Origin of the sequence: Xenorhabdus budapestensis (genome assembly GCF_017743015.1) — a bacterium.
GTDB classification, from domain to species: Bacteria; Pseudomonadota; Gammaproteobacteria; order Enterobacterales; family Enterobacteriaceae; genus Xenorhabdus; species Xenorhabdus budapestensis.
Map to the genome: position 1 here is coordinate 1 of NZ_CP072455.1, position 55,000 is coordinate 55,000.

A 55,000-nucleotide genomic window follows, 5' to 3' on the forward strand; every position below is an offset into this window, starting at 1 on the left:
ATACCTTGTGCCCAGTATAACGTATCTATTTTTCCAGTTTCTTTTATTGGTCTTGTTTTAGGGGAGTTCGCCGTGTCACTTTCGCTTTGGCAGCAATGTCTTGCCCGTTTGCAGGATGAATTACCTGCCACAGAATTCAGTATGTGGATACGACCCCTTCAGGCAGAACTAAGTGATAACACTTTGGCTCTCTATGCACCCAATCGTTTTGTATTGGATTGGGTTAGAGAGAAATATATAAATAATATCAATTTGTTATTAAATGATTTCTGTGGTCCTGAAGTACCACTACTACGTTTTGAAGTGGGTAATAAACCTGTTTCACCGAGCCAGTCTACGTCTCAGAAAACCATTGCTGATATGCCGATGGCTACTGCTCCATCCAGTTTATCTGTACGTCCGAGCTGGGATAATGCAAAAGCGCAGCCGGAGTTATCCTATCGTTCAAATGTGAATCCCAAACATACATTTGATAACTTTGTTGAAGGTAAATCCAACCAACTCGCCAGGGCAGCAGCCAGACAAGTTGCCGATAATCCGGGAGGAGCATATAACCCGCTATTCCTTTATGGAGGCACGGGACTGGGTAAAACTCACCTTTTACATGCCGTCGGCAACAGCATCATGGCACGTAAAGCCAATGCAAAAGTGGTATACATGCATTCTGAACGTTTTGTTCAGGACATGGTTAAAGCATTGCAGAACAATGCGATAGAAGAGTTTAAGCGTTATTATCGTTCAGTAGATGCCCTGCTTATCGATGATATTCAATTTTTCGCTAATAAAGAGCGATCCCAAGAAGAATTCTTTCACACGTTCAATGCTCTGCTGGAAGGTAATCAACAGATTATTCTGACATCAGATCGCTATCCAAAAGAGATTAATGGCGTTGAAGATCGGTTGAAATCCCGTTTTGGCTGGGGATTAACTGTTGCTATTGAACCACCGGAGCTGGAAACCCGAGTTGCGATTCTGATGAAGAAAGCAGATGAAAACCAGATTCAGTTACCGGGGGAAGTGGCCTTCTTTATAGCTAAACGCCTACGATCCAACGTCCGTGAACTCGAAGGCGCTTTGAACAGAGTCATCGCCAACGCCAATTTTACTGGCCGGGCGATTACTATTGATTTTGTACGCGAAGCATTACGTGACTTATTGGCTTTACAGGAAAAGCTGGTAACTATTGATAACATTCAGAAAACAGTCGCTGAATATTACAAAATCAAAGTTGCTGATCTGCTTTCCAAGCGCCGCTCACGCTCTGTTGCCCGTCCAAGACAGATGGCAATGGCGCTGGCAAAAGAGCTGACAAATCACAGCTTGCCTGAAATCGGGGATGCCTTTGGTGGTCGTGACCATACAACAGTACTGCACGCATGTCGTAAAATCGAACAACTGCGTGAAGAAAGTCATGACATCAAAGAGGATTTTTCTAACTTAATCAGAACATTGTCTTCCTAGCGCTATGAAATTTATCATTGAACGTGAGCAATTATTAAAACCCTTGCAACAGGTCAGCAGCCCTTTAGGTGGCCGCCCTACCCTGCCTATTTTAGGCAATTTATTGTTGCAGGTGACAGCCGGCTCCCTGTTACTGACAGGTACAGATTTAGAAATGGAAATGAAGGCCCGGGTGGCACTCACTCAGCCACATGAAGAGGGAGCAACCACCATTCCCGCGCGTAAATTCTTTGATATCTGGCGTGGGTTGCCTGATGGAGCGGAAATCAGCGTTGAGCTGGATGGTGACCGTATTCTGGTTCGCTCCGGGCGCAGCCGTTTTTCACTCTCCACCCTGCCTGCATCCGATTTCCCCAATCTGGATGACTGGCAAAGCGAAGTTGAATTCCCACTACCGCAAGCAACATTAAAGCGTCTGATTGAGTCTACTCAATTCTCAATGGCACATCAGGATGTCCGCTATTATTTGAACGGTATGCTGTTCGAAACCGAAGGGGAAGAACTACGTACTGTTGCCACAGATGGTCATCGTCTGGCGGTCTGTTCAATGCATATCGGCCAGAGCTTACCTTCACACTCAGTGATTGTCCCTCGTAAGGGTGTCATTGAATTAATGCGATTACTGGATGGTGGAGATACTCCACTTCAATTGCAGATTGGCAGCAACAACATTCGCGCTCACGTTGGTGACTTTATATTTACCTCAAAACTGGTTGATGGACGTTTCCCTGATTATCGTCGCGTCCTGCCCAAGAATCCTGATAAAACGCTGGAAGCAAATTGTGACATGCTTAAGCAGGCATTTTCACGGGCTGCGATTTTATCCAACGAAAAATTCCGTGGTGTTCGCATTTACCTAAGCGAAAACCAGCTCCGAATTACCGCAAATAACCCGGAACAAGAAGAAGCAGAAGAGATCGTCGACGTCAAATATCACGGCACTGAAATGGAAATTGGCTTCAATGTCAGTTACGTGCTGGATGTCCTCAACGCATTAAAATGCGAGCAGGTTAGTTTACTGCTGACGGATGCCACATCCAGTGTGAAAATAGAGAATTCAGCCAGTCAGGCTGCAACTTATGTCGTGATGCCGATGCGTCTGTAAAGAATGTGCCTGTAACAGTATTAATTCATAACTCATGATTCTCTCGCGTCTGTTGATCCGCGATTTTCGTAATATCGCAAATGCCGATTTGCCGTTGGCAACGGGATTTAATTTTCTTGTTGGGCCAAATGGCAGCGGCAAAACGAGTGTATTGGAATCCATTTACACATTGGGCCACGGACGCGCTTTTCGCAGTATTCAGGCAGGAAGAGTGATCCGTCATGATTGTGAGGAATTTATTCTTCATGGGAGGCTGGAGCAACAGTCCCATGAACGAACGCTGTCTATTGGATTAAGCAAAAACCGTCAGGGTGACAGCAAAGTCAGAATCGATGGCAGTGATGGGCACAAAATTGCCGAGCTGGCAAAAATGCTGCCGATGCAACTTATCACACCAGAAGGTTTTACGCTGCTGAATGGCGGCCCGAAATACCGTCGTGCTTTTATTGACTGGGGTTGTTTTCATAATGAACCGCGTTTTTTTACTGGCTGGGTCAACCTGAAAAGGCTGCTCAAACAACGAAATGCGGCATTACGACAGGTAACCCGTTATAACCAGATCCAGCACTGGGATCACGAACTTGCACCGCTTGCGACCCAGATAAGCCAATGGCGGGCTGAATATATTGCAGGTATTGCCGAAGATATTGAAAAAACCTGCAAACAGTTTTTACCTGAATTCACTCTCAATATCTCTTTCCAACAAGGCTGGGATAAAGAGAGTGAATATGCAGAACTACTCGCGCGGCAGTTTGAGCGCGACAAAGCATTAACCTATACCGCATCCGGCCCCCACAAAGCCGATCTGCGGATCAGGGCAGACGGCGTATCTGTAGAAGATATGCTCTCACGTGGTCAGCTTAAACTACTGATGTGTGCCCTTAGGTTAGCGCAGGGTGAATATTTCACCCGACAGAGCGGGCAAAAATGCCTGTATCTGCTTGATGATTTTGCTTCTGAGTTGGATGCCGGTCGTCGTAATTTATTAGCCGAGCGTCTGAAATCTACGCAAGCCCAGGTGTTTGTCAGTGCAATAACTCCTGAGCAAGTTGCAGACATGATTGATGTAAATAGCAGGATGTTTCGCGTAGAACATGGCAAAATAGAGGTTCAACCACAGGATTAAGATGAGCGAGAAACGTTGATGTCGAATACATATGACTCCTCAAGTATCAAGGTATTAAAAGGGCTGGATGCTGTTCGTAAACGTCCAGGCATGTATATCGGTGATACCGATGATGGTACTGGCCTGCACCACATGGTCTTCGAGGTTGTTGACAACGCTATCGACGAAGCCCTCGCAGGCCATTGTGACAAAATAATTGTCACAATCCATGCAGATAACTCAGTTTCTGTACAGGATGATGGCCGCGGTATTCCTACCGACATACACGAAGAAGAAGGTGTTTCAGCAGCGGAAGTCATCATGACCGTGCTGCATGCGGGGGGTAAATTCGATGATAACTCCTATAAGGTTTCCGGCGGCCTGCATGGCGTAGGGGTTTCTGTTGTTAACGCCTTATCTGAAAAACTGGAACTGACTATCCGTCGTGACGGTAAAGTACATGAACAGACCTACCATCATGGAGTTCCGCAAGCACCACTGAAAGTCGTTGGTGATACAGAACAGACAGGAACAACTGTGCGTTTCTGGCCAAGTATGGATACGTTCAAAATTAACACCGATTTCGAATTTGATATTTTGGCAAAACGTCTGCGCGAATTATCATTCCTGAACTCCGGCGTTTCCATCCGTTTAGTTGACAAGCGCACCAATACAGAAGATTTCTTCCATTATGAAGGGGGTATTAAGGCGTTTGTTGAATTCCTGAGCCGCAATAAAAACCCGATCCATCCGAATGTTTTCTATTTCTCCACCGAAAAAGACGGTATTGGTGTTGAAATTTCCATGCAATGGAATGATGGCTTCCAGGAAAACATTTATTGTTTTACCAACAATATACCTCAGCGCGATGGGGGAACCCACTTAGTGGGCTTCCGTACAGCGATGACCCGTACCCTCAATAGCTATATGGATAAAGAGGGTTACAACAAAAAATCCAAAGTCAGTGCTACCGGTGATGATGCCCGTGAAGGCCTGATCGCGGTTATCTCAGTTAAAGTTCCAGATCCGAAATTCTCTTCACAAACGAAAGACAAACTGGTTTCTTCTGAAGTGAAAACTGCGGTTGAGACGATGATGAATGAGAAGCTGGTGGAATACCTGCTGGAAAACCCGAACGATGCCAAAACTGTTGTTGGCAAAATCATTGATGCAGCACGTGCCCGTGAAGCTGCCCGTAAAGCGCGTGAGATGACCCGCCGCAAAGGCGCATTAGATCTGGCAGGTCTGCCTGGCAAACTGGCTGACTGTCAGGAGCGTGATCCTGCACGGTCCGAACTCTATCTGGTGGAGGGTGATTCTGCAGGCGGTTCAGCCAAACAGGGGCGCAACCGTAAAAATCAGGCTATCCTGCCACTGAAAGGTAAAATTCTGAACGTTGAAAAAGCGCGTTTTGACAAAATGCTCTCTTCACAGGAAGTAGCAACCCTGATTACCGCGTTGGGTTGTGGTATTGGCCGTGATGAATACAATCCAGATAAACTGCGTTATCACAGCATTATCATCATGACCGACGCCGACGTTGACGGTTCCCATATTCGTACTCTGTTGCTAACGTTCTTCTATCGTCAGATGCCGGAGATCATTGAGCGTGGTTATGTCTATATTGCTCAACCACCACTGTACAAAGTGAAGAAAGGCAAGCAGGAGCAATACATCAAAGACGACGATGCAATGGAAGTCTACCAGATGTCCATTGCACTGGATGGTGCATCACTTTACACCAATCCACACGCTCCGGCGCTGAAAGGCGAAGCACTGGAAAAACTGGTAACTGAATTCAATGCTACGCAAAAAATAATCAAACGTATGGAACGCTTGTATCCGCTGGCGTTACTGAATAACTTAATCTACCATCCGGTATTGACCGAAGATTCCTTAACCGATCAAACCAAAGTGGAAGAATGGGTAAGTGCACTGACCATCCGTCTGAATGACAAAGAGCAACATGGCAGTACTTACAGCTACCAAATCCATGAAAACCGCGAGCGTCAGGTTTACGAGCCGGTTCTGTGCATCCGCACACACGGTGTTGATACTAACTACAATCTGGATTTCGATTTCATCCACGGAGGCGAATACCGCCGCATCAGCAAACTGAGTGAATTGATCGGTAATCTGATTGAAGAAGATGCCTATATTGAACGTGGCGAACGTCGTCAGGCAGTAAGCAGCTTTGAGCAAGCACTGGAATGGCTGAGCAAAGAGTCACGCCGCGGTCTTTATATCCAACGTTATAAAGGTCTGGGGGAAATGAACCCTGATCAGTTGTGGGAAACTACAATGAACCCAGAAACTCGCCGTATGATGCGTGTCACTGTGAAAGATGCCATTGCGACGGATCAACTGTTCACCACCCTAATGGGTGATGCCGTTGAACCTCGCCGTGCATTTATCGAAGAAAACGCCCTGAAAGCAGCGAATATTGATATCTAATATTCCTACGCCTGCCCCGGATAACTAAAACGTTATCCGGGGAAAAAGACGGTTCAAAATTTATCTATAAAATATCCATTGGTTACTTGGAAAACCATCTAAAACTGCCTTATATTACTTCTCAAATTAATTGAAAAATCCTTCATTTATTTACCCTGATAAGGAGCGATTATTTAAGGATATTTCGTCATAAAAAAATGATCTTATTAATAAGATAAGAAAAATTTCACTTTCATTATATAAATCGGGAATTTTTAATTCTTAATAACATATTGAACCTAAATGTTAAGAGTAGCTTAAATTTATTAATCATATTCAATTTCTATTATAAAGGTTATTATTATGTTAAAACGAAATTATTCTTTTAATAGCTATATACATAAAACGCCATCCGGAGCTTTATCCCGCTCAAACTCTTTCCATACTCTGCCACCCAAAAATATATTGAATATCAATGTTAATCATCACAACCCCAGATTGATAAATGGATATATTCCAATAGTTAAAAAAGCAACATTGCAAGAAGCGGAAATAGCAGTCAGGAAATTATATAATTCAATTAAACAGGATGGATGGCTGTCACATATCGAAAATACATATCGAAGAAGAGACAATATAGAAGCAAAATCGAATCTTTCCACCGAAGAATTATGGGATCTTAGATGTTGTATAACAGATAGCCTATTATGTACAGTGAAAGATAATTTATCATTTCGCATCAGAAAAAAAGATAGTACCTTATATCAAGGTTGCAATTATACCTACTTTGTCTGTTATACAACTCACTTTCCAACAGACTCAGTGTCTTCTCTGATGGTGCCCATTGGAATAATGTTATTTACCTACAATGAAGATGATCACTATCCATATTATCCTGAAGTCAGTTACCTGATTACCCATCCGGGGATCCAAAATTGTGCTTATTTATTGATAGAAAAAGCAGCCAACTTATCCTACCAAATGGGCCATAATGGAAAACTAAAATTAACAACTGCAACGAAACACCTTTCAAATGCTTACAACAGGCTTGGGTTTATTGATGATGCACCAGGTTCGATGATATTAGACCCAAATAACAGTAAATTATGGATATTTTCTGCCGCAAATGGAGGGTATCGATTTACTGGGTTATGTCCTTAATTTTTATTGAGAAACTGAACTATGCTAGCAAATAATACTCATCAATTATTCGGAAGATACATTCAAAATGCAAAAATAACAATTGGACAATGTAATAACTTCGATGATATAAAAATCCGTCTTTCGGATTTTTATAGAGCATTACGAAATAGTGAATGGTTTAAATATATAAATGACAATGAATACAACTCGTTACTTAGCATAAATAAAAAAGATTTACCTCCAAATAAATCATTAGATCTTAATTTTTATTTAACAAAACAATTACTCGAATCTCTCATAAACACTTTATCTCCTTCTGATTATTATATTTATTTTTTGGATTATATTGATCTCAGAGGACAAAGAAAAATCCCCATAGGGATCATGAAGATTTTTTTGAATTCCACAAGAACGCCTGAATACCCTGCAGTAGATAGTTTGATCATACAGCCGGGAATCCAAGGTTGTGGGTGCTTATTTATAGAGGAAGCCGTTAACTATTCTCACTTGAATAACCAGAAAGAAAATCTAAAATTATCAGTAGCAGCAAACGCACTATTAGATGTTTATTCCAAAATGGGTTTTATTCCGTATAACAATCTAGGCGAAATGGTGCTAACTCCCAAAAATAGAGAAGGTTGTGCATTCTCTCAGCCACTGGAAAAATATTTTTTTATACAAAAAAGATGAATATTAATTTTACACCAATATATCTAAAGTAAGGGACGCTCTCGTTCTGGTCACCAACGTTGCCTTTTCCAGTCCTACCGCCATTCTTGGCAACTGGAGCCGCATGTATGTTCTGATACACATAAACAAATCGTAGATATGGCTCTGAATGGAATGTCGGGAGACAGTACATGTCATGGGTATTGGCTATTATCTAAACATTCATCACCATCAATAAATTGGATTCATGGCCTTCTTCCCATTGGTCACCCTAAGACTGTCTTATTTTTCTTAAAATCATTGGTTTTTTGACTTTATAGTTTTAATATAAATCAGAATGAGATAGATAACACTAAGGATATTTAGATGTCAAACATGGTTTATTGCCGTGGCTGTGGAAAAGAAATCCACACCTCCGCAAGCTCTTGCCCTAGCTGTGGTGCAGTTCAAAAAGAAGAAATACAAGGTGAGAAAAGCAGAATAACTGCAGCTCTATTAGCTTTCTTTCTTGGTTTTATCGGGGTGCATAAATTTTATCTAGGAAAAATAGGAACAGGGTTTTTATACCTTATTTTTTGCTGGACGTTCATTCCTTATATCATTTCTTTTATTGAATTTATTATCTATTTATGCATGTCAGATAAAGATTTCGCTAAGAAGTATGGTTAATTAAACTCCTTTTATGTTAAACGGGCGAATTAAACCGCCCGTTCATACCATTTAAAACACCTCAAATTAGTTTCAAGCTACTAATCACTCGCCTACCGAGAACAACTCTTGTTTGTGCATTTGCCAAGTATCGAAAACCGGACAGTTACCCCTTGATGAAGGTGCTTTTATCGGCGCATTGACGAAATTAGCCAGCACTCCACCGGAAGAGCGGCAGGCATTAAAAATGCCTCGGTGATAAGTTAATTGCGGAAAGTGAAAAACAACGCTGAGATCTAAATTATTTTAAAATCAATAGTATGAGAATTTACAAAAAACCAGCATGCAAGAACCAACATAATGGCAACATGTCCTGATTGCCCCTATTATGTAAATGTAAGATATAAAAAAATAAAACAACCGCCAATATTTATTCAATAATGGCGGTCTATTAAATGCTTTACTACAACAAAATACGCAGCATACGACGCAACGGCTCCGCTGCACCCCACAGTAACTGATCACCAACAGTAAAGGCAGACAGATATTCCGGCCCCATGTTCAGCTTACGCAGACGACCCACTGGCGTATTCAAAGTACCAGTCACCGCCGCCGGTGTTAATTCACGCATTGTCAGTTCGCAATCATTCGAGATCACGCGAACCCAATCATTATGGGATGCCAGCAACGTTTCAATTTCGTGAATCGGAACATCTCTTTTCAATTTCAGGGTAAATGCCTGACTATGGCAGCGCAATGCTCCAATACGAACACACAAACCATCAATCGGGATGATATTCTCACCTGTATTCAGAATTTTGTTGGTTTCCGCTTGGCCTTTCCACTCTTCACGGCTCTGGCCGTTTTCAAGCTGTTTATCAATCCACGGGATCAAACTGCCAGCCAAAGGTACACCAAATTGCTCCGTTGGCAATGCACCACTGCGGGTGAAATCTGTTACACGTTTTTCAATTTCCAGAATTGTAGAAGCTGGGTTTTGCAGTTTATCTGCAACTTGATTATGCAGCATTCCCATCTGCACCAGCAATTCACGCATATGACGCGCACCGCCACCAGAAGCTGCCTGATAGGTTGATACTGATGCCCATTCAATCAAATCATTGGCAAATAGGCCACCTAATGACATCAACATCAGGCTGACAGTACAGTTACCGCCAACAAACGTTTTAATCCCTTTATTCAGGCTGTTCTGAATATGTTGATGGTTAACAGGATCGAGAATAATGACAGTATCATCATTCATGCGGAGTGCAGAAGCTGCATCGATCCAATATCCCTGCCAGCCCGTTGCTTTCAGTTTGGGGTAAATTTCATTGGTATAATCCCCACCCTGACAGCTAATAATAATATCCATCGCATTAAGTGCTTCAATATCAAAAGCATCCTGCAAAACACCCGACTTGCCTGTAAACTCTGGGGCTGGTTGTCCATGTTGGGAAGTCGTAAAAAAAACAGGATTGATCTGGTTAAAATCCCCTTCTTCGATCATCCGCTGCATCAATACTGAGCCAACCATCCCGCGCCAGCCGATAAAACCTACACTTTTCATCATATTTACCCTGCCTTGAAAAAGTCGTTGTCAGCACCCCTGACGGTACTAACGCTGACAAAATATGAGAAAAGGTGCAAGTAAATTTATACGCTACAGAGCTAACCGTTCTGCAGCAATCCGCGCGCCATTTTTAAACCATATCGAAATTTATTCAGGTATTACTTTGCAAATATATTTAGCCACAAGAAAATAATTCATTAATTGATAATTTAGTAAATAAATTATATCAACTAATATCCCCTTCTGAATTTATATCTTAAATACGTCGTAGCTTTCCCTGATTTCAATACAGAATAACAGCCAATCAAAAAATTAAATGATTTTGTTTTATTATTCCAAGAGTATAAATAACAGCTATTAATTCCTCTGGTAAAAATTCGAAAAATATTTTTTTAACTATTAACTTATTCTTAAATCTGATTTAATTAAATATAACTTTACAATCACTTACCACCGTTTTGAAACAGCATTCTAATGGCGCTTTTCTTACAAAACTGTTTAGCTTTTCCGGTTATTATCCTCAGCGGACTATTACTGATTATTTTGTTTTATTGGATATGTGCCGCTTTTGGTTTGCTTGATATTGATATTCTGAATATGGATGTAGATAGTTTCGACGCAACCTCTCTGGCGGGTTGGTTAACGAAACTCGGCCTGACCGGAATTCCGGTCACCATTATTATCACACTAATGACTCTGATTGGCTGGCCACTGAGCTATTTCAGCGAGCACTTAATGCTTCGTTTTATTGAAACTGATGTGCTCCGTTATTTACTTGGAACAGCCACACTCTTTATCGTGGGTTTCATTGCTCTATTACTGACAACAATACTCTTACGCCCACTGCAACCAACGCTATCAAGGCTCAATCGCTCCAATAGTGTTGATAATCTGATTGGCAAAGTCGCCGAAGTCCGTTCTCCCATTGTCACAGAACAACGTGGAGAAGCATTAATGAATCACAATGGTGCCAACCTTATCTTGCAGGTACGGGTACCAGAAAGTGACGGTATCGTTCGCGGAGATCGTGTCGTGCTGATCAGCTATGACGCCACAACTAACAGTTATAGCAGAATCATATTAATATGACATAATATCTGGATTCAAATAGCAAGGGATAAAGTAAGATGGGTTACAGTTTAGATTTCCGAAAGAAAGTCCTGGCGTACAAAGACAAGCATTCGTTGACTTTCGAACAAACGAGTGCCCATTTTGACATTTCTATGCGTACCTTATTTCGCTGGAGTCACAAAATAGAACCCTGTATAACGCGTAATAAATCCCCCACTAAAATCAGTGATGAGACGCTCATTATTGATGTCCAAAATTACCCCGATGACTATCAATGGGAAAGAGCAAAACGCCTGGGGGTCACGCAGTCAGCTATCCATTACGCCTTGAAACGGCTCAAGATTACCTTCAAAAAAAACACTCAACCATCCCAAAGCTGACCCGGGTTCGTGAGGTATTTATTGAGCGTATCAACGGCTATGAGCAGGCGGGCAAACAGATTGTTTATCTGGATGAAAGTGGTTTTGCCCAGTCCATGCCCCGCCTGCACGGGTATTCAAAGAAAGGGTTACGGTGTTTCGGAACACACGATTGGCACGCGAAAGACCGTCTTAATGTCATTGGCGCGATCATAAAAAATACCTTTCTCACCTTATGTTTGTTTACCGGAAACATCAATGCCGATGTTTTTCATGCCTGGGTCACCCAAGATTTACGGCCAAAACTCCCGAACAGGGCAGTGATCGTCATAGATAATGCCCCTTTCCATAAACTATATGACCCGATACAAGCAATAGTAGACAGCGGATGCCAATTGGAGTGGCTCCCGCCTTACAGCCCGGACTTGAACCCCATCGAACACAAATGGGCCGGAGTAAAAGCGATAAAAAAAGATGTTCAGTTGATGAGTTATTTATGGAGCATGTAGAGTGCGCCAAATTATATTGATTCCGCTATATATCGAAAACAGCCTGACCTCAAATCCGGTATTGGCTCCGCTGGTATTACGTGACATGAACGATTTGTACCTGTTTATTGATAAAGCGATGGGCAAGCCGTTCTCCAGCAATGTGTTAAGCTACCCCTATAGCGAAGCTGAAATCACCGAAATCGTCGCTATCCTTGAGCGTTTGTTGATCATGCGGAATATCGTTTTCAAAGTGAATCAACAATATATTGCCAGTGCCGCTCAGTCAGACAAATACCGGACAGAGCCGCCATTCAAACTACAAGGTAGTTACCGCAATATGAATAAACTCAGCGAAAAAGTTTCTGCGGTAATGAATGAAGCAGAGATACGTAATATTATGACACCAAAACAACAACAACGTTGGCAACAGATAAAGCGCGATTTTATGCGCAATAAAGCACTAGGTGGTGATAATGCTGATATCGGTGATCGGGTTATTGCCCAACTTGCTGATTTGGTTGAAATTGTTCAGGCATTAGGGAATTGATCTGTATATCCAAAAAATATAGATCTACATTCATGAAGAATGGAAACGAAATTTATTAGCATAAGATAATTCACAAGACTACTTTGTTTTTAATTCAGCAAGTAATCTAACAATAAAAACAAAAGATTGATGTGATAAATAAGATTAAGGCAACATATAGTGAAAATATGGCTCCAGCAACGCTTTCATATCTTGATCGGATTGATATTTATACTTGTTTTAACTCAATTTATTAATAGCTTAAACGGTGGAACATTAAACAATTTCGGCATTATCCCCCGATATATTCAGGGATTGATTGGCATTCCATTCTCTCCATTCCTGCATAGCAGTTGGGCACACCTATTCAGTAACCTCCCTGCTTTACTGGTACTCAGTGCGTTACTGATGACTCACTCCATTCGTTACTACATTCTGGCCAGCCTGTTTATTATTTTTACCGAGGGTACGTTAGTTTGGTTATTCGGCCGAACGGCCATTCATATCGGTGCCAGCGGCTGGATTTTTGGTCTGTGGGGGTTATTACTGGCGAATGCTTACTTCCTTAGAAGAGCTAAAGATTTTTTCTTTTCCATTCTGGTAATTATCTATTATGGTGGGATAGCTTTCAGTCTATTACCATTACAAGAAAATATTTCTACAGAAGGTCATATTTTTGGTGCAATCTCAGGTGTAATTTTCTCCTGGCTTTCCAGGAAATGGTTAATCAATCAAAGTTAAGAACATAAAATTAAAAAATAGAATTGGGTTTTACCGTACCATCTTTCATCTCCCTTATTACTCTAAAATCTGATAAAAAATAATTCGCCCGTTATCATAACGGGCTGATTATGATTACATCCATTCCAGAGCCGGATCATCCACTGGCTGCCGTAAGACTTGTTTATCTTTTTGATAATCATGTGGCACACGCCAATTTAGACTGCGTCCCTGACGAGGAAGTGCATCTTCGCCTCGTTTCACATAACCAGATTGCAAGGCACCAAACAAATGTTTATCAGGTACTACCTCATCCGGCTGAGCATGTGGTGTCACAACCGTAGCATGGCGGCGATCCATTTCATTTAACAAACGACAAATATATTCCGCTGAGAGATCAACTTTTAATGTCCAGGCGTTATTAATATAACCAAATAGATAAGCAAAATTAGGAATATCCCTTATCAATGTTCCTTTATAGAACATAAGTTTATTACCTTGCTGTGGTTGACCATCAATAGCAATCTCAGCTCCCCCCATCAGTTGTAATTGAAACCCTGTCGCTGTAACTATGATATCAGCAGGTAATTTCTTACCTGATTGCAATAAAATCCCGTCTTCAGTAATACGCTTAATTTGATCAGTAACGATAGAAGCTTTCCCCTCTTTCAGTACCTTAAACAGATTGCTGTCGGGCACAAAGCACAACCGTTCATCCCATGGCATATACTTGGGTGTCAGGTGTTTCATGTCAAAATCAGGGCCAACTTTTCTACGGGCTAATCCCAACAATAACGATTTCAAAAAGTTAGGGAAATACCGGCTGATTTTATATAACAAGCTGAAAAATAAGATATTGCGATTTCTGCTTAATGTATAAATCCAACGTTGTGGAATAATGCCATTCAGAAGCTCAGATATCTTATCCCTGCCCGGTATTGAAAAAATATAACTTGGGGAACGCTGTAGCATAGTAATATGCTCAGTCTCATATGCCATTGCCGGAAGTAAAGTGACTGCGGTTGCACCACTTCCAATCACAACAACCCGCTTTCGTTTGTAATCTAATGTCTCAGGCCAGTGTTGTGGATGAACTATTGTGCCTTTAAATTCTTCAAGGCCGGGGAATTTAGGTACATAAGGTTCATCCTGATTGTAGTAACCTGTCGCACCGATAAGAAAATGACAAGTAAATTGCCGAATTTCTCCACTGGTTTCATCTATTGCGGTAACAGTCCATTGGCGAGTTTCATTTGACCAGTTATTTTGGGTGATCTTTAATCCAAACTGGATTTTTTTATCAATTCCATAATGTTCCACTGCTGAATTCAGATAGCGTCTAATTGAAGGCCCATCAGCAAAAATACTGGTATCTGTCCAGGGACGAAATTTATAGCCATAGCTCATCATATCTGAATCTGTGCGAATCCCCGGATAGCGAAATAAATCCCAGGTTCCACCTATCGCATGGCGACGTTCTAAGATCCCTACTTTTTTGTCAGGACACTCTCTTGCCAAATGGCATGCCATACCAATGCCAGAAACGCCCGCTCCCATAATCAAAACATCATAATGGTTATCCATATTACCTCCCCTATATAAAGTACTCTTTTGATTAAATCAGTCTCCCATTACTGATATATGTTATTTTTTATCCATTAGAACAACCATTTGTATTTATGAGGCAGGAGTATCATGATTAGATACATAGGTGATTATTAAACAAGTTTCTTTTAATTAATCAGTATTGAAAAATTATGGATAAAAAATTAATTATCACTTAAAGTGCTTATAATTATTAAAACCTCCAATATGGAAAGCACACTTTGAATAATTACAAATTACTACCCGCTCTAATATCAATACTGAGAACACTTAATTTGACGGAATCAGCAAAACAATTAAATGTGACACAGTCTGCGATGAGTAAAACATTAAATCAGCTCCGTGAAGATTTTCATGACAAGATTATTATAAGAGAAGCAAATAAATTTATCCTTACCCAGAAAGGAGAGAAGTTAAAAGCACAGCTTCCAATATTGATGCAGCAATTAGATAATCTATATGCACCAGAATCAATAGAACTAAATCAATGTAAAAGGAAATTTACCTTAGCCTCCAGCGACTATGTCGCCCAAGCCATCTTACCTTCTATCTTTTTTCATATTGGAAGGGAAGCACCTAAAGTCAGTATCGAATATAAATTGTGGTATAAAAACAACCTTAATAAACTTGCCGGGCAAGATCTTAACTTAGTGGCAACTATTGCTGACTCCATACCTGATAATTTATATGGCAAGTTAATGGCCGAAGACCAACTTGTTGTTGTATTCAGACATGATCACCCTAAATCTGATAGTGAGCTAACCATTAACAACTATATTAACAGTCGGCATATTCTTATTAGTGGTGGCGGAGATAAAGATAGCTTCGTTGACCATACATTAGCAATGATGGATCTCCACCGTAATATTTTGGTTACAGTTCCCTTTTTCCAATCAGCCATTGAGTTACTGTTAAAAACAGATGCCATTCTCACTATACCACTACATATCGCTGCTGATTTTGCACAAAATTATGCTTTGCAAATAAGACACTTGCCCATTGATATCCAGCCGCAGCAATACTACTTACTATGGCATGCCAAGTATCATCAGGATCCAGAGCATAAATGGTTCCGAGAAATTTGTTTTCCTCTAATTAAAGCTCACCTTGAAAGGACAATCAGACATGGTATGAAATTAATTCATACCCGTAAGTAGATTTTCCATCTTTTACACATCATTTAATTTAATTAGTATAATGATATCAATTCATTAATAGTAAAATAGCGGTGATTATTATGCCATCTATAGAAACATTAATTACATTTATCAGTATTTCAACTTTTTTATGCTTTTTACCAGGCCCTGATAATCTTTTTATATTGAGTCAATCGGCAATAAATGGGCGAAAAGTTGGAATATTAATAACCATTGGTCTATGTATTGGTTTGGCAATACATATTTCTTTAGTATCATTAGGCATTGCAGCAATGCTACGAGAAAATGCAATAGCATTTGAAGTTATTCGGATTTTTGGCATAATTTATCTAACTTATCTTGCTTGGGGTGCTTTCAAAGCTAAACCTGCTTTTATTCAAGGAAGCACTGACAATTTTCATGATACAAAAAAACTCATCAGCAAAGGGATACTAATGAATTTATCAAATCCCAAGATTATCATTTTCTTTTTGGCTTTTCTTCCTCAGTTCACCAATAAAAGTACAAATATTATCCCAGTTTCACTCCAGTCATTATATCTGGGTATGATATTTTCTATCATCACTTTTATTGTGTTTTCCATTATTTCATATTTATCAGGGTATTTAAGTGAAGTAATATCTCATAAACCAGAAATACAAAATATTTTAAATAAAATCACTGCCTTAATATTTGTAGTATTGGCAATTAATTTATTAATTTCAGGCGGATTTGCCTAATAAATGCAATTTTTCAGAAAAACGGTCAGTTGCTATAGTTGGTATCTTTCTCGCCACAATAAAATGCGCTATGGCCTATATACAACGGTTAGAAATAGAAAGATACCCGATATTCAGCTCAAAAAAAGCAGGATTTTAAATTACAAATCAAGTACCAATCGTTTTCCTTTAGCTCTGGAACAACAAATCAGCATTGATGTTTGGCTCTCTTTTTCCTCATCAGTAAAATATTGGTCACGGTGGTCTGCTTCGCCTTCTAAAATTATGCTTTCACAAGTACCGCATACTCCTTCGCGACACAAACTTTCAACCGACGCTGCGTTATTTCTTTCGATGACTTGTAGTATTGTCGATTCACTATCAACCTCCAACTCAACGCCTGATCTGGCAAGCACAAGGGTAAATTCATCCCCAGTTTTATCTTCAACAGTAAACTGCTCAAAATGTAACTGATGTTCAGAAAACCCGGCTTTTTTTGCAGCTTGCTTTACGCCTTCGTTCAGTGAATTCGAACCACATGTATAAACATGGCTTCCTTCTGGTAGCTGAGCAATAAAGGTATCGAGTTCAAGACGAGAACCTTCGGATGAAACATAGAAAACAATTTTATCCTTAAATTCCGATGCCATTAATTCTTGCTGAAACGCATTTTCATTCATATCTCGGCAGCAATAATGCAGTTCATATTCTGCATTTTGTTGTTCCAATTCATGTAAGTGGGACATAAATGGCGTGATCCCAATTCCACCCGCGATTAATATATGTTTTTTAGCTTCGGATACTAATGGAAATAAATTATTCGGTTCGGAAACAACAAGCTTGTCGCCAATAACCACTTTTTCGTGCATAAATGCCGAGCCACCTTGAGAATGTTCTTCTCGCTTAATGGCAATTTGATAGCGCTGTGAATCAAAAGGAGAATTTAATAAGGAATAAGCATTACTATAATGACTGTCACCATCCTGCATCTGTACAAAGATGTGACTGCCGCCAGTAAAAGAGGGTAAATGTGTATTTTGCTCAGGTATTAATGTAAATCGTTTTATCGTAGGTGTGATAGTTTCAATGTCACTGACAATAACACCGACCATCTGATAAGCAGACATAAACGACTCCTGACTATTCATCATAACCTCACTGACTGTACCTGATTCCGGCTTATTCATGATAAATTTGAGCAACAAGATTGTGGAAATAAGCAATACCGTGTTCACTAATTCCACTTCCGGTACTATCCGCCATGATACGCCCCTGACCGCGATAACCACGGGATTTCAAACCCTTTTGTACACTTTCAACCAAGCGCAGATCTTCCGGGCGAAAAACATCGCGATACCATTCGATTAAATCTTTTTGCTCTTGAGTGAGATCTTCATTAGTAAAGTAAATTTCGTAATGTTGCAACGTTGTTTCTGCATCGGCCGGAAATTCATAAATAACCGTCATCATCCCTCTAATGGGCGTAACGTTATACATCGTACAAGGCCATAGCCAAAAACCGTGGAATGAAGACTCGCCTTCAAATTTGAAAGATTGATCAGAGGGAATGGCATAGCCAAATTGCAATGACCATTTCTCATGCATGGTATGCCAATAGCGATCAACCTGAACGGAAGTTGAAAACCCCGGATGCGCCGGGCCACAGTGATAACATTCCAGATAGTTATCAACAATACTTTTCCAGTTAGCCGGTGTTGCTGTCGTGAAACGTGCCGCCAGCTTTAAATCGTAAACATCAGGGCAGGCTTCCAGTACTTTCGCACCTAATCCAGATAGCTGTTCTTCAACTGTATCTGCTTCCATGTCCATATTAATAAAGACAAAACCTGCATATTCTTCCAGTTTTACCGGAGTTAGTGCCGCCAAACCTTTATCAAAATTAGCCACATTTTCACAGTTACGTGCATGTGCTAAAGAACCATCAAGTTTGAATGTCCATGCGTGATAAGGACAAGTGATCACATTTTTTGCTTTACCAGCTCCCTGTAATAATTGATGCCCGCGATGAGGACAAACGTTAAAAAATGCACGTAATACTTTGTCGCGCCCACGCACGATGACAATGTTTTCACCAATAATTTCACGTGTAACATAATCATTCGGATTAGCCAGCTCACTGATATGTGCAACACAGATCCAACTTTTGGCAAAAATCGCTTCTTTCTCATAATTAAATATATCCTGAGAAGTATAGAAACGAGCAGGCATGGTGTAGGCATCTGTCGGGTTTGCACAGAAATTTTTGGGCAGTGTGAAATCTGGGTGTTGGATACTCATATCAATTCCTTATTAATATCAATAAGATGTACAGGAATATGTGCATAATCCTGTTTTATCCAGCGAATAAAACCATAAACCTTAAACAATAGGATCACTAAAAATGGCAATGCAGTAAGCACTACTGTGGTTTTCATTGTTTCTAAAGAGGCTTGTGTAAATAGAATCGAAAGTGGAATTAGCGTGATGACTACGCACCAGAAAAGACGTAATTTCCGGCTAGGATCCTGACCTTCACTTAAATTGCGGGTGCTGGTTGCAGCCATCGTATAGGCCACGGCATCCATATGTGAGGCTAAGAAAATAATCATGATAATGAGATAAGCAGCAAGGAAAAATTGGCCGAATGGCAGTGCGCTTAACAATTGATGAACGGCCGTTTCACCACCTAACGTACTCAATATTTCGGGTACATTAATAGATCCGGTAATAAATTGGTGCATCGCATAACTTTCCAAAACACCAAAGAAGAACCAGCAACCAAAAGTACTGCCTAATAACAGTGCCCAAATCACCTCTTTAATTTTGCGTCCATGAGAAACCCGGGTTACAAACATCGCAACACCAGGGGTATATGAGATCCACCATAACCAATAGAATACAGTCCAACTGCGGGTAAACAGCCCATCCCCCATAGGATCGGTAAATAGGCTCATCTGCAAGAAATTCTGCGTCGTCAGGCCAACCGCATGAATAATATTATTCATGGTAAATTCTGTAGGCCCTGCAATTAAAACAAGAAAGGCAAAACCCAACGCTCCCCAACCTACCATCTGGCTTAAACGCCGCATACCATTATCAATGCCAATATAAGAACTTAAGCTGAAAATTAATGCCGCTAATAATGTTATTCCAGCCTGAATCATAAAATTATTCGGTATGCCGGTTAATACAGAAATTCCGCCACTTAATGTAGATGCAGTCACCACCAGAGAAATAGTTAATGCTCCCACAGTTGCAATTAAAAATGTCATATCAATAAGACGCCCCCAAAACCCCTGGGGATTAATTTTTATAATTGCAGAAATAATTCCTGAAAGACTCAAACCTTTATTTTTTCTGACATGGAAATGATAAGCCATAACCAATGAAGCAAGCGCATAGGTTGCCCAGGCACTGATTCCCCAGTGGAAAAAAGAGTAACTGATGCTATATTCCAATGCTTTAGGGGTTTGAGGAGCAATATTAAGTCCTGGAGTCTTATAATAATAAGCCCATTCCATCACGCCCCAATATAAAGTTGACGAGCCAAGGCCCGCACATATAAACATACATAACCACGGAGCAGTGGCATATTCTGGCTTTCCTTCACCAAGCCGAATATTGCCGTATTTACTCATCGCCAGATAAAGCACAAACATCAAAGCAGCAAGAACTAAAATTTGAATGGTTGAACCAAGTAAACGAGTCAACCCATTAAATATTGCATTAGCAATAACACTGGTTTTTTCTGGAAATATACTGAGTGTTATTGCTATCACAACAATACAAGCCAGGCTTATTGCGATTAAGGGAATATCTTTCTTTGTGTTGCTCAGCATGAAACCTCCGTTTCGTCACTTTATGTATATCCTGTTCTTCATTGGGTATACATAAAGTGCCTGTTATCGTTGTTATGATGACTTTTATGTTGATATCGACACGACAAAAGGAAAACGAGCAATAAGTGGGAACGATACTTACCGCTTCTTTTGATTAACAATAAAAATATAGTGTTGCTACAGAATTTAAACAATTGGCAAAACAGTAAATAGATAAAACACATATCGTAATTAATGTTTTGTGACATGCGTTAAAAATCAGGAAGATAATATTTATGGCTGGCAGTAAAAAATCACACTCTGAAAAAGTGTGATTTTTATAAAAAGCAAAAAGTGATTAAAATTTTTAATTATTCAGGTGGTTAATAATGGCTTCACCTACTTGTTGTGTCAATGCGTTACCTTTCATATCCGGTGTGACGATTCCTTTCGTTATTATCGCCTCAATGGCAGCTAAAATATCATCATGGGCATCTTGATAGCACTTATCACCTTCACCTAAGAACTGTAACATCATGGCACCAGCCCAAATCATCGCGATTGGGTTGGCAATATTTTTGCCATAAATATCGGGGGCTGAGCCATGAACAGGTTCGAATAAAGAAGGGAAATTCCTTTCAGGATTCAAATTGGCAGAAGGAGAAAGCCCGATCGTTCCGGTACATGCAGGCCCAAGATCAGAAAGAATATCGCCAAATAAATTGGAAGCAACAACGACATCAAATCGCTCCGGATTTAACACAAATCGGGCACAAAGAATATCAATATGCTGTTTATCCCATTTAATATCGGGATACTGTTTTGCCATCTCTTCGACTCGCTCATCCCAATAAGGCATGCTAATCGATAATCCATTTGATTTCGTGGCAGACGTTAATAACTTACGGGGACGACTTTGTGCTAATTCAAACGCATATTTCAAAATGCGATCAACACCACGGCGGGTAAAAACTGACTCCTGGATCACTATTTCATGTTCTGTACCTTCATAAAGACGACCGCCGATAGTGGAATATTCCCCTTCAGTATTTTCCCTGACTACATAAAAATCGATATCTTCCGGTTTCTTATTCGCTAACGGACAGGGAACTCCCGGTAAGAGACGTACAGGACGCAAATTGACATATTGTTGAAAATCACGACGAAATTTAAGTAATGAGCCCCAAAGCGAAATATGATCAGGCACCGTTTCAGGCCAGCCAACAGCGCCAAAATAAATAGCATCAAACTGCGTTAATTGATTAAACCAATCATCGGGCATCATTTTGCCGTGTTTAAGATAATAATCGCAACTGGCCCATTCAAAATGTTCAAACGATAAACGAAGATCCCATTTTTCAGCTACAGCCTGCAATATCCGAATACCTTCAGGAAGAACTTCATGACCAATTCCATCTCCCGGAATCGCAGCAATTTTAAACATTTTTTTCATCGAACATCTCTCATTTATCAGGATACAGAATTGACTTTTCAGATATCTTATAATTGACTGATTTGTATTCAATATAAAAAATGTAGAAACATAATTTACAATTTATGAATAATCTCCCCTTTTTACAGGATCTACACATCTTTCTTTTAGTGGCTAAAAGAGCAAGTTTTGTCGCCGTTGCGGAAGAAATCGGGGCCTCTCCTGCTTTTATCAGTAAACGCATCGCCATATTAGAGAATGTATTGAATGTCAGCCTGTTACACAGAACAACCCGTCGGGTATCAATTACGGAAGATGGTGAGCGGATATATGAATGGGCGCAGCATATCCTGAATGATGTTAATCAGATGCTTGATGAACTTTCCGAACTTCGGCAAGAACCTCAAGGGAAAATCAGAATTACCAGTAGTTTTGGTTTTGGCAGAAAATTTGTTGCCCCTGCATTATCAGCATTGATCCAGACTTATCCACAGCTAGATCTTCGCTTTGATGTGGAAGATCGTCTTGTCGATCTGGCTACTGAGGGGATTGATCTGGATATTCGTATTGGCGACGATATTGACGATAATCTTATTGCCCGCAAACTGGCTTCTAATCGTCGGATCCTTTGTGCATCCCCGGCTTACCTTGCCCGCAACCCGATGCCGAAATCAATTAATGAACTCCCTTCTCACGCCTGTCTGGTGATCAAAGAACGGGATCATCCTTTCGGGATCTGGAAATTGCAAAACAGTACCGGCACTCAATCGGTGAAAGTCACCGGGCCGATGTCATCCAATCATGGTGAAATTATTCACCAATGGTGTCTGGATGGTCACGGTATTACTTTGCGATCGTATTGGGATGTCAGAGAAAATATTAAATCGGGCGCTTTAGTCCATATTCTGCCTGAATATTACCAATCAGCGAATATATGGGCAGTTTATGTGACACGTCTTGCTATGTCTGCCCGTATCAGAGTAACGGTTGAATTTTTAGAGCGCTATTTTAAGATGCATTATTTGGAGCAGAAAGACGATTTTCAAACCAGATGCTTATAGGTAAGTGATATAACTGATCTTTCTATTTTTCTATCTATCTTTGTCTGTTTACCTTCATTGATTGCTCATTTTTCATTTTTGACAAATATCATAGGTCAACTCAGATACCTCCTCTATTTTAGTCCTTCAAATGAAAATAATAATCATTAACTCCATAAGGGCTAAGGAAAATGCGTAATCTGACAAAACAGCGCCAACTTATAGCGGAATCATCGCAGTCACATACCACAAAAGTTGAACCTCTGACCGCAGCAGAGCAAATTAACAGGCTATCCGAATCAAATAAAGATTTGCTATTGAAATCTTTATTTGAGTAAGGGCAGCTCACTGCAAATCAGGCTCGTGCGTTGGTTTATAAACCGTTAACCAGCAATGATTATAAATATTGGTTGAGTCCTTCGTCACTTAATACCTATTTGCAAGCGGCGAATGAGGAAGTCACTCGCGAACGTTTACTAGCTGAAGAACAAAAACGCGAACAAGAGTGGATTGCAACAATTAAGCGGCTCAATGCTGTCTTTTCCTCAAGAGAAGTTCACTGGGAAAATGCGAAGAAATACAGTGAGCAAGGCCATGCAAGTGCTTATGATAAAGCGGCCAGAGAAATGAAAGATCTGTACGATGCTTATCGCGTTAATAACGCACTGGCAGAATTCGTTCCACTCTATCGGATATTTGTCAAGCATATAGAGAGAAGAAGAACACTGGTACAACGATTAGAATTACTCAATCAGGAAATCGATAAATATCAGGGTGGTATTTGATATTATCGGTAAAGGTATGGTACGCACGATGCCTGGCACAACACTAAAGCAAGGCGCCGGATAAGAACCATCGTTTTGTCAGTAACCTGAAGGCACTATTGCTAGTGCCTTGACATTATTAAGAGCAAAAATTAGCACTGAACGTATCAAAGTTATCGGCTTTAACAAACTTGGCAGCGTTGGGCACCTCTTTGCCATCTTTGTCTTTACTTAACGCATTGAAATGCTCAACGCCACACTTGATCTTGGCCTTTTCAGCCTCACGCAAATCATCTGAGAATATGCTTGATTTCGTTTCAACCACAAAGTAAAGCTTCTCCCCCGTTCCATCATCTTTGTCAATTAATACCGCCCAGTCAGGATTGTAACTGCCCAGCGGGGTATCAATCTTGAACCAAGATGGCAGTTTGGAATAAATCTTCACTTCTTCAGCACTTTCTAGCTTTTCAGCGAAGCTAAACTCGGTATCTGAATCGCAAATGATGTAGTCATATACCGACTTTTCAGCTTTCACCATATCTTTGAAGTAACCAGTCAGCTCTTCTTCTTGGAAAAGCTCTTGGGCATAGTATGCCTTGTCACCAATACGGTTATATTTAATGCCATCTACAATGGCAATACGCATCTGTTTACGGATAACTTCACCAGCTAATTCGATAAAGCGCTGAGGATTGCTTTTGAAGGCTTCCAGCTTATCGCCTAAACCTAACAGAATATCGATAATTGTCTGGCGGGTTAGATTGGTCTGATCGGTCAGATAAGTCACGATATCTGGCAACTGGAAGTTGCGATTGCGGTAATACTGAATCTTGGTTTTCTCATCATAAGCTTCCAGTTCAGCTTCAGTAACAGCAACCTTAACCTTGGTATACTGAAACCTGGCTCTGGCTACTACCACATTCGCTCTAATTTCCTTGATACAGTTTTCAACCAGCTCATTGATATTAAAGTTAACACGATAAGTCGTTTTGTATTTAATACGCCCCCAAAGAGCCTTGAAGTCTTCACCAAGTACAACCTGTTTACCGTTTGTATCTTTACACAAGGCTACAGAGCGCTTCTCTTCGTGTTTTTTCACATTCAAGCCTTTTGCCAGCTTCTTCAACGTGGCAACGATGGCGTCAGTATGCTCAGCAACACAGGAAGGCAGATTCACCTCGTTATTATTGATGGCAATTTTCAGCACATCCTGAATCTTGCCTTTACCATCAATATAACCTTGAGACAGAAGATGCTGGAAGATCTCTTCTGACTTTTTCGCTCCTAAGAAGACTTTCTGATCCAGCTCGCCAGAAACAACAATATTGGCAAATTGGTGAGACTCAACCACACCAAATTTAATGCCTTCTTCTGCTTCAATCTCTTTTTGTAGTTCAGAAACAAAGCTTTCATAAGACTCATTTGCCATAACGGTCAGGGTATTTACCTCAAAACCGTAAGGCACGCGTTCACCAGATTGATCAACGGCTAAACGTAGACCACGACCGATTTCCTGTCGTTTTTTAGTGATTGAGCTGGTTTCATTCAATGTACAGATCTGGAAAACATTTGGGTTGTCCCAGCCTTCTTTCAGTGCTGAGTGTGAAAAGATAAAGCGCAGCTTCTCATCCATAGATAGAAGCTTTTCTTTGTCTTTCATGATCAGATTATAAGCTGACTCATCAGCCGCGGTTTTCCCCCCTTCACCTTTAGCTGAAAACTTCGAGTCAGCGAACTGAGGGTTGCCAGAAGCATCTTTTTTCTTGTCCTGTGCAAAGTAACCACCATGCACTATTTGAGTGAGTTCTTGCAGTGCTATTTTGTTGATAGTGTATTTATCGCCATCATTGTCCCAGATTTTCGGGTACAACACGCGATATTTGGGCTTACTAACCTGTCTAGCAAACTCTTCTTCAAACCACTTGGCAAACTTACCCTGAACAGGAACGCCATCTTTAGAGTAGCCCCGGTAGTTGGCAACCTTATCGATAAAGAACAAACTCAGCACTTTAATACCTTTCTGGCTTAGGATTTTCGAGTGGTCGAGCTTGTCATAGCCTGTTGTTACCTTGTGGTAGAACTTCAGCTCTTTTTCCAGGTGCTCTTCAATAGTTTTAGCTATTTGAATGCGCTTAAAGACCTCCGAATCCACTTCACCAATAGCTTGCCCTAGGCGCACAATTTCATCGCGACTGGTAAAGTCAATATACTCATTACCTTCTTCGCAATATATATCGTTAACAATATAGCCTTCATAAACACTACGCCCACCCGAAAGTTCAAATAAGTCATTGAGCTGACCATCTTTGATGGTTATTACCTTACGTGGTTGTAGCTTGCCTGTGCGCGTTTGAGCGTCAATTGCAATTTTGGCAGAAATGGGGGACTTCTTATTATCAACACTCACTAGCTTAATGTAAGCTTGGTTATGCCCATCTTTAACATCCAGCGAAGCAACTTCAATTTGCTTAACCAGTTTGCGCTCATAGGCATCAATAGAGTCGAGTTTATACAGCAGGTGTGGTGCCTCCTTCAGCGTGGCTGAATAACGGAATGTACACAATGGCGCTAAGTTACCAATAGCTTCTTTTCGGTTTGCCGTTGATACAACTGACTGGGGTTCGTCAATAATGACGACGGGACGAGTAGCCTGAATAAATTCAATAGGCTTCATTCCGTTCAATCTGTCATCTGTACGGTGAATCAGATTCGCCGTAGTTTCTTTCGTAGGATCGGTGAATGACTTACTGAACGCATCAATATTGATCACCATGATTTGGATGTAATCATTGGTAGCGAAGTTACGCACCTGTTCGCGCTTTGATGAGTCATAAACAAAATAGTCATACTGGACGTTTTTGTACTGCTCCCGGAAGTGCTGCTCTGTGATTTGCAGTGATTTATAGACGCCTTCTTTAACTGCAATGGACGGCACCACGATAATAAACTTTGTCAGTCCATAACGCTGATTTAGCTCAAAGATAGAACGCAGATACACATAAGTTTTACCTGTACCTGTTTCCATCTCAACACTAAAATCTAAACTTGGCAGTTCTTGCTTTACGTTTTCAACCTGTGGCAAACCATTCTTTAACTGAACATTCCGTGTGTTGGTATAAATCTCATCAGGCAATAAGGTAAGCGCATTACCTACACCGATTTCGTTGTTTTTACCAAAGATATCCAGTTGCTGATTCGCCCACATATTATCAGCCACAGTAAAATTAGATTGAAATGTTTCCTGCTCTGCAAACACACCTAAAACAGCATCAACTGCATCTATTTGGTGTGATAAGTCCGATCTAAATTGAATCTTCATCATCATTACCTTAAATGCTCTTTACATCATCAATGCCGGATTGTTTTAGGATCTGAATCACATTAGTTTTAACTACACTGTCTGCAAAGCCTTGGTCTTTAAAAACGACTTGAGTACTTTCTGGATTGAGTTTTTCTTTCAGTTTAGCGATACCCTCAACCACCTGTTCAGTGATGTCATCATCCAGGCAAACCATTAAGGCACCTGCGCCAACAATAAAGACTTTTTTACCCTCTACAGTTGCTTCTTCAACATGGGTAGTTAATTCAATACCGTACTTTAGTAGGATTTCATAAAGAATATCTTCGACCGAGCGATCATCTTTAATTGATTTTAATGCGAGTTTAAGTGCTGGCTCCAAATTATCGAAGTTAACATCCCAAGAACGGATATTAGTTTCGTCTAGCTTAAATACTTTAAATCCATATTCTTGAGATTCAGTTTTGTATTTTTCAATACTCATTCTAATTCTTTGTTTTCCCAGTTCTGTTAAGCTAAGAGGCTTACCCAATTTATTTAAGTAATCCATTGACTCTTTTATTTGCTTTTTCATATCAGCACTGGCTAATTTGTAAGTGTCCTCTAAATTTTCTGGTAATTGAACTAATATGTAATTTAATTTAACATTGTTATTTTTACTTGCTATCATTGTCGCTTCACCAGTCGTTGCTGAACCAGCGAAGAAATCCAAAACGATATCTCCATCATTAAGACATTTTAAAGAGCTAATCAGTTCAGTCACTAGTTTTAATGGTTTTTTCCCATTTTTGTAAGGAACTCCACCTTCATTATCAAGCCCTGTGGTTTTAATATGAGCCCAAAAATCACCAGGATGAACAAATAGGTTATCAGAAGCAAATATTAATTGTAGCCTAGGATCTCGACTAGTTTCTGGATATGTTCCGCGTACAAGATATACTAATCCCTGAGCTGACTTAACAGAAAAAACACCACTTATTTTTTTGTTTTTCTTCTTTTCTTCGCTTAGTTTGTAAACACTACTAGATTTAACGCACTGACATATTCTCCAGCTATTATTGAAAAGCCATTCATTCTTTTTGGAAACTGGTCCTTTATATACTTCGGACAAAGACTTTAAATTTATGCCTGATAAAATTTCATCTAGTTTTTTTAACTGATCATCACTAAGATATTCCGAATCTTTTATAGAGTCATAAAAGTCTCTATTCTCCCTACTGAAGTTATCCAAGTATATATTATATTCTGAGTCCCACATAGGTTTCTTTATTAGTGTAAATTCAATATTATTGATACCACTCGGTTTTATAGTAATAATATATTCTTTTAATTTTGGAATAGTTCCTAGTTTTTTGACACTAGCCATTTTTAGGCCACTAGCTTCACTCATTTTAACCGCAATGACTTTAACGGCATCGTATCCAAATATTTCCTCACAAACCTTCACTAAATTAAAAACTTCATTATCATCTATAGATATATATATCATTCCTTCTGGATGAAGTAAGTTTTTAGCAACAAGCAACCGTGAAAATATCATATTTAGCCAGCTTGAGTGATACCTGCCAGAGGTTTCTCTATTAGTTGAATTCAATTGACCATTGATATTAATTTGCCCAGTTATCTCTAAATAGTTCCTTATATTATCATGATAATTATCTTTATAAACAAAATCGATACCAGTATTGTATGGCGGATCGATATAGATCATCTTTACCTTTTTATGGTAAGACTTCTGTAATATTTTAAGTACTTCAAGGTTATCACCTTCAATAAAAAGGTTCTCTGTGGTATCCCAATTCACACTTTCTTCTTTACAAGGGCGTAGAGTTCCTGTTGAAGGTGTTTGCGCAATCAAACGTGATTGCGCCTTACCATACCATGTAAAGTTGTAGCGTTCGTCGCTATCGTCAATCGCCTCACCAAGAACCGCTTTCAAAGCATCAAAGTCAATTTTTCCTTCAGAAAATACCTCAGGGAAAAGTTGTTTAAGTTGATCGATATTTTTTTGAGTGATATCCGCACTTTTGGACTCAGGGTAGTTCAGGGTGATCTTTTCAATTGTCATCAGAGGAATTCCATTTATTGCCAACTGAGCAAAACTCATGCTCGTGGTTCATATTCTTCGTTAAACTGTTAAATCATTGCTTTAATCACAGCAATTTACTGTTTAAGTGTAGTAAAGAATTCCTAATATATTGAAAGCCTGATAATCCTATTAACATAAAAACTACGGGCCATGCCCGGCGCACTAATAAAAAATCCGGCCAAGCTTACGCATATCTGGATAATAGGCGTCGTGTTGTTTCAGACCGATGCAATCTAGATTTGACAGTTCTTGCTTCGCATTTTCAACCTGTGGCAACCCATTTTTTAACTGAACATTCTGTGTATTGGTATAAATCTCATTAGGTAACCGCATCCATTTGGTGTGATAAGTCCGACCTAAATTGAATCTTCATCATCATTACCTTAAATGCTCTTTACATCATCAATGCCGGATTGTTTTAGGATCTGAATCGCATTAGTTTTAACTACACTGTCTGCAAAGCCTTGGTCTTTAAATACAACTTGGGTGCTTTCGGGGTCAAACTCTTGTTTCAGTTTAACAATGCCCTCAACCACCTGTTCGGTAATATCGTCATCAAGGCAGACCATCAACGCACCTGCACCAACTACAAAGACTTTTTTGCCTTCAACTGTAGTTTCTTCCACTTGTTCAGTCAGCTCTAAACCATATTTCAACAAGATTTCATAAAGCACATCTTCAGGTATACGGTCATCTTTGATAGATTTAGCCGCTAGTTGCAGAGCAGGTTCTAAGCTTTCAAAGTCAGCATCCCAAGAGTGAATATTTGTTTGATCTAATTTGAAAAACTTAACACCTTGAGTTTTATCTTCTTCTAAAATGGCATTTTTTATTCTTTTTAGGGAAATTCTGGAAATCAATTCTGGTATTGACTCTTTAGTACAATACTCTGTTGCGCCAGCATTTTTTGAGACAGACTCAGGCAATTGAACCAATATAAACTTTCTTCTACCGCTATCTTTCTTATTTTGTTTTAACACAGCATGACCTGTAGAACCACTTCCAGCAAAAAAGTCAAGAATGATATCTTCACTATCTGTGACCTTCATTAAGTGTTCAATTAATCCTGTCGGCTTTGGATAATCAAAAACAGATGAACAGAGAAGGGCTTCAACCTCTTTACTTCCTTGCTTCGTTGTAAAATCTGTTATTATTGTTTTTGGATGTTCGGTGCCTCGCTTTTTAACATACTGAAGAACACCATTGGGTTTGAAGAAGAACTCAATAACCTGCTGTCCTTTAGAGTCAAAAGTATCATTTCCTGATAGCCAATTTTCTATTTGGCTCTTCATTGTCCAACCTGCTTTTAGAGTGACTTCACTAGCTAAGTATCCATTCTTACATTCAAATACACCGGAAGTAACTTCAACGATTTCTTTATCTCCAAATATTGATGGAAACGTTTTATTTTCACCTAAAAACTTGACTCCAGCAGGGAAGGTTATTTCTGACGCAGGGTTTTTAAAGCTAACCTTTTTTATTGCACGATCAGAAATTAAGCTATCATCTCCCTTATAAACAATATGAGGTAATTGAGATATATCTTTTGCATATGCCAAGATATATTCATGTTCTCTGGTAAAAGTTGATGCTGAGGTTCTTCCACTCTTCCAAATAAATCTTTCAACAAAATTATCTTCACCAAATATTTCATTGCACAAATTGGACAAATTAACAACTTCATGTTCATCTATAGATATAAATATAATTCCACCATCGGATAATAAATTTCTGGCTAATTTCAATCTTGGGTAAAGCATATTTAGCCAATCTGTATGATACCGACCCGATGTGTCAGAATTAGTGCTAAAAGGCTTACCTTGATTATTTACTTGCCCCGTTAATACCTGATAATTTCTTATGTTGTCATGGAAATTATCCTTATAAACAAAGTCATTACCCGTGTTATAGGGCGGATCGATATAGATCATCTTTACCTTTTTATGGTAAGACTTTTGTAATATTTTAAGTACTTCAAGGTTATCACCTTCAATAAAAAGGTTCTCTGTGGTATCCCAATTCACACTTTCTTCTTTACAAGGGCGTAGCGTACCTGTTGAGGGTATTTGAGTAATTTGGCGAGCACGAGTCTTACCATTCCAAGTAAAGTTAAAGCGTTCGTCTGAATCATCAACAACTTCACCAAGAACCGCTTTCAAAACATCAAAGTCAATTTTTCCTTCAGAAAATACCTCAGGGAAAAGTTGTTTAAGTTGATCGATATTTTTTTGAGTGATATCCGCACTTTTGGACTCAGGGTAGTTCAGGGTGATCTTTTCAATTGTCATCAGAGGAATTCCATTTATTGCCAACTGAGCAAAACTGATGCTCGTGGTTCATATTCTTCGTTAAACTGTTAAATCATTGCTTTAATCACAGCAATTTACTGTTTAAGCGTAGTAAAGAATCCCAAAAACCTCTCATTCCTGATAATCTTATTAACATAAAATGAGAGGTGAAACTGAAACCATTGAAGTATCAATATTCCGCTGAATTGAAGATCGCATTGATGGTTGTGATGCAGCCTCGCAGATAGCTTCTGCATCAATGAAATCATTTTTATTGCTTTTAACAAAAGGCCGGACAAACTGGGGGATAAATTAACTTGGCTTCATGCCCTAAGTCAGCTACCCCCCTCAATGTTTGTATTAATCTGCCTTTTTTGATCTCAGTTTTTTGCATCCTGTTAAATCACCTAGCATTCCAATTAATACACACCAATCAAAAAGACGATTAAATAATCAATTATAAATATCAGGACAATTATAATGTTCTCTAATTAACCCGAATTCTGGATAAAGAATTGACGAGGGGCCTGTTCCAGGAGCAGTGTTTTGGTGCGCGCCGAAACAGCTCCGGGGAGGAACAGGCCATGGATAACTTAGTTGAAGTTTTCTGTAATGTCGATGATTTTTGCCACTTTTTTATCCCACAGTGGACACAATTTTGTCTTGATAATGGATACCGCCTGCGCCGTAGGAAAGGCCATATGTATCCCAGTGAAATCATGACCATTTTGATCCTCTTTCACATGTCGCATTACCGTCACTTTAAAGCCTTCTACTTGGAATTTCTCTGGAAATATCATCACCCTGATTTCCCCACCTTGCTCAGTTATACCCGTTTCGTCAGTGTCGCGCCTGCCGTTTTGGTTCCTCTGTGCAGTTATCTGACTAAATTAAAAGGAAAACCCACAGGCATTGCTTTTATTGATTCCACCAGTTTGAAAGTTTGCCATAACATCCGCATTCCCCGCCATAAGGTCTTTCAGGGGATAGCCCAACGCGGAAAAACTTCAATGGGTTGGTTTTACGGTTTTAAGTTACATTTGGTCGTCAATCATCAGGGGGAAATTCTGGCGCTTAAAGTGACTGCCGGTAATGTGGATGATCGGGAGCCCGTTCGCGAATTAACAACAGAATTAACGGGATCTCTTTACGGTGATAAAGGTTACCTCAGTCAAGAGCTCGCGGACGATTTAGGCAAAACCGGTGTGACTTTCATCACCCAAAAACGCCGAAACATGAAAGCCCGTCTGCAAGACGCATGGGATAAAATAATGTTATCAAGGCGTTTTATCATTGAAACGATTAATGGACAATGAAAAATAATTTCTCAAATAGAACACTCGCGCCACCGAAGTGTAAACGGATTTTTGCTGACTGTTTTAGGTGGGCTGATTGCTTACTGCCTTAAATGGAAAAAGCCATCACTGAACATTTTCTATTCGGAAAACGATTTTTCAATGACAGCTTAAACAGAATTCGGGTTAAGTTAGTTACGTGCAAACTCCCCAAACGCTGTGAGATCTGCCTTCATAAGACAGATCTCTGACAGTTAACTACAACACCATTACTCCACCGTCACCGACTTCGCCAGATTACGTGGCTGATCAACATCTGTACCTTTGATCAATGCAACGTGGTAAGACAGCAATTGCAGTGGCACGGTATAGAAGATCGGGGCGATCAACTCTTCTACGTGTGGCAGGGAGATGATCTTCATGTTTGTGCTGTCGGTGAAACCGACGTCCTGATCTGCGAAGACGTACAGCAACCCACCACGGGCGCGGACTTCTTCGATATTAGATTTCAGTTTTTCCAGCAGCTCGTTGTTTGGTGCAACGATGATCACTGGCATATCCGCATCAATCAGCGCCAATGGGCCATGTTTCAACTCACCAGCAGCGTAGGCTTCGGCGTGAATGTAGGAAATCTCTTTCAGTTTTAGTGCACCTTCAACCGCGATCGGGTATTGATCGCCACGGCCGAGGAAAAGTGCGTGATGTTTTTCAGAGAAATCTTCAGCCAGTGATTCGATAACCTTGTCTTTCGACAACATGCTTTCAATGCGGCTTGGCAATGCATGCAGGGCATGAATAATATTTTGTTCGAGAGAAGCATCAGCGCCTTTCAAGCGTCCCATGTAAGCCACAAGCATCAGCAATACAGTTAACTGGGTAGTAAAGGCTTTGGTGGATGCGACTCCAATTTCTGCGCCCGCTTTGGTCATCAGAGCAAAGTCAGATTCGCGTACCAGAGATGAACCCGCTACGTTACAGATAGTCAGTGAAGTCAGATAACCCAACTCTTTGGATAAACGCAATGCTGCCAAAGTATCCGCTGTTTCACCGGATTGGGACAAAGTAATCAGCAAACTTCCTTTACGGCATGCAGGCTTGCGGTAACGGAATTCAGAGGCAATTTCCACATCACATGGAATACCTGCCAGTGATTCAAACCAGTAGCGTGAAACCATACCGGCATTGAAAGAAGTTCCACAGGCAACGATCTGGATATGTTCAACCTGAGAAAGTAATTCCTCTGCGTTAGCGCCCAACTCTGACAGATTTACTTCGCCATGGCTCAAACGGCCTTCCAGCGTGTTTTTAATTGCCATTGGCTGTTCGTAAATCTCTTTCTGCATGTAGTGACGGTAGATACCTTTATCACCAGCATCATACTGAACGTTGGATTCAATCTGCTCACGTTCAACCACTTCACCCTGCACATTAAAAATGCGAACAGTACGGCGGGTAATTTCTACAATGTCACCTTCTTCCAGATAGATAAAGCGGCGAGTCACAGGCAGTAATGCCAGTTGGTCAGATGCCAAGAAGTTTTCACCAACTCCCAAACCAACAACTAATGGGCTGCCAGAACGTGCCGCCACCAGTACGTCTGGTTGATGGCTATCCATAATTACGGTGCCATAAGCGCCACGCAATTGTGGGATAACACGCTGTACCACTTCCAGCAATGAGCCACCTTGTTGCTGTTCCCAGTGAACAAGATGAGCAATGGTTTCAGTATCGGTATCAGAAGAGAAGCTATAACCACGTGTTTTCAATTCTTCACGCAGTTCTTCATGGTTTTCAATAATACCGTTATGCACAACCGCAATATGTTTAGAAACATGAGGATGTGCGTTGCGCTCGCTTGGTTCTCCGTGTGTCGCCCAACGAGTATGAGCAATGCCAGTACCACCGATAACGGGCTGTTTATCCGCTTCATCAGCCAGCATCTGTACTTTGCCCACTTCACGCAGACGAGTTATCTGATTTTCGCTATCGACAATGGCCATGCCCGCAGAATCATAGCCACGGTACTCCAGACGACGAAGACCTTCTATCAATATTTCTGCTATATCACGCTGTGCTACTGCACCAACGATTCCACACATGTGTTTTATTCCTAAAAACAGGGCTAATAAGCGCCCTTTTTATGTCGTACAACCTGATTGTCTTACGGCAAATCGCGTTCTGGCTTTGCCGACCCCCGAGCTTTGTAGAGATGGGGTTACCCGTCGTCTTTCAAGCTGCCTCTTTGTTGGATACGCTCACTCACCCCGGTCACATAGTTTGCTATGCTCCTAGGGATTCATTCCCTTGCCGCCGCGATGCAACTCGAAATCCATAGGGTATTATTGTTTTTTTGTATTTTATTTTTTCTTAACAGGACGTTTCCAGCCCTGAATATGAGTTTGCCTGACACGGCTGATGACCAGCTCATTCTCAGCAACATCTTTTGTTACAGTAGTTCCTGCTCCAATGGTTGCACCTTTATCAACTTTCACAGGCGCAACAAACTGGCTATCAGAACCCACGAATACGTCATCGCCAATAATGGTTTTAAATTTATTAGCGCCATCATAGTTACAGGTAATGGTTCCTGCACCAATATTCACATTATTGCCAATTTCAGAATCACCAAGATAAGTCAGGTGCCCCGCCTTAGAACCTAAGCCGAGGAAGGATTTTTTCATTTCAACGAAATTGCCAACATGCGCTTTTTCCGCCAGTTTAGAACCAGGACGTAGACGAGCAAAAGGCCCCACAGTACATTCAGAGCCGATTTCAGAATCCTCAATGACAGTATAAGGGCTAATGACTGCGCCATCACCAATAACGCAATTTTTCAGAATACAGCCAGAGCCTATCTGAACGTTATTCCCCAATACAACATGACCTTCAATAATCACATTGGTATCAATGGTGATATCGCGACCATGTTCTAGTTTTCCGCGCAAATCAAAACGAGCCGGATCCAGCAACATTACGCCTGCCAGCAATAATTTTTCAGCCTGCTCAGACTGGTAAATACGTTCCAATGCAGAAAGTTGAAGGCGATTGTTAACTCCTTCCATTTCACTTAGACGGCATGGATGGACTGCTTTTATCTGACGACCTTCTTTGTGTGCGAGTGCAATAACATCAGTGAGATAATATTCACCCTGAGCATTATTGTTTTCCAATTTGGATAACCAGCGTTTCAAATCACCACCATTCGCAACCAAAATACCGGTGTTGATTTCGTTGATTTTACGCTGTTCGTCAGTCGCATCTTTTTGTTCAATAATGCCTGTCACTTCGCCATTTTCACGAATAATACGGCCATATCCGGTTGGATTATCCAAAATAGCTGTCAGTAAACCAATACCACCCTCTGGTTTAACCTTGATAAGACGCTCTAACGTATCTTCAGCAATCAGAGGCACGTCACCATAGAGGATCAGAATATCTTCATCATCCGCAAAGTGTGGTGCTGCCTGCTGCATTGCATGGCCAGTACCTAACTGTTCTGCTTGCAGTACCCAATTTAGTTTTTGGTTAGCAATTTTTTGGCTTGAAAGTGTTTGTTTCATCAAATCACCGCCATGCCCATACACCAGGTGAACTTGCTGAGCACCCAATGCCATTGCTGTATCAATAACATGCTGAACCATCGGCTTGCCTGCCAATAAGTGCAAAACTTTAGGGAGGTCAGAATACATCCGAGTTCCCTTGCCAGCGGCCAGAATAACAACACTTTTTGCACTCATCGGCTTAGGAGTAACTGGATTAGGAACAATTGCTTTGGGTGTAATAGACATAAGAAACCTGACAATTCCAATCTTAAGTATGAAAGTAAACCTGTTTACGAAATAAATTGCTACATATTTCGCAATGCAAAAAAGCCAGTTAGCTCTACTAACTGGCTTTTTATCTACTGCCTGTTCCCTTTATTTTCAAGTTATAGCTTGTGCGGCTGAAACCTGAAATTTATCGGGTCAATCCTACATCAGCTTTTTCGTCAGCTCGATTACACGAAGTTTTGCAATCGCTTTCGACAATTCAGCAGATGCCTGAGCATAATCAACATCGCCATGGGAGTTACGGATATGTTCTTCCGCCTTGCGCTTGGCTTCAAGCACTTTGGCTTCATCCAAATCCTTACCACGGATCGCTGTATCGGCCAGTACGATCACGCCGTTTGGCTGAACTTCCAGAATACCACCTGACAGGTAGATAAACTCTTCTTCACCAAACTGCTTAACAATACGTATCATGCCCGGTTTTATGGCAGTAAGCAGTGGTGTGTGCTGAGGATAAATCCCCAACTCACCTTCACTGCCAGTCACCTGAATTTTCTGTACCAGCCCTTCAAACATCAGTTTTTCAGCGCTGACTACGTTCAGGGAGAACGTCATTGCAGCCATATCAACCTCCCGTCAGCCGTATTAAAGCTTTTTCGCTTTTTCCACAGCTTCTTCGATGGTACCAACCATGTAGAACGCCTGCTCTGGCAGGTGGTCATAATCACCATCCAGAATGCCTTTGAAGCCACGGATAGTGTCTTTCAGAGGGACGAACTTACCTGGTGAACCGGTAAATACTTCTGCAACGAAGAATGGCTGAGACAGGAAGCGCTGGATCTTACGAGCACGAGCAACAACCAGTTTGTCATCTTCTGACAGTTCATCCATACCCAGAATGGCGATAATGTCTTTCAGTTCCTGATAACGTTGCAGGATAGACTGAACACCACGAGCAACATCATAGTGCTCTTGACCAACAACAAGTGGGTCAAGCTGACGGCTGGTTGAATCCAGTGGGTCAACCGCCGGGTAAATACCCAGAGATGCGATCTGACGGCTCAATACGACAGTTGCGTCCAAGTGAGCAAAGGTTGTCGCTGGCGATGGGTCAGTCAAGTCATCCGCAGGAACGTAAACGGCTTGTACGGAAGTAATTGAACCCGTTTTGGTTGAGGTGATACGTTCTTGCAGAACACCCATCTCTTCCGCCAGTGTTGGCTGATAACCTACCGCAGATGGCATACGACCCAACAGTGCTGATACTTCTGTACCTGCCAGGGTATAACGATAAATGTTATCGACGAACAACAGAACGTCACGGCCTTCATCACGGAATTTTTCCGCCATAGTCAGACCAGTCAGAGCAACACGCAGACGGTTTCCTGGTGGCTCATTCATCTGACCGTATACCAAAGATACTTTGTCCAGTACGTTTGAATCTGTCATTTCATGATAGAAGTCGTTACCTTCACGGGTACGTTCACCAACACCGGCAAATACAGAATAACCGGAGTGTTCGACCGCGATGTTACGGATCAATTCCATCATGTTAACGGTTTTACCTACACCCGCACCACCGAACAGACCAACCTTACCCCCTTTTGCGAATGGGCAGATCAAGTCCATAACCTTAATACCGGTTTCCAGCAGTTCCTGAGAGTTAGACAACTCTTCATAGGTTGGTGCAGTTCGGTGAATTGACCAGCGCTCTTTTTCGCCAATCTCACCTTTCATATCAATTGGATCACCCAGTACGTTCATTATACGACCCAGTGTCGCTTCACCTACTGGTACTTCAATTGGATGCCCCAAATCAACTACGTCTAAATTACGGCGCAGACCATCAGAGGTACCCATTGCAATACAGCGAACGATACCGCCGCCTAACTGCTGCTGAACTTCCAGCACCAGTTTTTCTTCACCGTTTTTAACCTCAAGAGCATCGTACACTTTTGGTACGTTGTCCTGAGGGAATTCGACGTCCACCACGGCGCCGATTACCTGGATAATCTTTCCAGTAGCCATATTGAATCCTCTACGTAATTCGTAAACCTAGCTATTAAACCGCAGAAGCACCCGAAACGATTTCGGTGAGTTCCTGAGTGATGCTGGCCTGACGAGCCTTGTTGTAAACCAACTGTAACTCTTTGATCAGGTTGCCGCCGTTATCAGTTGCGGCTTTCATCGCTACCATTCGTGCGGCCTGTTCACTAGCCAGGTTTTCAACGACGCCCTGATAAACTTGCGATTCTATATAGCGGCGCAGCAGGGTATCCAACAGCGCCTTAGGATCAGGTTCATACAGATAATCCCAGGACTTCTTCTTCAGTGTTTCATCGTCTCCGGCTGGCAGAGGCAATAACTGAGTGATTGTCGGAACCTGAGACATTGTATTGTTGAACTTGTTTGTCACTATATACAATTTATCCAGACGCCCTTCGTCATATGCTTGCATCATGACGCTGACTGGCCCGATCAACTCGGACAATGATGGGTTATCTCCCATCCCTGTTACTTGGGCAACAATGTTGCCACCAACAGAAGAAAAGAAAGAAACCGCTTTTGATCCAATAAGTGCCAAATCAACCTGGACTTTTTTATCTGACCAGTCTTTCATTTCTATTAGCAATTTTTTGAACAAGTTAATGTTCAAACCGCCACATAAACCACGATCAGTCGAAACAACCACATACCCAACGCGTTTCACTTCACGCTCTTCAAGGTATGGGTGTTTATATTCCAGATTCCCTAACGCAAGGTGTCCAATCACGCTGCGAATGGTCTCTGCATAAGGACGGCTGGCCGCCATGCGATCCTGCGTTTTACGCATTTTGGACGCGGCGACCATTTCCATCGCTTTAGTGATTTTCTGCGTGTTTTGCACACTGGCGATTTTGGTACGTATCTCTTTTGCGCCGGCCATTTCTGCTTCTCCGAATTCAACCAGACGGCCCGTGTTTTTTCATTAAACAGAATCAAACAGGGCCGAATAGTGTTACCAGGACTGAGTCGCCTTGAAGGAATCCAACAGAGCTTTCAGCTTCGCTTCGATCTCTCCGTTGTAATCGCCAGACTGGTCAATCTCTTTCAGAAGATCAGCATGTTCATGGCTGGCATATGCCAACAGCGCAGATTCGAAACTGACCACTTTCGCGATTTCGACGTCTTCCAGATAGCCACGCTCAGCAGCAAACAGAGACAGCGCCTGTTGTGCGATGGACATTGGCTGATACTGTTTCTGTTTCAACAGCTCAGTTACTTTCTGACCGTGATCCAACTGTTTACGAGTCGCATCATCCAGATCAGAAGCAAACTGGGAGAATGCCGCCAGTTCGCGGTACTGAGCCAGAGCAGTACGGATACCACCGGACAGTTTCTTGATAATCTTGGTCTGAGCAGCACCACCTACACGGGATACGGAGATCCCCGGGTTAACTGCTGGACGAATACCTGCGTTGAACAAAGCAGATTCAAGGAAAATCTGACCATCGGTAATGGAGATAACGTTTGTCGGTACGAATGCAGAAACGTCACCAGCCTGGGTTTCGATGATTGGCAGCGCAGTCAGAGAGCCTGTTTTGCCTTTCACTTCGCCATTGGTGAATTTTTCAACATAGTCAGCGTTAACACGCGCTGCACGTTCCAACAGACGGGAGTGCAGATAGAAAACGTCACCCGGGAATGCTTCACGTCCAGGCGGACGGCGCAGCAACAGAGAAATCTGACGGTAAGCAACAGCCTGTTTAGACAGGTCATCATAAACAATCAGAGCATCTTCACCGCGATCACGGAAGTATTCACCCATCGCACAACCAGAATATGGTGCAAGGTATTGCAAAGCCGCAGATTCAGAAGCGGATGCAACAACAACGACGGTGTTTTCCAGTGCGCCGTGCTCTTCCAGTTTACGAACTACGTTAGCAATGGTAGAAGCTTTCTGACCAATCGCTACATAGATACATTTGATACCGGAATCACGTTGGTTAATGATCGCATCGATAGCCAGAGCAGTTTTACCCGTCTGACGGTCACCGATAACCAGCTCACGCTGACCACGGCCGATTGGGATCATGGCATCAACAGATTTGTAACCTGTCTGGACAGGCTGGTCAACGGATTGACGATCGATAACACCTGGAGCAATGACTTCAACAGGTGAGAAACCATCATGTTCAACAGCGCCTTTACCATCGATTGGCTCACCCAGTGTGTTAACAACACGACCAAGCAGACCACGACCAACAGGTACTTCCAAAATACGACCTGTACATTTGACTTTCATGCCTTCGGCCAAGTCAGCATACGGGCCCATCACAACAGCACCAACGGAGTCACGCTCCAGGTTCAGTGCAATTGCATAACGGTTGCCAGGCAAAGAGATCATTTCACCCTGCATAACATCGGCTAAACCGTGGATACGAATGATACCGTCGTTAACGGAAACAATCGTACCTTCATTGTGAGCTTCGCTCACGACATTGAACTGAGCAATACGCTGTTTGATCAGTTCGCTGATTTCGGTGGAATTCAGTTGCATATGCTCCAGTCCCCTTAAGACTGCAAGACGTCTGTTAAACGATCCAGACGGCCACGAATACTGCCATCGATCACCATGTCACCCGCACGGATAATCACGCCGGCAATAACAGACTTGTCAATTTTGCAATTCAGCTTCACTTTGCGTGACAGACGTTTTTCCATCGCCACAGAAATTTTAGCCTGCTGCTGCTCATTCAGTTCGGATGCAGATATCACTTCAACATCGATAGTTGATTCCAGTGACGCACGCAATTGGATAAATTGCTGGAAGACTTCTGGCAATACCAGCAAGCGACCATTCTCTGCCATTACACGAATAAAGTTACGAGCATGCTCATCTACCTGCTCACCACAAATGGTGATAAAGGTATTGGCTAACGTTTCCGGTGCCAATGAACCGGAAAGCAGCTCACCAACCTGCTCATTGCGAGTTACCTCAGCAACGAACGCCAGCATGTTCTGCCAATGTTCGAGAGATTGGTGTTCCACAGCAAAGTCAAAAGCTGCTTTGGCGTAGGGGCGAGCTACAGTAGCGAATTCAGACATGCCCCTCCCTCCTTACAGTTCAGCGACCAGTTTATCAACGATGTCGCTGTTAGCAGCTTCATCCACGGAACGTTCGATGATTTTCTCGGCACCTGCGATAGCCAACATCGCAACCTGTTTACGTAGCTCTTCACGAGCGCGCTTGCGTTCAGCTTCAATTTCAGCCTGACCTTGCGCGAGGATTTTGCTACGTTCCAGCTCAGCTTCGGCCCTAGCATCATCAATAATCTGGGCTTTTTGTTTATTAGCCTGCTCGATGATAGCGTGCGCATTCGCTTTCGCTTTTTTCAGTTGGTCGGTCGCATTGGCTTGCGCTAAGTCCAGGTTCTTTTTAGCACGCTCTGCTGAAGCCAAACCGTCAGCAATTTCTTTCTGACGCTTTTCAATGGCCGCCATGATTGGTGGCCATACATACTTCATACAGAACAAAACAAACAGGACAAACGCGATGGCCTGGCCGAGGATTGTTGCGTTAATATTCACGGCACAATACCTCTATTTCAATTAATGAATCGGCGTAATTTTCAGTTCTGCTAGTTAGTACCGACAGCGAACATCATATACAAGCCCAGGCCTACAGCGATCATCGGAATGGCGTCAACCAAACCCATAACGATAAAGAACTGAGTACGCAGCAGAGGGATCAGATCAGGCTGACGAGCAGCGCCTTCCAAGAATTTGCCCCCAAGGATGCCGATACCGATCGCAGCACCGATAGCAGCCAAACCCATCAGAATAGCGGCAGCTATGTACAGCAGATCCATGTTTATATCCATGACAGTCTCCAGTTTGTTTCAGTTAAAACATTATTAATGATTGATAGAAATTAATGCTCTTCAGATGCCATCGACAGATAAACGATCGTCAGAACCATGAAAATAAAGGCTTGTAACGTAATAATCAGTATGTGGAAAATCGCCCATGGCAGGCTGAGCATCCACTGTGACCAAAACGGTAAGAGAGCCGCAATAAGAATAAAGATCAGTTCGCCAGCATACATATTACCAAACAGTCGCAGACCGAGTGATATAGGTTTAGACAGCAAGCTAACCCCTTCCAGAATTAAGTTAATCGGAATAAACAGCGGATGATTGAAAGGCTGCAATGTCAGCTCCTTCGCAAAACCACTAATTCCTTTCATCTTAATGCTATAGAACAGGATGAGGACAAAGACTCCAAGTGCCATCGACAAGGTGACACTAACATCTGCTGTTGGAACAATACGCAGAGCAGGCAAGCCGAAGACACGTTCACCGATCAGAGGAATGAAATCGATTGGCAGCAAGTCCAACATGTTCATCAACAACACCCAGACGAACACAGTCAAAGCCAAAGGGGCAATCACTTTGCTCTTCCCGTGATACATATCACGTACAGTGTTATCAACGAAACCGATAATCATTTCTATTGCAGTCTGGAATTTACCCGGTACGCCATCAGTAGCGTGAACCGCGACTCTCCTGAATACAAACAGAAACAACATCCCTAATACAACGGAGAAAAAAAGCGAGTCAATGTTCAACGTCCAGAACGTTGCTTCATAGCCACTAGCGTGGGGATTGACCAACTCAAAAGTACGTAAGTCTAACTGAAGGTGTCTCAGATGGTGACTTATGTACTCTGAAGTTGAAACTTCTCCTGATGCAGACATGATGCTTTTTACCCTTTTATTGTTAAAAACACTAACCGTTCATTACGGCAGGTGCGATGATCTGCACAATCAGCACCGCTAAATAGGCTACACCAAGTGGTGCAAATGCCGCCTTGAACACCCCTAAGGCAACTATCAGCATAGCTATCGAAATGATAACCTTAACCCCTTCTCCAATAGCGAAGAACCATGCAATGCGTACAGGAACATCCTGTTCTTTTGCCTTTTGGAAATGGGTAAGCAACATAAAAATGACGTTTGGGAGCCAATATGCCAACCCACCAGCAAAAGCAAAAACACCCCATTCGATACTTTTGGTATAAAAAGCCGCACTGAGAATAACAAAAGTCATTAACTGCAAAAGTAACAGTTTCAGTGCAATTCTACCGCTATAAAGGGATACAGACATGACTTTTGTTTTCTCCCTGAAGTACACCATTGCATATCAAGCTTTGCTGAACGTTGTATAAAACTGTCTTTGTTTAAGAGTGTCAAGTGACAAAAACGTGCAAATTATACGGGCAGCCAAAATGAATTCAATCCATAAGTAGCGAAAAAGTGAATAATTATTTAAATTTCTAACTTTGATGGTAGATTGCTCACAAATACCATTTAATATTTTGTAACGATTAATCTATCGACTCAAAAATTAAACGTGATACATATCACACTAAATTAAGACATTAATACTACTAACCATTAAATATGTGATGAAAATCATTTATTTTTTCATATAAAATCAAACAATTAATATTATTGCTATCAATTTTTATCTGATATATCACTAAGAAATTTTAAAAGTTTATTTTGCACACTTTCTCTAAAATTTATTTATAAAGAAAATGGATACTCCTTCTTAAAAAGAACAATTTGCTCAATATAAAATTAAAGTTATTTTTCTGTGATCTATCCGTAAATAAAGATGAAACGATTGGAGTATATAATTAGTAACGCCCGAAACAATATAACTATGGTTAGCGTCACTAATTATTTAAACTTTTATTGATAAACAGTAAAGTCAGTTTTGTTTAAGTACAACCAAATGACGCTGCCCTTCTAGTTCTGGTATTTTCAGAGGGATCACGGCATCAAGGCTGATACCTGAAGGTAACTGAGCCAGCTCATCTTCTGGTAATACACCTTTCAGAGCATAAAAACGCCCATCATCAGTTTCAGGAAGATGATGACACCATGACAACATATCTTGTAAAGATGCAAAGGCTCTGCTGATCACACCGTCAAAAAGCACTTCGGGAATAAACTCTTCTACCCTGCTCTGTATTGGTTCAATATTATTGAGGCCCAATTCATGTTGAACCTGAAGCAGAAAACGAACTCGTTTTCCCAAACTATCCAATAAGGTGAAATGAGAATCAGGTCGCACAATCGCCAATGGAATACCTGGCAAACCAGGCCCCGTACCAACATCAATAAACCGTGTTCCCTGCAAAAATGGATTAACGACAATGCTATCCATGATATGCCGGACTAACATCTGCTCAGGATCCCGAATAGATGTGAGATTGTAAGCCTTATTCCATTTGTTGAGCATAGCTACATAAGCAATAAGCTGTTGTTTCTGCTCCAACGATAAAACAATGTCGGTCTTCGCCAACAGAGATTCCAATTTGTTAAGCAAAGCTTTGTCCTCTTAGGCACTACGGCGCAATAAACCCTGTTTTTTCAGCCATACCAGTAAGATGGAGATTGCTGCTGGTGTGATACCAGAAATACGTGAAGCTTGACCAATTGAATTTGGTTTATGGTCACTTAGTTTTGCAACAACTTCATTGGAAAGTCCACTGACTTGTTTATAATCCAGATCGACAGGTAGTGCCGTGTTTTCATTGCGCAGTTGTTTTTCGATCTCTTCTTGCTGACGGGCAATATAACCTTCGTATTTAACTTGGATTTCAACCTGATCTGCCGCCTGAGGTTCTGTCAGCCCCGGAGCAAAACGTGGCATTGATGTCAGTAATTCGTAGTTCATTTCCGGGCGACGCAGTAAATCTTCACCATTAGCTTCTTTTGACAGTGGTGTTTTCAGCACTTGATTGATTTCATCCAAATTGTCAGATTTTGGATGAACCCAGATATCGCGTAAACGCTGGCGCTCTTGTTCGATCATTTCAACTTTGCGGGAATAATGTTCCCAACGCAGATTATCAACTAACCCCAATTCACGACCTTTTTCAGTCAGACGAAGATCCGCATTGTCTTCACGTAACATCAAGCGATATTCTGCACGTGATGTGAACATCCGGTAGGGTTCTTTTGTTCCCAATGTGCATAGATCATCAACCAGAACACCAACATAGGCTTGATCACGACGAGGGAACCATCCTTCTTCATTTGTGGCATAACGGGCAGCATTTAGGCCTGCCAGCAATCCTTGTGCTGCCGCTTCTTCATAACCTGTCGTACCATTGATCTGCCCGGCAAAGAACAGACCGTTAATAAATTTACTTTCTAGTGTTTGTTTTAAATCACGTGGATCAAAGAAATCATATTCGATCGCGTAACCTGGACGAACAATGCGTGCATTTTCCATTCCTTTCATGGAGTGAACGATCTGCATTTGCACGTCAAACGGCAGACTGGTTGAGATCCCGTTCGGATAAATTTCGTTGCTGGTGAGTCCTTCTGGTTCAAGGAAGATCTGATGCGCGTTACGATCTGCGAAACGTATAACCTTATCTTCGATAGAAGGACAATAGCGTGGGCCGATCCCTTCAATGATCCCCGCATACATCGGGCTGCGATCCAAGTTATTCCGGATCACTTCATGGGTTTTTTCGTTGGTATGGGTGATGTAGCACGGGATCTGCTGCGGATGTTGATCCATGTTGCCTATGAATGAGAATACAGGTGTTGGGTTATCACCGAATTGTTGTTCGAGCTGGCTAAAATCAATGGTTCGAGCATCGATACGAGGTGGAGTACCCGTTTTCAGACGAGAAACACGTAAAGGTAATTCACGTAAACGATGTGATAAAGCGATCGAAGGAGGATCACCAGCACGTCCGCCGCTGTAATTTTCTAAACCGATATGAATTTTTCCGTCAAGGAAAGTACCTACTGTCAGAACAATAGACTTTGCCTTAAATTTCAAACCCATACGTGTAACAACACCAATAACGGTATCATTTTCAACGATAAGATCTTCAACGGATTGTTGGAAGATCATTAAGTTAGATTGATTTTCTAATACAGTTCTTACTGCTTGTCGATACAGTACACGATCTGCTTGTGCGCGTGTAGCTCGAACAGCTGGACCTTTGCTAGCATTGAGTGTTCTGAACTGAATACCAGCTAGATCGGTTGCTTTTGCCATCAGACCGCCGAGTGCATCGATCTCTTTTACCAGATGCCCTTTACCGATCCCACCAATGGCTGGATTACATGACATCTGGCCCAAAGTATCAATATTGTGAGTCAGTAATAAGGTTTGACGTCCCATACGTGCAGCTGCCATTGCTGCTTCAGTACCAGCGTGACCACCGCCGATAATGATGACGTCAAAATGCTCTGGATAAAACATATGCGAACCTTTAATTGTAAGAATGCTTCGTATGAATTTGCATTGGGGAGGGTAATTCTACTCAAGTTTGGGCGTTAGACCAAGTAAGAGTTGATCATCATTATTTAAAATAAGATCTTTTTATTTAAAGATCTTTTTATTTAAAGATCTTTTTATTAGATCTTTTATTAGGATCACGATCATCTGTGGATAAGTGAATTTTATATAGAAAGATCATAGCGCTGAAAAGGATCATTTGCTGTGAATGATCCGTGATCCAACACAGTATAAGCTGGGATCTAAAAGCCATGTTATTCACAGCTGATAGATTTAATCTCAGTTATTAAATGGATAACTACGAGTTAACCCCTGTTTTTTATCAAAGTTATCCACAGTTGATCGCTATATTTTTAATCTGATCAGAGTAACTTTGCCCACTCTTTGACCCATTCTTCGGCTGGATCTTCAGGTATTTCGTATTGTTGGATGTCTATTTCCAGTCGATCGCCGATCCTTTTTGCTTTGTGATCTGCCAATAACTGCTCTAATGATCTTATAGCGCCACAGAATGTGTCATATTCAGAACTACCAATGCCAACTGCGCCAAATGTCACACGACTGAGATCAGGGTGCTGTTGTATGATCGCATCTGCAAAAGATTGTAGGTTTTCCGGTAAATCGCCAGCTCCGTGTGTTGATGTGACTACAAGCCACAGCCCTTCCAGAGGAAGATCATCTAATGAAGGGCCGTGCAGTACTTTTGTTGAAAAACCGTGATTCTCTAAGATCTCAGCTATATGTTCAGCAACGTATTCAGCGCTACCCATAGTACTGCCGCTGATTAAAGTTATCGTGCTCATTGTGATCCTTGTTAACGTTAAAGAATAACTATTGTACGTTGTGAATCTTCTGGGATCTACTTGTGGATAATGTGGTTATGTGCTTTTCATTTCAGGGTCTTATTGTCCTCATAATCGGATTTTGCAGGGAGATCAACGTCTCTGTTGACTGAATTTCTTCAATAGTCTGGATCTTATTGATAAGTACATCTTGGAGAGATTCGATAGAACGACACATTACCTTGATAAATATACTGTAATGCCCAGTGGTGTAATAGACTTCAACCACTTCATCTAGCTTATCGAGTTTCTGTAATGCAGCCGGATAATCCTTGGCACTTTTTAGGATGATGCCGATAAAGCAGCACACATCGAATCCTAGTTGCTTGGCACTGATGTCAACTCGGGTACCTGAAATAATCCCTGCTTGTTTCATTTTTTCCACACGGACATGGATTGTCCCTGGGCTGACTGCGAATTTTTTGGCTAATTCTGCATAAGGTGTACGTGCGTTATCCATCAAAGCGTGAAGGATGTCACGGTCTAAATTATCGATCTGATAAATTTCCGTCATTTTTAATCCCTATTTTTAAATGATATTCATTTTTATAGTGTAAAAATTATCGTTTATAAATATTTATAGATATTTTTATTATCATATATTGAATTTATACCCAATTTTGTTGCTTAATCTATATCAACAGGACACAGGGTCACTAAAAAATTTTGAGAGTAGCATCATGAAAACATCCTTTATTGAAAAACAGCAACAGATTAGTTTTGTGAAATCTTACTTTTCACGCCTGCTAGAGAAGCAACTTGGTTTAATCGAAGTGCAAGGGCCAATTTTGAGCCGTCTTGGTGATGGAACTCAGGACAACCTGTCAGGCCACGAGAAAGCTGTACAGGTGAAAGTTAAGACATTGCCTGATGCAACTTTTGAAGTGGTTCATTCTCTGGCTAAATGGAAACGCAAGACGTTAGGTCGCTTTGGTTTTCAAGCAGAACAAGGGTTGTATACTCACATGAAAGCCTTGCGTCCTGATGAGGATCGCTTGACTCCGATCCATTCGGTCTTTGTTGATCAGTGGGATTGGGAAAGAGTGGTTGGTGAAGGTCACCGCTCACTCGACTATCTAAAACAGACAGTAGGTAAAATCTACGAAGCGATAAAAGAAACACAACAAGCAGTAAGTAAGGAGTTTGGTCTGGCACCGTTCCTGCCAGATCAAATTCACTTCATTCACAGTGAAGAGCTTCTGAAACGTTACCCTGGTCTGGATGCTAAAGGTCGTGAGTGTAAAGCAGCCAAAGAATTTGGTGCTATTTTCCTGATGGGGATTGGCGGTAAGTTGTCCGATGGTCAGACACATGATGTTCGTGCACCGGACTATGATGATTGGACGACACCAAACAGCGATGGTTTTTTAGGTCTGAACGGTGACATTATCGTCTGGAACCCTGTTTTGCAGGATGCGTTTGAAATTTCTTCAATGGGTATCCGCGTTGATGTTGAAGCACTGGAACGTCAACTTGTACTGACTGGTGATGAAGAGCGTTTGCAATACGACTGGCATCAGTCTCTGCTAAAAGGTGACATGCCACAGACCATCGGTGGTGGTATTGGCCAATCTCGCTTAGTGATGTTGCTGTTGCAAATGACACACATTGGTCAGGTTCAGTGTGGTGTTTGGTCACCAGAGATCATTGAATCTGTTGAAGGTGTGCTGTAAGGCTGTGTTATAAATTTTAGTCGGATGGTTTTTGGCTCAATGCTGCCATCTTCGTAGTAAACGGCTTGTAATTCCGGTATCAAAGCGCCAAATATGATCAAATATCCGCATGATACCGGGCTTCCCGTAATTGGACAGGGATACCGCATGGAAGCGGTGTTTTTGGTGCTGTTGCAGATTTTGTATCTGATGGATTAGCTCTTCCGGCAAACGCTGGGCAATGAAATCTGAAATAACAACAGCGTCAGCATTTCTCCAGATAGACTCTTTCATTTTCTCCGTTACGGTCTTAAGGCAGAAGGCCAGATCGGTTCCCCCTCTAAATGTTTGCCCCAGAAAATGTACAATTTGAGTCAGCCCGTCCTGTGATGTTAAGTCATAATGAATAATCTCAGTAGAGAACAATATAATATGGCATTGACGGTTATCAGCCAAAGCAATGCGCATCAAGGCCAGACAGAATGCTTTGGCACAACGCTCATTGAACCCTCCCATTGAGCCAGAAGTATCTACACAGGCAATAAATGGTCCCCGGGGTTGTTCTTCATTGCCATGGTGAATAACGGGTTTTAATACGGTTTTTGTTTGCCAGTTATCCCCTTGTAGACGATAAGTCAGTAATTTTTTTTCTATCAGCCGACGATAAAAGTCGTACTCCAGATCCTTAATTCCCAACATGACCAGCTCTGTGGGTAAAAGTCTCAGGATATCGTCACCCTGCTGGAGTCCGTTTATCTGCTCCGGTACAGTATCTGGCATACGTTCAATTTTGGGGAAGGCTTCCAGGACAGAGCTATCTTTTGGAATTGATTTAGCAGTTTGGTTACGGCCTAGTAATTGGGCCAGCTTTTCCAATTCAGATTGTTGCCTGAGGAACTCAGCATATTGAGTGATTAATGATATTTTATATGCTGCCAGATGAAGTTGCCCTTTGCTCATATCCCATAATCGTCCCGCTGCACGATCATTTTCATTAAATATTGGATTGAGGCTATTGGTGAGTTCCAATCGTTTCTGGAGCTCTGCCAGCAACTGATCTTTTTCTTGTTCCAGTAGTATCCTGTGAAATTTTGTGACCTGTAGGATCAAACTGCTGCGCCAGCGTTGAATAAACAACATATGTCCTGCATGGCTGTGTTGAGATAATGTTTCGTACAACGTGTAAGCATCATTAGCAAAAGGAGACTGGATTTGCTGGAGTTTTTCGACAAGCTGAGGAAGTTGCCGATAAAAAACAGCAGCTTCTGTGATTGCTATTTGTTGATATAACTGAAATTCTTCGGCTAAAAGAACAGGAATAATGGCATCTTTGATCCTTTGCTGTAATGTTTGTTGCCAGTCTGGAATGTTTTTCTGTAATGATTTATTAAGGTTGGGGAATTTTTTAAAGAAAATTACCAATTGAGGGGAACTTAATAGCGTTGAGATAGTTTCCTCTATCAATTCACCTTCATTAATAGCGAGCAAAAGATCAAGTGTTGTCAGAGTTAGCATGTCACGACCCCATTTTTGATCGTAGCTGTTTTAACCTTTCGGTTAATTGGAGAAAACTTTGCTCAATATTGGCAATCCAGTATTCTTCTATAAATAAGCAGGGTTGATGTTGGTTAAATAATTGGTGTTGTTGTTGAATTTCGTCATGTATAGAAAACCATTTTTCATTCCATAGCACTTTTTTCTTTTCTTCCAGAATTGTCTGTTGCTCAAATTGGCATAAAACTGCACTGTTTCGGCTGGTATCCAGAACTTCAATCTGATTTTTTTCATTGATTTCGAAAGGGATTTTTTGTGGAAAACCCATCCCGTTTAATTGAATAAGCAATACTCCATTGTTATTTTTAAGTGAATTTTCCAGTGCGCTTTTATCTATTTCGATAAAGTTAACAGCAAGATCATGTAGGTTTAATGAAGGATACAGAAATAGTGTCAGCTTTTTTTCATGGATATTTTCCGGGAGAATATAGTGGGTATGACGACCAAAAAATGATGATTTCGTGATTAGTTGTAAGGGGAAATGATGATTTTCATATTGTCTGGAGTTTACCCACTGTTGGTATAACTCATCCATTTTTTGCATCAAGACACGTTGTTGATAAGCTTGGTCTGTCAGTAAGTTATGCAGGATTTGTGGCAGATATTTTAAGCTATTTAGATCGTGCCACAGGCAATTTTTTAATAACACCAGATCCAGTGGAGATATACTGTTTCTCCCACTGAAAAATGCACTAGCTTGTAGCAAACGAATGGATTTTTTCCATCGGCGATCCGATACGCGGGAGGCATTTTCTGTAGCATTAATTTGCTGACGCAGTTGATAGATCAACTCGAAAATAGGATCCGGCAAAGAGATGTGGCTTATTTTCTCCTGCCATTGATCAAACTCTTCATCTGTAATTTGAAAATGATCTGGTACAGGATTGGCGTTTCTATCACAGTGATCGGTGAGTAGAGCACGAAAACTTTTCTTTTCTTGAATATTGTCCAGCCAGAGGCGGATCAATAGGCGATCATAAAGGGCTTCCAGACTATTATCGGCATCAGGCAGTTCATTGGAAGCAGTGATCAACAACCTCATTGGTAACTGTTCTTCCTGATTACCATTTCTGAATTTTTTTTCATTAATTGCTGTTAGTAACGTATTCAAAATGGCAGGTCCCGCTTTCCAGATTTCATCCAGAAAAACAATCTCTGCTTCCGGTAAATAACCTTCAGTAAGGCGTTGGTAACGCCCTTCATCTTTGAGTGCTTGAATAGACAGGGGGCCGAAAATTTCTTCTGGAGTGGAAAAGCGTGTCATCAAATATTCAAAAGCATGGGCTCGTTGAAAAGCGAATTTTAGCCGACGTGCGATCAGACTCTTAGCTATCCCTGGCGGGCCAAGAAGAAAAACACTTTCTCCACATAAGGCTGCCAGCAGGCAAAGACGAATAGCTTGTCGTCTTTCATATAGCCCACTTTCCAGATACTGGCTTAGCCTGGATATTTTCTCAACCAATTGCATACCGTGAACGCCGCAGTTTGAATAATTACCTCCATTTATTTATAGGTAAAATGTATTCTATGCAAAGACTTTAATGAGTGTTTATTGAGCTTTTGTTGTCCTGAGTTTACTCAGAGAATTGATCTAACATTAACCTAGGGGATACCTAATTCCCGTTGAATTGGGATTGGTTATCAAAAAATAATCGTTGTTATTTTGCGCGGCTGTCAGTTTTGATCGCTGTATTGTTATTAAGCAGAAATTATTTAGCAGGAATAAATACAATGAGTATGGCAAAACTGGCCGTGATGGGTAGCATCAATGTCGATCACATCTTAAACCTCAAATCATTTCCTCAGCCGGGAGAAACCGTGCAAGGGGAGCAGTATCAGGTAGCATTCGGAGGAAAAGGGGCAAATCAGGCGGTTGCTGCTGGCCGTTGCGGGGCTGACATTACACTTATTGCTTGTGTTGGGCAGGATGATATTGGGGGACGGGTCCTCCAACAACTGGTGAAAGATAATATCAATACTTCTGCCATTGAAGTTATTGCGGGTGAATCAACTGGCGTAGCGCTGATTTTTGTCAATCAACAGGGAGAAAACGTCATTGGCATTAATGCCGGAGCGAATGGTGCGCTCACACCAGAATATCTCTGCCGTTATGAGCAAGTGATCAAAGACGCAGATGCATTGTTACTACAGCTTGAAACGCCATTGGACACAGTGCAACTTGCTGTGGAAATAGCGGAAAAACACAACACCAAAGTGATCTTGAATCCTGCTCCAGCCCAAAAAATCTCAGATCGGCTACTTTCTCTAGTGGATATTATCACGCCCAATGAAACAGAAGCAGAATATCTGACAGGATTCTCTGTAACAGATGATGCTGGAGCCGAAAAAGCAGCTCAGTCGTTGCATAATAAAGGCATCGAAACGGTTATCATCACGTTGGGAAGTCGTGGAGTATGGCTTAGCGAGAAAGGTAAACAAGGAAAAGTTGTATCCGGGTTTGAAGTAAAAGCCATTGATACGATTGCAGCAGGAGACACATTTAACGGTGTTTTAGTGACGGGATTATTGGAAGGGAAAGAAATATTATCGGCGATTCGTTTTGCTCATGCCGCGGCGGCAATAGCTGTGACACGTCATGGCGCGCAGCCTTCTGTTCCGTGGCGAAGTGAAATCAATGCATTTCTGGCTGAACAGGGTTAGTCCGTGGCTACATGAAGGACGTTGCCCGTCTTGCGGGTGTATCTACATCGACGGTTTCTCAATAACCGTTATGTCAATGAGAAGATCAAAAAGAGAGTCAATGCGGCTATTGAAGAGCTGAATTATGCGTCTTCCACGTTAGCCAGAAGTTTGAAAGTCAAACAAACCATCAACCAAAAGATCAATTGGGTAAATTAGCTATCGATATGTTGCTCTATAGAATGGATAAGCCGAATAGTTAACCGAAACAATTAATACTGACGCCGAAACTTATTGAGCGTGATTCTGTAAGTCAGCGTTAACAACATCATTTTTTAGGTCGCTTTTTCTTAACCAAGTTGCTGCCATCCTCTTTATTTAAGAGCATAAAGATGAAAGCAGAAACCAGAGTAATCGAACCTATAGTGATAAACGTATAGTGAAAGTGATCTATTGTAGAACCATAACTTATTGATTCATAAAATCGCAGAATTGCGGCGCTGACTGTGACACCTAAACTGATGGATAGTTGTTGAGCTACCGCCAGCAGACTATTCCCGGCACTGGCATTATTCTCATTTAAGTCACCAAGAGTAATTGTGTTCATTGCTGTAAATTGAGTAGACATAACCATTCCCAATATAAATAGAGGAATGATCAAAAACACGAGTGACAATGCTGGTGATTGTAGCGAAAACTGGGAAATCATTAATCCAATAATAACAGTGACCCAAAATAGAGTATTTCTGTATCCGAATCTGGCCAGTATTTGGGTGACAAAAGATTTTGCTAAGATAGAACCAATAGCATTTGGTGCCATCATAATTCCTGCAATAATTGCTGAGTAACCAAAACCTACCTGTAGCATCAGTGGAATAAGAAAAGAAAGTGATCCTGTACTCAAACGAGTAGCAATATTACTGCCGATACCAACTGAAAATGTTCTGGTTTCAAATAACTTGAGATCAATAAGTGGATTGGGATGCCTTTTGGCATAGATACAATACCCAGACAGCATAATGATACCTGCGGCTAACATTGCTGCCGGAACATAATTAGACAACGTATCATTACCAAATAAATCCAGACTGACCGAAAGCATCACTAAGCCTGAGCTGAACATTATGAAGCCCGGAAAATCAAAGGGACTCTTTGGCATAGTAAAGTTGGGCATATGTTTTCTGGCGTAAATAATACCCAGTAAACCGATGGGTATATTGATAATGAATATCCAATGCCATGTTGCGTAAGTTACTAACACTCCTCCAAGAAGAGGGCCTAAAATTGGGCCAAGCAATCCTGGCATCGTGACAAAATTCAGAACGGATAGCAGTTCGCTACGTGGATAAGCCCGTAATAAGGCTAAACGAGCAACTGGCATCATCATAGCGCCCCCGATCCCTTGAACAACGCGTGCAATCACTAAAAAAGAGAGAGA

Annotated in this window: 44 protein-coding genes and 4 pseudogenes (1 of these 48 cut by a window edge); 20 read left to right on the top strand and 28 right to left on the bottom strand. The window is 41.3% G+C overall.

The window, feature by feature from the left end:
• Positions 1–72 precede the first annotated feature (72 nt).
• From dnaA to HGO23_RS00035, 7 genes are all read left to right on the top strand, one after another.
• On the top strand, positions 73–1,461 hold the full coding sequence (dnaA, locus tag HGO23_RS00005; RefSeq protein WP_099136766.1) for a chromosomal replication initiator protein DnaA: 1,389 nt from the start codon (positions 73–75) through the stop codon (positions 1,459–1,461).
• 4 nt (positions 1,462–1,465) lie between these two features.
• Complete coding sequence (gene dnaN, locus HGO23_RS00010) at positions 1,466–2,566, top strand: DNA polymerase III subunit beta (protein WP_099136765.1); 1,101 nt, start codon at positions 1,466–1,468, stop codon at positions 2,564–2,566.
• 34 nt (positions 2,567–2,600) lie between these two features.
• Entirely contained in the window at positions 2,601–3,692 is a 1,092-nt protein-coding gene (recF, locus tag HGO23_RS00015) for a DNA replication/repair protein RecF (RefSeq protein WP_209027549.1), read from the top strand.
• 18 nt (positions 3,693–3,710) lie between these two features.
• Positions 3,711–6,125 carry a DNA topoisomerase (ATP-hydrolyzing) subunit B gene (gyrB, locus tag HGO23_RS00020; protein WP_099136763.1) on the top strand — a complete coding sequence of 805 codons (2,415 nt, stop codon included), beginning with the start codon at positions 3,711–3,713 and terminating at the stop codon, positions 6,123–6,125.
• 342 nt (positions 6,126–6,467) lie between these two features.
• A complete protein-coding gene (locus HGO23_RS00025; RefSeq protein WP_209027550.1) occupies positions 6,468–7,265 on the top strand; it encodes a hypothetical protein in 798 nt (265 codons plus the stop codon).
• Positions 7,266–7,286: 21 nt separating this feature from the next.
• Positions 7,287–7,937 (top strand): hypothetical protein, encoded by a 651-nt coding sequence (locus HGO23_RS00030; RefSeq protein ID WP_209027551.1) that lies wholly within the window; start codon positions 7,287–7,289, stop codon positions 7,935–7,937.
• A gap of 345 nt (positions 7,938–8,282) precedes the next feature.
• Entirely contained in the window at positions 8,283–8,585 is a 303-nt protein-coding gene (locus HGO23_RS00035) for a TM2 domain-containing protein (RefSeq protein WP_209027552.1), read from the top strand.
• A 442-nt stretch (positions 8,586–9,027) separates the two neighbouring features.
• Here the strand turns inward: HGO23_RS00035 and asd are convergent, their stop codons facing one another.
• The gene (asd, locus tag HGO23_RS00040) at positions 9,028–10,134 is read right to left on the bottom strand and encodes an aspartate-semialdehyde dehydrogenase (protein ID WP_099136759.1); all 1,107 of its coding nucleotides are present in this window, start codon (positions 10,132–10,134) and stop codon (positions 9,028–9,030) included.
• 477 nt (positions 10,135–10,611) lie between these two features.
• On the opposite strand from asd, the gene HGO23_RS00045 reads away from it, so the two are divergent.
• The 5 genes and pseudogenes from HGO23_RS00045 (at position 10,612) to HGO23_RS00065 (ending at position 13,325) form a co-directional block, all read left to right on the top strand.
• Positions 10,612–11,226, top strand: coding sequence for a ubiquinone biosynthesis protein UbiH (locus HGO23_RS00045; protein ID WP_099136758.1), 615 nt, complete (start codon positions 10,612–10,614; stop codon positions 11,224–11,226).
• A 38-nt stretch (positions 11,227–11,264) separates the two neighbouring features.
• Positions 11,265–11,588, top strand: coding sequence for an IS630 transposase-related protein (locus tag HGO23_RS00050; RefSeq protein WP_099136757.1), 324 nt, complete (start codon positions 11,265–11,267; stop codon positions 11,586–11,588).
• Positions 11,483–12,076, top strand: a complete 594-nt coding sequence (locus HGO23_RS00055; RefSeq protein ID WP_244589976.1) for a transposase — start codon at positions 11,483–11,485, stop codon at positions 12,074–12,076. The genes HGO23_RS00050 and HGO23_RS00055 overlap by 106 nt, the downstream gene beginning before the upstream one ends.
• A gap of 28 nt (positions 12,077–12,104) precedes the next feature.
• A pseudogene (locus HGO23_RS00060) lies at positions 12,105–12,605 on the top strand (DNA repair ATPase); the annotation flags it as partial.
• Between the two features lie 159 nt (positions 12,606–12,764).
• Positions 12,765–13,325, top strand: coding sequence for a rhomboid family intramembrane serine protease (locus HGO23_RS00065; protein ID WP_209027553.1), 561 nt, complete (start codon positions 12,765–12,767; stop codon positions 13,323–13,325).
• 114 nt (positions 13,326–13,439) lie between these two features.
• Here the strand turns inward: HGO23_RS00065 and HGO23_RS00070 are convergent, their stop codons facing one another.
• On the bottom strand, positions 13,440–14,888 hold the full coding sequence (locus tag HGO23_RS00070) for a flavin-containing monooxygenase (RefSeq protein ID WP_099136754.1): 1,449 nt from the start codon (positions 14,886–14,888) through the stop codon (positions 13,440–13,442).
• A 242-nt stretch (positions 14,889–15,130) separates the two neighbouring features.
• Between HGO23_RS00070 and HGO23_RS00075 the strand changes: the two genes are divergently transcribed.
• The gene (locus HGO23_RS00075; protein WP_209027554.1) at positions 15,131–16,066 is read left to right on the top strand and encodes a LysR family transcriptional regulator; all 936 of its coding nucleotides are present in this window, start codon (positions 15,131–15,133) and stop codon (positions 16,064–16,066) included.
• An 80-nt stretch (positions 16,067–16,146) separates the two neighbouring features.
• Positions 16,147–16,785, top strand: coding sequence for a LysE family translocator (locus tag HGO23_RS00080; protein ID WP_099136752.1), 639 nt, complete (start codon positions 16,147–16,149; stop codon positions 16,783–16,785).
• A 140-nt stretch (positions 16,786–16,925) separates the two neighbouring features.
• Here HGO23_RS00080 and HGO23_RS00085 read toward each other — a convergent pair whose 3' ends face one another.
• From HGO23_RS00085 to HGO23_RS00100, 4 genes are all read right to left on the bottom strand, one after another.
• Positions 16,926–17,891 carry a PDR/VanB family oxidoreductase gene (locus tag HGO23_RS00085; protein WP_209027555.1) on the bottom strand — a complete coding sequence of 322 codons (966 nt, stop codon included), beginning with the start codon at positions 17,889–17,891 and terminating at the stop codon, positions 16,926–16,928.
• A gap of 52 nt (positions 17,892–17,943) precedes the next feature.
• Positions 17,944–19,062 carry an aromatic ring-hydroxylating oxygenase subunit alpha gene (locus HGO23_RS00090; RefSeq protein WP_209027556.1) on the bottom strand — a complete coding sequence of 373 codons (1,119 nt, stop codon included), beginning with the start codon at positions 19,060–19,062 and terminating at the stop codon, positions 17,944–17,946.
• Positions 19,059–20,603 carry a BCCT family transporter gene (locus tag HGO23_RS00095; protein ID WP_209027557.1) on the bottom strand — a complete coding sequence of 515 codons (1,545 nt, stop codon included), beginning with the start codon at positions 20,601–20,603 and terminating at the stop codon, positions 19,059–19,061. The genes HGO23_RS00090 and HGO23_RS00095 overlap by 4 nt, the downstream gene beginning before the upstream one ends.
• Positions 20,604–20,949: 346 nt before the next feature.
• Positions 20,950–22,035, bottom strand: a complete 1,086-nt coding sequence (locus HGO23_RS00100) for a tartrate dehydrogenase (protein ID WP_099136748.1) — start codon at positions 22,033–22,035, stop codon at positions 20,950–20,952.
• Positions 22,036–22,139: 104 nt separating this feature from the next.
• Here HGO23_RS00100 and HGO23_RS00105 point away from each other — a divergent pair, with 104 nt between their 5' ends.
• Positions 22,140–23,075 (top strand): LysR substrate-binding domain-containing protein, encoded by a 936-nt coding sequence (locus tag HGO23_RS00105; protein ID WP_209027558.1) that lies wholly within the window; start codon positions 22,140–22,142, stop codon positions 23,073–23,075.
• A 347-nt stretch (positions 23,076–23,422) separates the two neighbouring features.
• The gene (locus HGO23_RS00110) at positions 23,423–23,839 is read left to right on the top strand and encodes a hypothetical protein (RefSeq protein WP_244967852.1); all 417 of its coding nucleotides are present in this window, start codon (positions 23,423–23,425) and stop codon (positions 23,837–23,839) included.
• A 118-nt stretch (positions 23,840–23,957) separates the two neighbouring features.
• Here HGO23_RS00110 and HGO23_RS00115 read toward each other — a convergent pair whose 3' ends face one another.
• The 4 genes and pseudogenes from HGO23_RS00115 to HGO23_RS00130 form a co-directional block, all read right to left on the bottom strand.
• Entirely contained in the window at positions 23,958–27,143 is a 3,186-nt protein-coding gene (locus tag HGO23_RS00115; RefSeq protein WP_209027559.1) for a type III restriction-modification system endonuclease, read from the bottom strand.
• 4 nt (positions 27,144–27,147) lie between these two features.
• The gene (locus HGO23_RS00120) at positions 27,148–29,184 is read right to left on the bottom strand and encodes a site-specific DNA-methyltransferase (protein WP_416778805.1); all 2,037 of its coding nucleotides are present in this window, start codon (positions 29,182–29,184) and stop codon (positions 27,148–27,150) included.
• A 404-nt stretch (positions 29,185–29,588) separates the two neighbouring features.
• A complete protein-coding gene (locus HGO23_RS00125) occupies positions 29,589–31,493 on the bottom strand; it encodes a site-specific DNA-methyltransferase (RefSeq protein ID WP_209027561.1) in 1,905 nt (634 codons plus the stop codon).
• Between the two features lie 213 nt (positions 31,494–31,706).
• A pseudogene (locus HGO23_RS00130) lies at positions 31,707–31,842 on the bottom strand (IS110 family transposase); the annotation flags it as partial.
• A gap of 235 nt (positions 31,843–32,077) precedes the next feature.
• Between HGO23_RS00130 and HGO23_RS00135 the strand changes: the two are divergent.
• A pseudogene (locus HGO23_RS00135) lies at positions 32,078–32,962 on the top strand (IS982 family transposase).
• Positions 32,963–33,057: 95 nt separating this feature from the next.
• Here the strand turns inward: HGO23_RS00135 and glmS are convergent.
• The 15 genes from glmS to asnC form a co-directional block, all read right to left on the bottom strand.
• On the bottom strand, positions 33,058–34,887 hold the full coding sequence (gene glmS, locus HGO23_RS00140; RefSeq protein ID WP_099137268.1) for a glutamine--fructose-6-phosphate transaminase (isomerizing): 1,830 nt from the start codon (positions 34,885–34,887) through the stop codon (positions 33,058–33,060).
• Positions 34,888–35,145: 258 nt separating this feature from the next.
• The gene (glmU, locus tag HGO23_RS00145) at positions 35,146–36,525 is read right to left on the bottom strand and encodes a bifunctional UDP-N-acetylglucosamine diphosphorylase/glucosamine-1-phosphate N-acetyltransferase GlmU (protein WP_209028660.1); all 1,380 of its coding nucleotides are present in this window, start codon (positions 36,523–36,525) and stop codon (positions 35,146–35,148) included.
• A 234-nt stretch (positions 36,526–36,759) separates the two neighbouring features.
• Positions 36,760–37,182 carry a F0F1 ATP synthase subunit epsilon gene (locus HGO23_RS00150; RefSeq protein WP_047679041.1) on the bottom strand — a complete coding sequence of 141 codons (423 nt, stop codon included), beginning with the start codon at positions 37,180–37,182 and terminating at the stop codon, positions 36,760–36,762.
• A 21-nt stretch (positions 37,183–37,203) separates the two neighbouring features.
• Positions 37,204–38,586 (bottom strand): F0F1 ATP synthase subunit beta, encoded by a 1,383-nt coding sequence (gene atpD, locus HGO23_RS00155; RefSeq protein ID WP_209027562.1) that lies wholly within the window; start codon positions 38,584–38,586, stop codon positions 37,204–37,206.
• Positions 38,587–38,620: 34 nt separating this feature from the next.
• Complete coding sequence (gene atpG, locus HGO23_RS00160; protein ID WP_038267015.1) at positions 38,621–39,484, bottom strand: F0F1 ATP synthase subunit gamma; 864 nt, start codon at positions 39,482–39,484, stop codon at positions 38,621–38,623.
• A gap of 72 nt (positions 39,485–39,556) precedes the next feature.
• Positions 39,557–41,098, bottom strand: a complete 1,542-nt coding sequence (gene atpA, locus HGO23_RS00165) for a F0F1 ATP synthase subunit alpha (protein WP_099137265.1) — start codon at positions 41,096–41,098, stop codon at positions 39,557–39,559.
• Positions 41,099–41,112: 14 nt separating this feature from the next.
• Positions 41,113–41,646, bottom strand: a complete 534-nt coding sequence (gene atpH / locus HGO23_RS00170) for a F0F1 ATP synthase subunit delta (protein WP_099137264.1) — start codon at positions 41,644–41,646, stop codon at positions 41,113–41,115.
• Positions 41,647–41,658: 12 nt separating this feature from the next.
• Positions 41,659–42,129, bottom strand: a complete 471-nt coding sequence (gene atpF / locus HGO23_RS00175) for a F0F1 ATP synthase subunit B (protein WP_099137263.1) — start codon at positions 42,127–42,129, stop codon at positions 41,659–41,661.
• A 50-nt stretch (positions 42,130–42,179) separates the two neighbouring features.
• Positions 42,180–42,422, bottom strand: a complete 243-nt coding sequence (gene atpE / locus HGO23_RS00180) for a F0F1 ATP synthase subunit C (RefSeq protein WP_099137262.1) — start codon at positions 42,420–42,422, stop codon at positions 42,180–42,182.
• 50 nt (positions 42,423–42,472) lie between these two features.
• Positions 42,473–43,297 carry a F0F1 ATP synthase subunit A gene (gene atpB / locus HGO23_RS00185; protein WP_099137261.1) on the bottom strand — a complete coding sequence of 275 codons (825 nt, stop codon included), beginning with the start codon at positions 43,295–43,297 and terminating at the stop codon, positions 42,473–42,475.
• A 31-nt stretch (positions 43,298–43,328) separates the two neighbouring features.
• Positions 43,329–43,706 (bottom strand): F0F1 ATP synthase subunit I, encoded by a 378-nt coding sequence (gene atpI / locus HGO23_RS00190; RefSeq protein WP_209027563.1) that lies wholly within the window; start codon positions 43,704–43,706, stop codon positions 43,329–43,331.
• Between the two features lie 609 nt (positions 43,707–44,315).
• Positions 44,316–44,936, bottom strand: a complete 621-nt coding sequence (gene rsmG, locus HGO23_RS00195; protein ID WP_099137259.1) for a 16S rRNA (guanine(527)-N(7))-methyltransferase RsmG — start codon at positions 44,934–44,936, stop codon at positions 44,316–44,318.
• Positions 44,937–44,948: 12 nt separating this feature from the next.
• Positions 44,949–46,838, bottom strand: a complete 1,890-nt coding sequence (mnmG, locus tag HGO23_RS00200) for a tRNA uridine-5-carboxymethylaminomethyl(34) synthesis enzyme MnmG (RefSeq protein WP_209027564.1) — start codon at positions 46,836–46,838, stop codon at positions 44,949–44,951.
• A 398-nt stretch (positions 46,839–47,236) separates the two neighbouring features.
• Positions 47,237–47,677 (bottom strand): FMN-binding protein MioC, encoded by a 441-nt coding sequence (mioC, locus tag HGO23_RS00205; protein WP_209027565.1) that lies wholly within the window; start codon positions 47,675–47,677, stop codon positions 47,237–47,239.
• Between the two features lie 91 nt (positions 47,678–47,768).
• Complete coding sequence (asnC, locus tag HGO23_RS00210) at positions 47,769–48,230, bottom strand: transcriptional regulator AsnC (RefSeq protein WP_099137256.1); 462 nt, start codon at positions 48,228–48,230, stop codon at positions 47,769–47,771.
• A 166-nt stretch (positions 48,231–48,396) separates the two neighbouring features.
• Between asnC and asnA the strand changes: the two genes are divergently transcribed.
• Complete coding sequence (asnA, locus tag HGO23_RS00215) at positions 48,397–49,389, top strand: aspartate--ammonia ligase (protein ID WP_209027566.1); 993 nt, start codon at positions 48,397–48,399, stop codon at positions 49,387–49,389.
• A 36-nt stretch (positions 49,390–49,425) separates the two neighbouring features.
• Here the strand turns inward: asnA and viaA are convergent, their stop codons facing one another.
• The gene (viaA, locus tag HGO23_RS00220) at positions 49,426–50,883 is read right to left on the bottom strand and encodes an ATPase RavA stimulator ViaA (RefSeq protein WP_209027567.1); all 1,458 of its coding nucleotides are present in this window, start codon (positions 50,881–50,883) and stop codon (positions 49,426–49,428) included.
• Between the two features lies 1 nt (position 50,884).
• Positions 50,885–52,390, bottom strand: coding sequence for an ATPase RavA (gene ravA / locus HGO23_RS00225; RefSeq protein WP_209027568.1), 1,506 nt, complete (start codon positions 52,388–52,390; stop codon positions 50,885–50,887).
• A gap of 263 nt (positions 52,391–52,653) precedes the next feature.
• Here ravA and rbsK point away from each other — a divergent pair, with 263 nt between their 5' ends.
• A complete protein-coding gene (gene rbsK, locus HGO23_RS00230) occupies positions 52,654–53,583 on the top strand; it encodes a ribokinase (RefSeq protein ID WP_209027569.1) in 930 nt (309 codons plus the stop codon).
• An 11-nt stretch (positions 53,584–53,594) separates the two neighbouring features.
• Positions 53,595–53,751 (top strand): annotated as a pseudogene (locus tag HGO23_RS00235) (LacI family DNA-binding transcriptional regulator); the annotation flags it as partial.
• Positions 53,752–53,890: 139 nt separating this feature from the next.
• Here the strand turns inward: HGO23_RS00235 and mdtD are convergent.
• On the bottom strand, positions 53,891–55,000 hold the 3' portion of the coding sequence (mdtD, locus tag HGO23_RS00240; protein WP_209027570.1) for a multidrug transporter subunit MdtD. The gene runs 288 nt beyond the window's last position; 1,110 of the gene's 1,398 nt are visible here — the last part of the coding sequence; the start codon falls outside the window, past its right edge; the stop codon is at positions 53,891–53,893.

Excerpts from the sequence above, each read along its gene's own strand:
- dnaN (WP_099136765.1), top strand. The coding sequence starts at position 1,466 with ATGAAATTTATCATTGAACGTGAGCAATTATTAAAACCCTTGCAACAG.
- recF (WP_209027549.1), top strand. The coding sequence starts at position 2,601 with ATGATTCTCTCGCGTCTGTTGATCCGCGATTTTCGTAATATCGCAAAT.
- gyrB (WP_099136763.1), top strand. The coding sequence starts at position 3,711 with ATGTCGAATACATATGACTCCTCAAGTATCAAGGTATTAAAAGGGCTG.
- HGO23_RS00025 (WP_209027550.1), top strand. The coding sequence starts at position 6,468 with ATGTTAAAACGAAATTATTCTTTTAATAGCTATATACATAAAACGCCA.
- HGO23_RS00030 (WP_209027551.1), top strand. The coding sequence starts at position 7,287 with ATGCTAGCAAATAATACTCATCAATTATTCGGAAGATACATTCAAAAT.
- HGO23_RS00035 (WP_209027552.1), top strand. The coding sequence starts at position 8,283 with ATGTCAAACATGGTTTATTGCCGTGGCTGTGGAAAAGAAATCCACACC.
- asd (WP_099136759.1), bottom strand. The coding sequence starts at position 10,134 with ATGAAAAGTGTAGGTTTTATCGGCTGGCGCGGGATGGTTGGCTCAGTA.
- HGO23_RS00045 (WP_099136758.1), top strand. The coding sequence starts at position 10,612 with ATGGCGCTTTTCTTACAAAACTGTTTAGCTTTTCCGGTTATTATCCTC.
- HGO23_RS00050 (WP_099136757.1), top strand. The coding sequence starts at position 11,265 with ATGGGTTACAGTTTAGATTTCCGAAAGAAAGTCCTGGCGTACAAAGAC.
- HGO23_RS00055 (WP_244589976.1), top strand. The coding sequence starts at position 11,483 with ATGGGAAAGAGCAAAACGCCTGGGGGTCACGCAGTCAGCTATCCATTA.
- HGO23_RS00070 (WP_099136754.1), bottom strand. The coding sequence starts at position 14,888 with ATGGATAACCATTATGATGTTTTGATTATGGGAGCGGGCGTTTCTGGC.
- HGO23_RS00080 (WP_099136752.1), top strand. The coding sequence starts at position 16,147 with ATGCCATCTATAGAAACATTAATTACATTTATCAGTATTTCAACTTTT.
- HGO23_RS00085 (WP_209027555.1), bottom strand. The coding sequence starts at position 17,891 with ATGTCTGCTTATCAGATGGTCGGTGTTATTGTCAGTGACATTGAAACT.
- HGO23_RS00090 (WP_209027556.1), bottom strand. The coding sequence starts at position 19,062 with ATGAGTATCCAACACCCAGATTTCACACTGCCCAAAAATTTCTGTGCA.
- HGO23_RS00095 (WP_209027557.1), bottom strand. The coding sequence starts at position 20,603 with ATGCTGAGCAACACAAAGAAAGATATTCCCTTAATCGCAATAAGCCTG.
- HGO23_RS00100 (WP_099136748.1), bottom strand. The coding sequence starts at position 22,035 with ATGAAAAAAATGTTTAAAATTGCTGCGATTCCGGGAGATGGAATTGGT.
- HGO23_RS00105 (WP_209027558.1), top strand. The coding sequence starts at position 22,140 with ATGAATAATCTCCCCTTTTTACAGGATCTACACATCTTTCTTTTAGTG.
- HGO23_RS00115 (WP_209027559.1), bottom strand. The coding sequence starts at position 27,143 with ATGATGATGAAGATTCAATTTAGATCGGACTTATCACACCAAATAGAT.
- HGO23_RS00120 (WP_416778805.1), bottom strand. The coding sequence starts at position 29,184 with ATGACAATTGAAAAGATCACCCTGAACTACCCTGAGTCCAAAAGTGCG.
- HGO23_RS00125 (WP_209027561.1), bottom strand. The coding sequence starts at position 31,493 with ATGACAATTGAAAAGATCACCCTGAACTACCCTGAGTCCAAAAGTGCG.
- glmS (WP_099137268.1), bottom strand. The coding sequence starts at position 34,887 with ATGTGTGGAATCGTTGGTGCAGTAGCACAGCGTGATATAGCAGAAATA.
- glmU (WP_209028660.1), bottom strand. The coding sequence starts at position 36,525 with ATGAGTGCAAAAAGTGTTGTTATTCTGGCCGCTGGCAAGGGAACTCGG.
- HGO23_RS00150 (WP_047679041.1), bottom strand. The coding sequence starts at position 37,182 with ATGGCTGCAATGACGTTCTCCCTGAACGTAGTCAGCGCTGAAAAACTG.
- atpD (WP_209027562.1), bottom strand. The coding sequence starts at position 38,586 with ATGGCTACTGGAAAGATTATCCAGGTAATCGGCGCCGTGGTGGACGTC.
- atpG (WP_038267015.1), bottom strand. The coding sequence starts at position 39,484 with ATGGCCGGCGCAAAAGAGATACGTACCAAAATCGCCAGTGTGCAAAAC.
- atpA (WP_099137265.1), bottom strand. The coding sequence starts at position 41,098 with ATGCAACTGAATTCCACCGAAATCAGCGAACTGATCAAACAGCGTATT.
- atpH (WP_099137264.1), bottom strand. The coding sequence starts at position 41,646 with ATGTCTGAATTCGCTACTGTAGCTCGCCCCTACGCCAAAGCAGCTTTT.
- atpE (WP_099137262.1), bottom strand. The coding sequence starts at position 42,422 with ATGGATATAAACATGGATCTGCTGTACATAGCTGCCGCTATTCTGATG.
- atpB (WP_099137261.1), bottom strand. The coding sequence starts at position 43,297 with ATGTCTGCATCAGGAGAAGTTTCAACTTCAGAGTACATAAGTCACCAT.
- atpI (WP_209027563.1), bottom strand. The coding sequence starts at position 43,706 with ATGTCTGTATCCCTTTATAGCGGTAGAATTGCACTGAAACTGTTACTT.
- mnmG (WP_209027564.1), bottom strand. The coding sequence starts at position 46,838 with ATGTTTTATCCAGAGCATTTTGACGTCATCATTATCGGCGGTGGTCAC.
- mioC (WP_209027565.1), bottom strand. The coding sequence starts at position 47,677 with ATGAGCACGATAACTTTAATCAGCGGCAGTACTATGGGTAGCGCTGAA.
- asnC (WP_099137256.1), bottom strand. The coding sequence starts at position 48,230 with ATGACGGAAATTTATCAGATCGATAATTTAGACCGTGACATCCTTCAC.
- asnA (WP_209027566.1), top strand. The coding sequence starts at position 48,397 with ATGAAAACATCCTTTATTGAAAAACAGCAACAGATTAGTTTTGTGAAA.
- viaA (WP_209027567.1), bottom strand. The coding sequence starts at position 50,883 with ATGCTAACTCTGACAACACTTGATCTTTTGCTCGCTATTAATGAAGGT.
- ravA (WP_209027568.1), bottom strand. The coding sequence starts at position 52,390 with ATGCAATTGGTTGAGAAAATATCCAGGCTAAGCCAGTATCTGGAAAGT.
- rbsK (WP_209027569.1), top strand. The coding sequence starts at position 52,654 with ATGAGTATGGCAAAACTGGCCGTGATGGGTAGCATCAATGTCGATCAC.